The sequence below is a fragment of the Pseudoalteromonas sp. OF5H-5 genome (genome assembly GCF_021530695.1).
Classification (GTDB): Bacteria; Pseudomonadota; Gammaproteobacteria; order Enterobacterales; family Alteromonadaceae; genus Pseudoalteromonas.
On the sequence record NZ_JAKGBF010000014.1, the window covers coordinates 1 to 57,671 of the forward strand.

Annotated in this window: 53 protein-coding genes (1 of these 53 running past the window's edge); 20 read left to right on the forward strand and 33 right to left on the reverse strand. The window is 43.1% G+C overall.

From position 1 onward, the window contains the following. The first annotated feature begins 463 nt into the window (after window positions 1-463). Window positions 464-1,009 (forward strand): gamma carbonic anhydrase family protein, encoded by a 546-nt coding sequence (locus L1271_RS18370; RefSeq protein WP_235368482.1) that lies wholly within the window; start codon window positions 464-466, stop codon window positions 1,007-1,009. On the opposite strand, the gene L1271_RS18375 is transcribed toward L1271_RS18370, so the two are convergent. Further along, window positions 995-1,228, reverse strand: coding sequence for a DUF1488 family protein (locus L1271_RS18375; RefSeq protein ID WP_102055806.1), 234 nt, complete (start codon window positions 1,226-1,228; stop codon window positions 995-997). The two genes, L1271_RS18370 and L1271_RS18375, sit on opposite strands and share 15 nt — an antisense overlap. Window positions 1,229-1,230: 2 nt before the next feature. Next, window positions 1,231-2,043 carry a shikimate dehydrogenase gene (gene aroE / locus L1271_RS18380; protein WP_174170116.1) on the reverse strand — a complete coding sequence of 271 codons (813 nt, stop codon included), beginning with the start codon at window positions 2,041-2,043 and terminating at the stop codon, window positions 1,231-1,233. Between the two features lie 29 nt (window positions 2,044-2,072). Between aroE and L1271_RS18385 the strand changes: the two genes are divergently transcribed. Together L1271_RS18385 and L1271_RS18390 are read left to right on the forward strand one after the other, a co-directional pair. After that, window positions 2,073-2,528 (forward strand): group II truncated hemoglobin, encoded by a 456-nt coding sequence (locus L1271_RS18385; RefSeq protein WP_235368483.1) that lies wholly within the window; start codon window positions 2,073-2,075, stop codon window positions 2,526-2,528. Window positions 2,529-2,627: 99 nt separating this feature from the next. Beyond that, on the forward strand, window positions 2,628-4,235 hold the full coding sequence (locus L1271_RS18390; protein WP_235368484.1) for a methyl-accepting chemotaxis protein: 1,608 nt from the start codon (window positions 2,628-2,630) through the stop codon (window positions 4,233-4,235). A 48-nt stretch (window positions 4,236-4,283) separates the two neighbouring features. Here the strand turns inward: L1271_RS18390 and hemF are convergent, their stop codons facing one another. The 6 genes from hemF to L1271_RS18420 form a co-directional block, all read right to left on the reverse strand. Beyond that, window positions 4,284-5,195, reverse strand: a complete 912-nt coding sequence (hemF, locus tag L1271_RS18395) for an oxygen-dependent coproporphyrinogen oxidase (RefSeq protein ID WP_235368485.1) — start codon at window positions 5,193-5,195, stop codon at window positions 4,284-4,286. A gap of 8 nt (window positions 5,196-5,203) precedes the next feature. Next, on the reverse strand, window positions 5,204-5,782 hold the full coding sequence (locus L1271_RS18400; protein ID WP_235368561.1) for an L-threonylcarbamoyladenylate synthase: 579 nt from the start codon (window positions 5,780-5,782) through the stop codon (window positions 5,204-5,206). After that, window positions 5,779-6,345: a DNA topoisomerase family protein gene (locus L1271_RS18405; RefSeq protein WP_235368486.1), complete on the reverse strand. Its 567-nt coding sequence runs from the start codon at window positions 6,343-6,345 to the stop codon at window positions 5,779-5,781. Before L1271_RS18405 ends, L1271_RS18400 begins: the two co-directional genes overlap by 4 nt. 199 nt (window positions 6,346-6,544) lie before the next feature. Further along, entirely contained in the window at window positions 6,545-7,018 is a 474-nt protein-coding gene (locus L1271_RS18410; RefSeq protein ID WP_010376797.1) for a DUF494 family protein, read from the reverse strand. Window positions 7,019-7,022: 4 nt separating this feature from the next. Beyond that, the gene (gene dprA / locus L1271_RS18415; protein WP_235368487.1) at window positions 7,023-8,105 is read right to left on the reverse strand and encodes a DNA-processing protein DprA; all 1,083 of its coding nucleotides are present in this window, start codon (window positions 8,103-8,105) and stop codon (window positions 7,023-7,025) included. A gap of 47 nt (window positions 8,106-8,152) precedes the next feature. Further along, on the reverse strand, window positions 8,153-9,292 hold the full coding sequence (locus L1271_RS18420) for a LysM peptidoglycan-binding domain-containing protein (RefSeq protein WP_010604179.1): 1,140 nt from the start codon (window positions 9,290-9,292) through the stop codon (window positions 8,153-8,155). Between the two features lie 117 nt (window positions 9,293-9,409). Here L1271_RS18420 and def point away from each other — a divergent pair, with 117 nt between their 5' ends. The 4 genes from def to trkA are packed head-to-tail and all read left to right on the forward strand — an operon-like array spanning window position 9,410 to window position 13,582. Beyond that, a complete protein-coding gene (gene def / locus L1271_RS18425) occupies window positions 9,410-9,922 on the forward strand; it encodes a peptide deformylase (protein WP_102055799.1) in 513 nt (170 codons plus the stop codon). 33 nt (window positions 9,923-9,955) lie between these two features. After that, window positions 9,956-10,903: a methionyl-tRNA formyltransferase gene (gene fmt / locus L1271_RS18430; protein ID WP_235368488.1), complete on the forward strand. Its 948-nt coding sequence runs from the start codon at window positions 9,956-9,958 to the stop codon at window positions 10,901-10,903. After that, on the forward strand, window positions 10,900-12,183 hold the full coding sequence (gene rsmB / locus L1271_RS18435) for a 16S rRNA (cytosine(967)-C(5))-methyltransferase RsmB (RefSeq protein ID WP_235368489.1): 1,284 nt from the start codon (window positions 10,900-10,902) through the stop codon (window positions 12,181-12,183). The genes fmt and rsmB overlap by 4 nt, the downstream gene beginning before the upstream one ends. Window positions 12,184-12,205: 22 nt before the next feature. After that, entirely contained in the window at window positions 12,206-13,582 is a 1,377-nt protein-coding gene (trkA, locus tag L1271_RS18440) for a Trk system potassium transporter TrkA (protein WP_010604175.1), read from the forward strand. Between the two features lie 75 nt (window positions 13,583-13,657). On the opposite strand, the gene L1271_RS18445 is transcribed toward trkA, so the two are convergent. The 6 genes from L1271_RS18445 to L1271_RS18470 form a co-directional block, all read right to left on the reverse strand. Then, complete coding sequence (locus tag L1271_RS18445; RefSeq protein WP_010604174.1) at window positions 13,658-14,341, reverse strand: flagellar brake domain-containing protein; 684 nt, start codon at window positions 14,339-14,341, stop codon at window positions 13,658-13,660. A gap of 128 nt (window positions 14,342-14,469) precedes the next feature. Next, entirely contained in the window at window positions 14,470-15,003 is a 534-nt protein-coding gene (locus tag L1271_RS18450) for a hypothetical protein (RefSeq protein WP_233525194.1), read from the reverse strand. A 156-nt stretch (window positions 15,004-15,159) separates the two neighbouring features. Next, entirely contained in the window at window positions 15,160-16,611 is a 1,452-nt protein-coding gene (locus L1271_RS18455) for a TrkH family potassium uptake protein (RefSeq protein WP_010604172.1), read from the reverse strand. Between the two features lie 63 nt (window positions 16,612-16,674). Next, window positions 16,675-17,292 carry a YigZ family protein gene (locus tag L1271_RS18460; RefSeq protein ID WP_095729699.1) on the reverse strand — a complete coding sequence of 206 codons (618 nt, stop codon included), beginning with the start codon at window positions 17,290-17,292 and terminating at the stop codon, window positions 16,675-16,677. A gap of 67 nt (window positions 17,293-17,359) precedes the next feature. Next, window positions 17,360-18,682: a Xaa-Pro dipeptidase gene (gene pepQ, locus L1271_RS18465; RefSeq protein WP_010604170.1), complete on the reverse strand. Its 1,323-nt coding sequence runs from the start codon at window positions 18,680-18,682 to the stop codon at window positions 17,360-17,362. A gap of 94 nt (window positions 18,683-18,776) precedes the next feature. Then, the gene (locus L1271_RS18470) at window positions 18,777-20,666 is read right to left on the reverse strand and encodes a transglycosylase SLT domain-containing protein (RefSeq protein WP_235368490.1); all 1,890 of its coding nucleotides are present in this window, start codon (window positions 20,664-20,666) and stop codon (window positions 18,777-18,779) included. Window positions 20,667-20,946: 280 nt separating this feature from the next. On the opposite strand from L1271_RS18470, the gene fadB reads away from it, so the two are divergent. The 3 genes from fadB (at window position 20,947) to tusA (ending at window position 24,953) form a co-directional block, all read left to right on the forward strand. Continuing rightward, window positions 20,947-23,109 (forward strand): fatty acid oxidation complex subunit alpha FadB, encoded by a 2,163-nt coding sequence (fadB, locus tag L1271_RS18475; RefSeq protein ID WP_102055795.1) that lies wholly within the window; start codon window positions 20,947-20,949, stop codon window positions 23,107-23,109. A gap of 1 nt (window position 23,110) precedes the next feature. Next, the gene (gene fadA, locus L1271_RS18480; RefSeq protein WP_010604167.1) at window positions 23,111-24,280 is read left to right on the forward strand and encodes an acetyl-CoA C-acyltransferase FadA; all 1,170 of its coding nucleotides are present in this window, start codon (window positions 23,111-23,113) and stop codon (window positions 24,278-24,280) included. Between the two features lie 433 nt (window positions 24,281-24,713). After that, window positions 24,714-24,953 (forward strand): sulfurtransferase TusA, encoded by a 240-nt coding sequence (tusA, locus tag L1271_RS18485; RefSeq protein WP_010376829.1) that lies wholly within the window; start codon window positions 24,714-24,716, stop codon window positions 24,951-24,953. A gap of 68 nt (window positions 24,954-25,021) precedes the next feature. Here tusA and L1271_RS18490 read toward each other — a convergent pair whose 3' ends face one another. The 6 genes from L1271_RS18490 to L1271_RS18515 form a co-directional block, all read right to left on the reverse strand. Further along, window positions 25,022-25,468: a hypothetical protein gene (locus L1271_RS18490; protein WP_010604165.1), complete on the reverse strand. Its 447-nt coding sequence runs from the start codon at window positions 25,466-25,468 to the stop codon at window positions 25,022-25,024. A gap of 71 nt (window positions 25,469-25,539) precedes the next feature. After that, window positions 25,540-27,609 (reverse strand): glycine--tRNA ligase subunit beta, encoded by a 2,070-nt coding sequence (glyS, locus tag L1271_RS18495; protein WP_235368491.1) that lies wholly within the window; start codon window positions 27,607-27,609, stop codon window positions 25,540-25,542. Continuing rightward, window positions 27,609-28,511 (reverse strand): glycine--tRNA ligase subunit alpha, encoded by a 903-nt coding sequence (glyQ, locus tag L1271_RS18500; protein WP_010376835.1) that lies wholly within the window; start codon window positions 28,509-28,511, stop codon window positions 27,609-27,611. The genes glyS and glyQ overlap by 1 nt, the downstream gene beginning before the upstream one ends. A gap of 322 nt (window positions 28,512-28,833) precedes the next feature. After that, on the reverse strand, window positions 28,834-29,688 hold the full coding sequence (locus L1271_RS18505; RefSeq protein ID WP_235368492.1) for a hypothetical protein: 855 nt from the start codon (window positions 29,686-29,688) through the stop codon (window positions 28,834-28,836). A gap of 209 nt (window positions 29,689-29,897) precedes the next feature. Further along, entirely contained in the window at window positions 29,898-30,797 is a 900-nt protein-coding gene (locus tag L1271_RS18510; RefSeq protein ID WP_235368493.1) for a hypothetical protein, read from the reverse strand. A 9-nt stretch (window positions 30,798-30,806) separates the two neighbouring features. Further along, window positions 30,807-30,992: a hypothetical protein gene (locus L1271_RS18515; RefSeq protein ID WP_235368494.1), complete on the reverse strand. Its 186-nt coding sequence runs from the start codon at window positions 30,990-30,992 to the stop codon at window positions 30,807-30,809. A gap of 424 nt (window positions 30,993-31,416) precedes the next feature. On the opposite strand from L1271_RS18515, the gene L1271_RS18520 reads away from it, so the two are divergent. Next, window positions 31,417-31,758 (forward strand): helix-turn-helix domain-containing protein, encoded by a 342-nt coding sequence (locus L1271_RS18520; RefSeq protein ID WP_235368495.1) that lies wholly within the window; start codon window positions 31,417-31,419, stop codon window positions 31,756-31,758. A 2-nt stretch (window positions 31,759-31,760) separates the two neighbouring features. After that, a complete protein-coding gene (locus L1271_RS18525; RefSeq protein ID WP_235368496.1) occupies window positions 31,761-32,609 on the forward strand; it encodes an ImmA/IrrE family metallo-endopeptidase in 849 nt (282 codons plus the stop codon). A 58-nt stretch (window positions 32,610-32,667) separates the two neighbouring features. Here L1271_RS18525 and L1271_RS18530 read toward each other — a convergent pair whose 3' ends face one another. From L1271_RS18530 to dnaA, 10 genes are all read right to left on the reverse strand, one after another. Continuing rightward, on the reverse strand, window positions 32,668-34,245 hold the full coding sequence (locus tag L1271_RS18530; protein ID WP_235368497.1) for an anti-phage dCTP deaminase: 1,578 nt from the start codon (window positions 34,243-34,245) through the stop codon (window positions 32,668-32,670). A 38-nt stretch (window positions 34,246-34,283) separates the two neighbouring features. Then, window positions 34,284-34,460: a hypothetical protein gene (locus tag L1271_RS18535; protein WP_235368498.1), complete on the reverse strand. Its 177-nt coding sequence runs from the start codon at window positions 34,458-34,460 to the stop codon at window positions 34,284-34,286. A 181-nt stretch (window positions 34,461-34,641) separates the two neighbouring features. Next, window positions 34,642-36,453 (reverse strand): helix-turn-helix domain-containing protein, encoded by a 1,812-nt coding sequence (locus L1271_RS18540; protein ID WP_235368499.1) that lies wholly within the window; start codon window positions 36,451-36,453, stop codon window positions 34,642-34,644. Between the two features lie 10 nt (window positions 36,454-36,463). Further along, window positions 36,464-37,387, reverse strand: coding sequence for a TniB family NTP-binding protein (locus L1271_RS18545; RefSeq protein ID WP_235368500.1), 924 nt, complete (start codon window positions 37,385-37,387; stop codon window positions 36,464-36,466). Further along, a complete protein-coding gene (locus L1271_RS24875; RefSeq protein WP_235368501.1) occupies window positions 37,380-39,302 on the reverse strand; it encodes a Mu transposase C-terminal domain-containing protein in 1,923 nt (640 codons plus the stop codon). Before L1271_RS24875 ends, L1271_RS18545 begins: the two co-directional genes overlap by 8 nt. Next, window positions 39,256-39,999 (reverse strand): TnsA endonuclease N-terminal domain-containing protein, encoded by a 744-nt coding sequence (locus L1271_RS18555; protein ID WP_235368502.1) that lies wholly within the window; start codon window positions 39,997-39,999, stop codon window positions 39,256-39,258. The genes L1271_RS24875 and L1271_RS18555 overlap by 47 nt, the downstream gene beginning before the upstream one ends. Window positions 40,000-40,462: 463 nt before the next feature. After that, window positions 40,463-42,880 (reverse strand): DNA topoisomerase (ATP-hydrolyzing) subunit B, encoded by a 2,418-nt coding sequence (gyrB, locus tag L1271_RS18560; protein ID WP_017218527.1) that lies wholly within the window; start codon window positions 42,878-42,880, stop codon window positions 40,463-40,465. Window positions 42,881-42,892: 12 nt separating this feature from the next. After that, window positions 42,893-43,981, reverse strand: coding sequence for a DNA replication/repair protein RecF (recF, locus tag L1271_RS18565; RefSeq protein WP_235368503.1), 1,089 nt, complete (start codon window positions 43,979-43,981; stop codon window positions 42,893-42,895). Window positions 43,982-43,985: 4 nt separating this feature from the next. Then, the gene (gene dnaN / locus L1271_RS18570) at window positions 43,986-45,089 is read right to left on the reverse strand and encodes a DNA polymerase III subunit beta (protein ID WP_017218529.1); all 1,104 of its coding nucleotides are present in this window, start codon (window positions 45,087-45,089) and stop codon (window positions 43,986-43,988) included. A gap of 10 nt (window positions 45,090-45,099) precedes the next feature. After that, window positions 45,100-46,500, reverse strand: coding sequence for a chromosomal replication initiator protein DnaA (dnaA, locus tag L1271_RS18575; RefSeq protein WP_095730129.1), 1,401 nt, complete (start codon window positions 46,498-46,500; stop codon window positions 45,100-45,102). Between the two features lie 607 nt (window positions 46,501-47,107). On the opposite strand from dnaA, the gene rpmH reads away from it, so the two are divergent. The 4 genes from rpmH to yidC all read left to right on the forward strand — a co-directional run bounded on the left by rpmH (window position 47,108) and on the right by yidC (window position 49,802). After that, window positions 47,108-47,242 (forward strand): 50S ribosomal protein L34, encoded by a 135-nt coding sequence (gene rpmH, locus L1271_RS18580; protein WP_010604159.1) that lies wholly within the window; start codon window positions 47,108-47,110, stop codon window positions 47,240-47,242. Between the two features lie 6 nt (window positions 47,243-47,248). Continuing rightward, window positions 47,249-47,683: a ribonuclease P protein component gene (gene rnpA, locus L1271_RS18585; RefSeq protein ID WP_010376847.1), complete on the forward strand. Its 435-nt coding sequence runs from the start codon at window positions 47,249-47,251 to the stop codon at window positions 47,681-47,683. Window positions 47,684-47,856: 173 nt separating this feature from the next. Beyond that, window positions 47,857-48,159, forward strand: a complete 303-nt coding sequence (yidD, locus tag L1271_RS18590) for a membrane protein insertion efficiency factor YidD (RefSeq protein WP_010604158.1) — start codon at window positions 47,857-47,859, stop codon at window positions 48,157-48,159. Window positions 48,160-48,167: 8 nt separating this feature from the next. After that, on the forward strand, window positions 48,168-49,802 hold the full coding sequence (gene yidC / locus L1271_RS18595; protein ID WP_235368504.1) for a membrane protein insertase YidC: 1,635 nt from the start codon (window positions 48,168-48,170) through the stop codon (window positions 49,800-49,802). 75 nt (window positions 49,803-49,877) lie between these two features. Here yidC and L1271_RS18600 read toward each other — a convergent pair whose 3' ends face one another. After that, window positions 49,878-50,093 (reverse strand): DUF1496 domain-containing protein, encoded by a 216-nt coding sequence (locus L1271_RS18600; RefSeq protein WP_102057828.1) that lies wholly within the window; start codon window positions 50,091-50,093, stop codon window positions 49,878-49,880. A gap of 228 nt (window positions 50,094-50,321) precedes the next feature. On the opposite strand from L1271_RS18600, the gene L1271_RS18605 reads away from it, so the two are divergent. The 3 genes from L1271_RS18605 to L1271_RS18615 are packed head-to-tail and all read left to right on the forward strand — an operon-like array spanning window position 50,322 to window position 52,206. Then, window positions 50,322-50,993, forward strand: a complete 672-nt coding sequence (locus L1271_RS18605) for a cytochrome c biogenesis protein CcdA (RefSeq protein WP_235368505.1) — start codon at window positions 50,322-50,324, stop codon at window positions 50,991-50,993. 17 nt (window positions 50,994-51,010) lie between these two features. Beyond that, window positions 51,011-51,469, forward strand: a complete 459-nt coding sequence (locus L1271_RS18610) for a TlpA family protein disulfide reductase (RefSeq protein ID WP_102057826.1) — start codon at window positions 51,011-51,013, stop codon at window positions 51,467-51,469. Further along, entirely contained in the window at window positions 51,469-52,206 is a 738-nt protein-coding gene (locus L1271_RS18615) for a TlpA family protein disulfide reductase (protein WP_235368506.1), read from the forward strand. The genes L1271_RS18610 and L1271_RS18615 overlap by 1 nt, the downstream gene beginning before the upstream one ends. Window positions 52,207-52,209: 3 nt before the next feature. On the opposite strand, the gene L1271_RS18620 is transcribed toward L1271_RS18615, so the two are convergent. Continuing rightward, window positions 52,210-54,390: a winged helix-turn-helix domain-containing protein gene (locus L1271_RS18620; protein WP_235368507.1), complete on the reverse strand. Its 2,181-nt coding sequence runs from the start codon at window positions 54,388-54,390 to the stop codon at window positions 52,210-52,212. 211 nt (window positions 54,391-54,601) lie between these two features. Between L1271_RS18620 and mnmE the strand changes: the two genes are divergently transcribed. Beyond that, window positions 54,602-55,966, forward strand: coding sequence for a tRNA uridine-5-carboxymethylaminomethyl(34) synthesis GTPase MnmE (gene mnmE, locus L1271_RS18625; protein WP_095729468.1), 1,365 nt, complete (start codon window positions 54,602-54,604; stop codon window positions 55,964-55,966). A 50-nt stretch (window positions 55,967-56,016) separates the two neighbouring features. On the opposite strand, the gene L1271_RS18630 is transcribed toward mnmE, so the two are convergent. Further along, a protein-coding gene (locus L1271_RS18630; RefSeq protein ID WP_235368508.1) for a hypothetical protein crosses the window boundary here: on the reverse strand, window positions 56,017-57,671 show its final stretch. It continues 1,933 nt past the right edge of the window; the window shows 1,655 of its 3,588 coding nt (coding positions 1,934-3,588); its start codon lies off the right edge, out of view; its stop codon occupies window positions 56,017-56,019.

A 57,671-nucleotide genomic window follows, 5' to 3' on the forward strand; every position in this document is an offset into this window, starting at 1 on the left:
TTACAATTGAGACTCTAAATTTGTTTGCGTCATCTAGCGAACTAGAATCTGCTGTTAGAACTCAATCTGTACGAGTGCCCACACAGATGATTGCTTCATATTTTTAAAGAACATTTCGAAACATTTCGTTGCTTCGAGGGGTGTGCATTCTAAGCATTCCCAATTTTTTGTCAACACTTAATTTTGAATTTCTTGAGAAGAAGTTTCGAACTTAAGTTTTATTTGACGCTAACTCGTTGCTGCTTTGCTTTTCAGCGTAGCGCCCCGTGTCAGTGGGGTCGCATTATAGGGCGATCCGATTTTAGTGCAACCCTTTTTTTAAAGAAAATTGCGAAAAAACGTTTTTTCGAGCAAAAATGAAGCGAAGCGCTTATTTTTGACACTTTTACTTATCTTTTTGCAGTTTTTTCGTACTAGAGTTTTACAATTCAACACTCTACACTAGTGACACAAGACACGAGAGATGAGTAATCTAGACATGCTTAGAAGTTATAAAGGTAAATCCCCGCGCTTGGCACAAGGCGTTTATATTGATGAATCATCCGTTTTGGTCGGTGATATAGAAATTGGCGAAGACAGCAGCGTTTGGCCATTGGTTGCAGCCAGAGGCGATGTGAACTACATCAAGATAGGGAAGCGAACTAATGTTCAAGACGGCAGCGTACTGCATTTAACAAGAAAGAGCACTTCAGTACCTGACGGTTACCCGCTTATTATTGGTGATGATGTGACTGTTGGTCATAAAGTCATGTTGCATGGTTGCAAACTTGGTAATCGTATTCTCGTAGGTATGGGTGCAATTATTATGGACAACGTCACCGTAGGAGATGACGTTATTATTGGTGGTGGTGCACTTGTCCCGCCTAATAAAAATCTTGAGTCCGGTTTTTTATATGTCGGTAGTCCGGTAAAACAAGCCAGACCCCTCACCGAACAAGAGTTACAATTTTTAAAAGTGTCCGCCCAAAATTACGTGGAACTCAAAGATGAATATTTAGAGGAAAGCTAAACTTATCTCTCCCGCCTCATTAAACGCTTCATCCTCTATTAATTGCTCAGCCTGCATTTCATAATCGAATTGGTGCTGAGCAAAGTGTGCTATTGCAGCTTCCTGCTCAAGCTTGGTTGCAATTTTACAGCGGATCAGCTGACCATTGGCCATCGCCGTAAACGTCAATTCTCCCTGTTGATAACTGATGTCATCATTAAACAGTATTGCTTGGTTCATATTTACCCTCTAATAAGCCTAAATATTTCGGACGTATCAGGTCTCACCCCTCGCCATTGGTAAAACGCTTCTGCGGCCTGCTCAACTAACATACCTATGCCATCAATCAATTGCGTTTGTTGATTATGTTGCGCCACCCAGTCTAAGAAACTTGTTTGCTGGTCGCTGTAGAACATATCGTAGGCAACTACGCAGGATGTAATAACAGTAGGGCTAACATCTGGCACTTGCCCTGTGATGCTCGATGAGGTGGAGTTAATCACAATATCGAAACCAATGTCGGGGGTATTGTTTAAGCCACACCCTGTAACCTCTCCATACGAGGAAAATTGCTCTGCTAGTTGCAATGCCTTTGACTCCGTACGATTGGTCACGACGATCCGTTTTGCTCCGGCCTGGAGGAGCGGATAGATACAGCCTTTGGCGGCGCCACCTGCACCAATCAATAGTACGTTAGCTCCCTCAAGTTTAGTTTGGTGTTTCATGAGATCTCGTACCAGACCTGCACCATCAGTATTATCGCCTGTAATACTGCCATCTTGCTGTTTGATTAGGGTATTGACGGCACCAGCGAGCTTAGCTCGTTCGGTGAGGGTATCTGCAAAGGCAAATGCCTGCTCTTTAAAAGGTAAAGTCACATTCGCACCACAACCACCTTGGGCAAAAAATGTCGATGCAGTTTGAATAAAGGCATCTTCTGGTGCCAAAATAGCCTCGTATTCTAATTGCTGCTGGCATTGCTGTGCGAATTGCGCATGGATTGCCGGCGATTTAGAATGCTTTATCGGATTACCGAATACCGCGTATTTGTCCATCGTTATAAGAGCGCCTTGAAAGAGTCATTATGAAGCAGTTAATTAAACGTATCTTTAATAAAGATGCAACCGTAGAACAAACAAATAGTGCCCCCACTCCAGAAAAAACACCTTATGAAATCATTGGTGGAGAACAAGGCGCCCGCGATCTTGCTAACCGTTTTTACGATATTATGGCAACCGACCCCTATGCAAAGCCGCTTTACGATATGCATCCACAACCATTAGATAGGATCAGACAGGTATTTTTTGAATTTCTTTCTGGTTGGTTAGGCGGGCCCGATTTATTTGCAGAGAAATATGGTCACCCACGCCTAAGAATGCGCCACATGCCTTTCCCTATCGACCAAGATTTACGGGATCAGTGGATGCACTGCATGAATAAAGCATTAGACTTAGAGGTAGGAAACCCATTATTAAGAGAAGGATTAAGGCAGTCCCTCGCTCAGCTTGCGACACATATGATTAATCAAGAACAAAACTAAAGTATTAGTTAATTAAAATTACACGGCTATTTTGCGCTAGGTCAAATCCCGTTCTTGAGTAGAGATGCATAATCACTGTTCTAATTGTGTACAGGTGCGATGCGTGTGAAATCTATTCAACATAAAATTTATGCGTTACTGGCAGTGACGGGCGTGCTCGTCTTGATTGCCAGTATCCTTAGTAGCAGCAGTCAACAAAAGACGCTCGCTGAAGAAACCGTCGAAAGTAATATTAAGCTACTGGCAGATAATTACTTTGATTCTATCAATACTATGATGCTGACTGGCACCATGGCAAACCGTGAAATTCTGAGTGATAAAATTCGCAATCATCCAAATATCGAAGATGCGCATATTATCCGCTCCGAGCAAGTTAATAAGCTTTACGGTCCAGGTAATGTAAATCAAGCACCTAACTCTGAGGCTGAGTTTGATGCATTGAACGGGAAAGAAACCTTAGTTATTGAACAGCGCGACGGTAGTCGCATCATGACTTATTTAAAGCCGATGGTGGCCAAAGAAAGCTATAAAGGAACAAATTGCTTGGGTTGTCATCAGGCAAAGGAAGGCGATGTGCTCGGCGTTGTACGGATCAGTTACTCTTTGGATGATATTGATAATACGGTACACACTAATACGTGGTTTAGCACTGCGCTTCTCTCAGCTATCTTTATTACCACCTTTGTAATTTTAGGCGTACTTTTCAGGAAGCTCTTCATAGTACGACTAAAAACGCTAGGCCGGACCATGCGCCTCGCAACGACGAACAAAGACTTATCATTACGAATAAACGACCAAGTCGATGACGAGCTTGGACGCTTGGCGATTAACTTCAATAAAATGATGGATAGCTTTAAAGACAATATTGCGCAATTATCCAACTCTTCAAAAATACTTATTCACTCAGCAGAATCTATATATGCTTCAGCGGAAACTACCGAGCTGGCCATTCAAGAGCAAAAACAAGGGACGGACTCTGTTGCAGCCGCAATTAACGAGCTTGAAAGCTCTTCAAGTGAAGTAAAAAATACCACCCACTTTGCATCAGAAAAGTCGGATAGCAGCAATCACCTCGCAGAGGAAAGTATGGCTGTTGCTAATCATACTGAGCAAAGTATCAACCAATTAGCACAAGATGTAAGGCAAGCTGCAGAACAAGTTTCTCAGCTTCAAGCACAAACACTAGAAGTGGGTAAAGTACTCGAAGTGATCAGTAGTATCGCGGAGCAAACCAACCTCTTAGCGCTCAATGCAGCAATAGAGGCCGCACGAGCCGGGGAAGCAGGAAGAGGGTTTGCGGTTGTTGCGGACGAAGTCAGAACACTTGCGACACGAACACATGACTCAACCGATGAAATCAAACGTACTATCGATAAGCTACAGTCCGAGGCACAGCAAACCGTGGCAGCAATGAGTGCTTCTTGCGAAGAAGCAGATGACCGCGCACATCAGGTCAAGAAAGTGGCACAAGCGCTTAAAGACATCTCGACACAGATGCACGAAATTAATGCCTTAAACCTGCAAATTGCCGATGCCACTGAGCAGCAAAACTTGGCCGCTGAAGAAATCAATCGTAGCGTAGTGGCGATTAGCGATAATGCTGAGCGCTCGCTAGTTGATGCCCATGGCTCTAAACAGATCAGTGAAGAGTTGCTCACCCTTGCGCGCGATTTGGATGAGCAAGTGCGCGGATTTAAATTAAACTAAGTGAACCGCTAAAAGTAAAAAAGGAGCTTCGGCTCCTTTTTTACTCTATTACATCACCAACCAATTCTTTGGTGTAAGATAATTATAAAGCTCAGCTTCTTTCGATCCTGGCTCTGGCTGGAAGTCATACTCCCAACGTGCCAATGGTGGCATCGACATTAAAATAGACTCGGTACGTCCACCTGTTTGTAGACCAAACAATGTGCCTCTATCCCATACCAGATTAAATTCAACGTAACGGCCTCGGCGATATAGCTGGAATTGACGCTCTTGTTCGCTATACGGTGTATCTTTGCGTTTTTCAATAATAGGCAGATAAGCATCAAGGAAGCCATTACCAACAGCTTGCATAAATGCAAAGCTCTTTTCAAAGCCCCATTGGTTTAAGTCATCAAAGAATAAACCACCCACACCTCGAGTCTCATCTCGATGTTTTAAATAGAAATATTCATCACACCACTTTTTGTAGTCACCGTATACCGCGTCACCAAATGGTGCGCACAAATCCTTTGCTACTTGGTGCCAGTGCTTCACATCATCAAGAACTGGATAAAATGGGGTTAAATCAAAACCGCCACCAAACCACCAAATCGGCTCTTCACCTTCTTTCTCAGCAATAAAAAAACGCACATTGGCGTGGCTAGTTGGAATATTGGGATTCTTCGGGTGGATCACTAAAGATACCCCACAGGCATGGAAGCTTCTGCCTGCTAACTCTGGACGGTGTGCCGTCGCAGAGGCTGGCATGGAAGCGCCAAAAACATGTGAATAGTTTACCCCGCCTTGCTCAATAACATCGCCATTACGGATCACGCGAGTGCGACCGCCGCCACCTTCAGCACGCTCCCAGGCATCTTCAACAAACTGAGCGTTACCATCGGCAGCCTCTAAGCCTTGGCAGATATTATCTTGTAGTTGTAATAAAAAGGCTTTTACGGTCTCTAGGTTTATTTTACTCATGGTACTTTTTATCCTCGGATCACTTGGCCAGTCACTGCATTTTTAATGACGCTTGGGGTCGTATTGCCACCTAACTCCCCTTCAACATAATAGCCAACTTGCGAGCCAAACTGGCTACGTGCTTCCGACAACGAAACAACTGGAGTTTGACCCGTTACATTGGCACTGGTAGATACAATCGGCTTACCAAAACGTTGACACAACTGCTTTACAATGGGATGGCTAGTAACACGAATAGCGATAGTGTCGTGTCCCCCTGTTAACCAATGCGGTGTACTGGCTTTCGCTGGCAATAACCAAGTAATGGCGCCTGGCCATGACGAAAAAATATCAGCGCGCTTATCCATCGGGATTTTATTGTCATCCACGTAGGGCAAACATTGACCATAATTGTCGGCAATTAAGATTAACCCTTTTTCTATGGGTCGAGATTTGATTGTTAGTAACTTAGTGACCGCATCTTGGTTATCAGGATCACAACCTAAACCATAAATGGCTTCCGTTGGATAACAGATCACTTTGCCAGCTTGAAGTGCCGACTCGGGCGTTGTTATTGTCGCAGCATCCGCTTTATTGTCATTACTCACGGTATTTCCACTATCTTTTGACATGATTTCTGCGGGCATTGTAGCACAGCTTTACCCGCTCGGGTTTTCTCCACCAGCACGGGCCAATGACACTCAGAACAAGCCTGCTCTACAGGCTTGGCGTTCAAGGTATACTTACAACTTGGGTAAGTGTCACAGCTATAAAAGTGTTTACCAAACTTATTTTTACGCTGAATTAGGTTGCCTTTTTGGCATTTTGGACACGCAGGCAACGCCGCTGTGGGTGGCGCATCTTCATGACCAATATAGTGGCAATCAGGATACCCAGTACAGCCAATAAACATGCCGTAGCGGCCATTTTTTATCACTAGATCTTTGCCACATTCAGGACAAGCCACATCTTCTAGTACTTTAATTACATGGCTATCATGATGTGCGAGCGGGCGAATATAATCACAAGTCGGGTAGCTAGCGCAGCCAATAAATGGACCATTTTTACTGTTTTTGATTACCAGCTCAGAGCCACATTCTGGACATACTTCATACTCTTTTTCTAATGCATGTTTGTCTGCATTAAATAATGCATGGTCTATTTTACTCATCGCTTTACCACCGCCCCCTTGTGCAAATATGCGCCTAATATAATCGCCTCGTTTTTAGGGTCAAGGAAATGATGGAAATTCCCCCTTGCAAGTATTTGATATCAGCGTTTTCAACTAAGTAGTAACCATTATTTGAAAGGCGGTAAGCTGAGGTCAAGACCTCAACTTACCGAAGGAAACTTGTCATGCTAGAGCAGAGTTAATGAACTACAGATGCAGGCTCGGTAAAAATCAGATCTTCCATCTGCGCATAAGCATGTTCTTTACCCGGCACATTAAATAGCACCATTAGTATCACCCACTTTAAATCATCTAGGCTGATATAGGTTTTATCCAACGCGAATAAGCGATCCATCACCATTTCTCTGGTGGTACTGTCAATCACTCCGACTTGTTCCACAAACATTAAAAAACCACGGCTTTCAACGTCTAGCATATTGCATTCGCTGTCGGTGTAGATCCGCGTTGCATGGTCCGGTTTAGCATTTAAATAGGGGTTTTCGTCACTGTGTTGTAAATCTGCAAGTTGCTCAAGCCAATCAAGCGCTTTGTATATTTCGCCTTGATTAAAGCCGGCGCGAAGGAGTTCATCGGTGAGTTCATTTTGTTCGACAAAGATTTCTGCCTCACTGTGAATATAGTTCTCAAATAAATACATTAAAATATCAAACATCTTCTTAACCCCTCGCGAGTTTTATGTAGCCGTCGAGTACACGCTCTACTTTATCTTCGAGTTCTAGGTCCAATAGTCTGGCAATCACCTGCTCTACTGGCCACTGGGTCCTTTGCGTTAAAGTGTCGACTGACGTCACCTCAAAGCCAAGGTTTTCTAATACGGGACATTGCTCCTCTTTTTGCTCCCCTATTTCTATACTATATAGACTGTTTTCACAAAAAAAGCTCACTTCTTCCAAAATATCCTCAATATTTTCGGTGAGTTTTGCGCCTTGCTTAATCAAGTAATGACAACCGCTACTTAATCGATTTTTAATTGAGCCAGGGATCGCAAACACTTCTTTGTTTTGCTCCAGTGCATAGCGTACGGTAATTAGCGAGCCACTTTTTACTTCGGCTTCAACCAACAAAACACCCAAAGACAAACCCGAGATTATGCGATTACGCCGCGGAAAGTGATTACTATTTGCTTGAGTGTTTGGTAAGAACTCACTTACTACCAAGCCATGCTGTACGATGTCTTCATAAAGCCGTTGATGGCGTTTGGGGTAAACAACATCAACGCCTGTCCCTAGCACAGCAATGGTTCCTCCTTGAACATCAAGTGCACCTTGGTGCGCTGCGCCATCAATCCCTCTCGCCATACCCGACGTCACCACCAACCCCGAGCGACTTAAGCCCTGTGCAAATTCATGCGCAAGCCCAAGCCCAGTTCTCGTTGAACTACGACTACCGACAACCGCAATTTGTGGTTGTTTTAATAACGCAATATTCCCTCTGCAAAAGAGCACTAAGGGAGGGTTACAGATCTCTTTTAGTTGCTCGGGGTACTCAGGAGAAAACAAAGATACAACATGAATTTGCTGACATTGACAATAAGCCAATATGTGCTCGATACGAGACCAATCTGTGCTCGCTAAATTGGCTGCAACATTTTCTTGTAGCCCAAGCTGACAAAGCTCAACTTGGCTTAATGTGAATAATTGCGCAAGGGAGACGTGATTAAGTAATGCAGTGATGGTTTTGATACCCAGCCCTTGGCAAAGGGTTAATGCCAAAGCTTGAGCTAGTTTAGCTTGTTTCATACTCTCTCCTTGAGTTTACTGACTCACTCAAGGAGAAATTCTACCACCTAGTTACTGGCAGTTTCCTTGAATGCTTGTACATGATCACCAACGCGGATCGGCTCCGAAGTTTCAACAACCATAGCGTAGCTTAAGTCTTCATACACTTTAAAGACCATCAGCTCACCGACTTTTTCCTTTGGCATATGCCATACCACGCTATCGTCATCGTTTTCCTCACCAAACCAAGATCCCATTTCGGTGATCAGTTTGTCAAGTCGTGATGCATCTTCAATATAGCGCGGACCGTGTTGACTTTCTATAACTGTAGGTGATTGCCTTATAATATCAAGGACATGTCCCTCTTTTAGCTGTGCTTTACTGCCCACATCTAGTACCACAACACTCATGGTACTAAACTCTCTGAGCTTATTATCGCTCGCAATAATACGGCCCAAAGTTTGCTCCTCAGGACGAGACATAGAAAACTGTGCCGGAAAGCTTTGTCCGGTAGATATGGGTAGTACAATATCCCCAGCTCTAACCTCTTGTTTGGCAACCTCTAACTGTAGCTTTGCCGGACGCCCCGCAGCTAGGTCACCTTGCTCAACCACGTGGCCAGAACCAACTAACACAGCTTCCAAGCCAAGCAATTGTTGGCTGTCTATTGCACGATAGATTTCACCACGACGATAGATGGCATAGTGCCCACCTTTTACTAAATCAGCTTTAACATACAAAAGATGACCCGGAGTCGCATTTTTAATATTTCGATTAGCTCCCAGTACAATTGGGCTATCAGAAAACTCCGACTCAGAAAGTGCTTGCTCGAAACGCAAAAACGGTTCCATGATGGGTAGTGGCAAGGTAGGAATAGCAGCCACTTTTTGGTTAACAATACGTGTATGCGGTGACAGCTTCTTCACACCTTTGTCTAACACCAGTATCGGATTGCCATTTTCATCGTAAAGTAGCTTAAGACTGTCTCCTGGATAAATCAGATCTGGGTTTTGAATACTAGGATTCCACTGCCACAATTGCTTCCACTTCCATGGAGAACGTAGGTACATTTTTGAAATATCCCACAAGGTATCGCCTTTTTTCACCACATAACGCTGTGGTGCATCTGCTTTTACAGCCAAAGTGTCCGCTTTCACAGAGAAAACAGAGCAGCTAGCGAGTATTAATGCAGCAATCGGATATTTCATGATGGCTTCCTTGTGGTTATTTTTGGTTATTATCCACCAAAACCTGTTAAAGGGGAACTTGAATGGCTAAAATAAGACCATACACTAGCTTACACGATAAATTGATTTAGGGTAATCATGGCTATATTAGAAGTTTTAAAGTTTCCAGACGAGCGTTTACGCACTGTTGCACAGCCTGTAGCAGAGGTTAATGACGAAGTACGTCAAATAGTTAAAGACATGCTGGAAACAATGTATGATGAAAATGGTATCGGCCTTGCGGCTACGCAAGTTGATATTCATCAGCGTATCGTCGTTATTGACGTTTCTGAAGAGCGCGATGAGCCACGCGTATTAATCAACCCAGAAATAACCAAACGCGATGGTACTACAGTGAGCGAAGAAGGCTGCTTGTCAGTACCATATTCATACGCAAAAGTAGATCGCGCTGAAACGGTCACGGTAAAGGCAACGAACGAACGTGGTGAAACATATGAGCTGGACGCTGATGGTTTGCTTGCCGTTTGTATTCAACACGAATTAGACCACTTAGTTGGTAAGCTATTTATCGATTACCTATCACCACTTAAACGTGACCGTATTCGTAAGAAGCTTGAAAAAGAAGCTAAGTTCGCTGCAAAGCAAGCTTAACCAATCTCCAACCAACTGATTTTAGGGTATTTCGTGAGTAATCCTTTGCGTATCGTTTTCGCAGGCACGCCTGATTTTGCAGCGCGCCACCTTGACGCTCTTATACAATCACAACATGACGTCGTGGCAGTGTACTGCCCACCCGACCGCCCAGCAGGACGCGGGAAAAAGCTCAAAGCATGTGAAGTAAAAGTGTTAGCACAAGAACACAACCTGTCAGTGCTACAACCGCAATCATTAAAAACATCGGAAGCACAGGCAGAACTAGCTGCACTTGATGCCGATGTCATGATTGTTGTCGCCTACGGAGTATTATTACCAAAAGCCATTTTAGATACTCCTCGACTTGGCTGCCTGAATGTTCATGGCTCAATTTTACCACGATGGCGAGGCGCAGCGCCTATTCAGCGTGCTATTTGGGCTGGCGACAATGAAACTGGCGTGACCATCATGCAAATGGACGAGGGCCTAGATACCGGTGATATGTTGCACATCGCCCGCTGCCCTATTACAGCGACTGATACCAGTGCAGATCTCTACAGCAAGCTTGCTGAACTTGGGCCTGATGCACTGATCGATACGCTCACGCGCTTATCTGCGGGCGAGATCACGCCAGAAAAGCAAGACGATACGCTAGCGAATTATGCTAAGAAACTAAGTAAAGAAGAAGCCGACATTGATTGGCAGATGGAAGCTGCGCAAATTGAACGTAACATCCGCGCGTTTAATCCATGGCCGGTTTGCTTTACCAATATGGCGGGTAACAGCGTCAAGATTTGGCAGGCGAAGGTAGTTGACGAGCAAGGTGATGCAGGCCATGTGCTACGTGTAGACAAGCACGGTATCGTAATTGCCTGTGGCACACAGGCATTGGAAATTCACACCTTACAACCACAAGGTAAAAAGCCTATGTCTGCACAAGACTTTTTGAATGGTCGAGCCGACTGGGTAGCAATTGGTACTAAGGTTGGTGAAGCGTGAGTAATGTACGCGCGCTCGCTGCCCAAACCCTATTTCAAGTCGTCGATAAAGGCGCATCATTAAGTGCTCAATTACCACTTGCCACCAGCCAGTTAGACGGTAAAGACAAAGCCTTGCTACAGCAAATTTGCTACGGCGTTTTAAGATATTTGCCTTCACTTGAACACTATTGCCAGCAGTTACTTGAGCAACCGCTTAAAGGTAAGCGCCGTGTTTTCCAGTTTTTGCTGTATGTGGGTATTTACCAACTACAACATATGCGCGTACCAGCTCATGCTGCAGTCGCCGAAACGGTAAACGCACTTGCGCCACTAAGAGCGCCCGGCATGAAAGGCTTAGTTAATGCAATTTTACGCAGCTTCCAACGTCATCAGGTCGAACTAGAAACCAGTGCAGCCGAAATCCCTGCTTGTTTATACAACCACCCGGGCTGGTTTATCAATCAACTAAAAACCGCTTACCCAACTCAATGGCAAGCTATTTTAGAAGCGAATCAACAACAAGCACCTATGTGGCTACGTGTAAACCAATCGCAATTCTCTACTGCCGATTACGCAGCTCTGCTAGACCAAGAAGGGATAGCCTATCAGCTTCATAGCGAATACCCAGACGGGATCTTGCTTGATAGTCCGATTGACGTTTATGCGCTACCACAATTTGCCGCTGGCGCTTGCTCAGTACAAGATGCAGCCGCCCAAAAAGCCGCGAGATTATTAGCGCCACAAGCAGGTGAAAATATTCTTGATGCTTGTGCCGCTCCAGGCGGTAAGACTTGCCATATTTTGGAGTTAGCTGACGCCAAAGTGACTGCAATTGACGCTGATGGTGATCGCTTGCTACGTGTGGAGCAAAACCTTGAACGGATCGGATTGTCGGCCAAATGCCTTGAGGGCGATGCAAGTGACCCTGAAACATGGTGGGATGGCGAGCAATATGATCGCATCTTATTGGATGTACCTTGCTCTGCAACTGGCGTTATTAGAAGACACCCGGACATCAAATGGCTAAGACGTGCTTCTGATATTGATAACTTGGTGACGTTACAGGCACAAATTATTGATAAAATCTGGCCATTGCTTAAGCCCGGTGGCACACTAGTTTATGCTACCTGCTCGGTACTACCACAAGAGAACCAGCAACAGATCGCACGCTTTCTTTCTGCGACCCCTGATGCAACGCTTGTACCTTTGCACGATGCAGACACACAAACACAACCAGGCTTGCAGCTATTACCCGGATTGAGTGATGGGTTTTACTACGCAAAGTTGACAAAACAATAATAGAAAATCGACCATAACCAATATGAAAATCATCATCTTAGGCGCCGGCCAAGTCGGCGGGACACTGGCAGAAAACCTCGTCGGTGAAGAAAATGAAATTACCGTTGTCGACATCGATGGCGAGCGCTTAAGAGAGCTGCAAGACAAATACGATCTACAGGGAGTCACTGGCCACAGTGCTCACCCTGAGATCTTACGTCAAGCAGGTGCTGAGGACGCCGACATGATAATCGCCGTAACCAGCTCGGATGAGGTTAATATGGTTGCGTGCCAGGTTGCCTATAGTATTTTCAATACGCCAACCAAAATTGCGCGGATCCGCTCTGAGCAATACTTAAAGTACAAAGAAAAGCTGTTTCACAATGACGACCTACCGGTCGACCATTACATCGCACCGGAGCAGCTAGTAACGCAATATATCCGCAGGCTAATAGATTACCCAGGCGCTTTGCAGGTGTTGCAATTTGCAGAGGGCATGCTGTCACTCGTGGCGGTTAAAGCTTATTACGGCGGTTTACTCGTTGGCTATGCACTTTCTGCATTAAAAGAGCATATTCCAAACGTCGACACCCGCGTTGCCGCTATTTATCGCCAAGGCAAAGCCATCAAGCCACTCGGCACCACCGTAATTGAAGCCGATGATGAAGTCTTCTTTATCGCCGCAACCAAGCATATTCGTGCGGTCATGAACGAGCTACAAAAGCTCGAACGCTCTTACAAGAAAATTATGATTGCCGGTGGCGGTAACATAGGTGCGGGATTGGCAAGTTCATTAGACAAGAACCATAGCGTCAAGCTTATTGAACGCAATCAAGCTCGTGCCACACAACTATCTGAAACGCTTGATAATACAGTAGTTTTTTGTGGCGATGCCTCAGACCAAGAACTGCTATCAGAAGAACATATAGAGCAAGTAGACGTGTTCATCGCGGTGACGAATGACGACGAAGCCAATATTATGGCTGCGATGCTTGCAAAACGTATGGGCGTACAAAAGACCATGGCGCTTATTCAACGTGGTGCCTATGTCGACCTCGTGCAAGGTGGCGACATTGATATTGCCATCTCACCACAGCAAGCGACTATATCAGCGCTACTCACCCATGTTCGTCGTGGAGATATCGTTAACGTTTATTCATTGCGTAAAGGTGCTGCAGAGGCCATTGAAGCTGTAGCACATGGCGATGAAAACACCTCTAAGGTTGTCGGTCGTGCTATTCGCGATATCAAATTACCGCCGGGTGCGACTATCGGTGCCATTGTCCGTGATGAAGATGTACTGATCGCACATGACGATACTATAATTCTCTCTGGCGACCATGTGATCATGTTCCTAATCGATAAAAAGCAAATCGGTGTTGTGGAAAAACTCTTCCAGGTAAGCGCTTTATTCGTTTAATGCCAATTGAGTTAATTCTCCAATCAATTTTAAGGGTGAATTATCTCATTTAAATGGTGTAAAGCGCCGTACTCACTAGGTATCTTGTTGGTCTTGAAAAATAGATAAATCGATTAAATAGTCTTTTAATACGCTGCGGATTATTTCTGGTTCTGAGGTTAAGTGAATGCCTAGAGAGACGATTTGCTCATGACTTTTTATACGCCGAATATCCCCTTCTAGCGAGATCTGATTCCCTTCTTTACCTTCGATAAACACTTCGCACTTTAAACCTTCTTCCATATGTTCAGCATCAATTGACGTTAAGTCGAGCTGTAAACCAGCAAGTGAGATGTCCTTTATTACCCCAACATCTTTGCTGCCATGACAGTGAAACTTAGCGGGGATTAAGGTTGGCACCCGGTTTTGCGAGCGGAGTTTGTATGTTTGTACCTTTTCGGGTAAATAGAGAAAAATAAGCCGCGCGGGATGGACTGAAACCGCTTTGATTTGCGATTTGAATGCAATGACTTGGCCATCACCATTTTCGAGCAAAGCCCGAACGATAACCGAAGTCCCTTCCATAACAAAGTCCAGCGCCGCGCCTAATCGCTTAGGGTTGGGATGGTTAAGAATTAAAAACGCCCCTTGTAGCATACCGACATATTCTGTTTTTATTCTTTTACTATTTGCCGGTAAACAAATTTCTAAATCAACAATACTTCCAGCGCTGATTGCGGTGAGCAAAGTTTCTTGCCCAACCTCTTGAGTTTTTAACATGGATCCAACCCTTCCTGAGTTCACTCTACTACTTTTTTATTGTAGCAGTTTTAGCGGAAGGCCATTTAAAACTGAATTCAGATTAATTACAACTCCCCGACCATCAGCAATATCTAGCAAAGATCCATCTATTTGACTAAAAAATGGCTTTTTAATATTATCGCACCATCTCTTAACGTCATCATTTTACTTTGTACCTCAAGCGAACTTTGTGGCATACCAAGCTCGTTATCCTCAATAAACAACATCATAGGTTCGCTGTTACGCTTAGCAACAAATAATATACCCGAGACATCATGTTTGAATAAGCAGCCTGCTCCCTCCGTCTCGAAGTCATCGACAATCGCTGGTATTTGGCGCTTTTGCCAGAGCTCATTTTCTGAAATCACTTGAACAACAAACCGTATACCACTCTCACAGCCAATTTGATGAAACAAGTCATATGATTGAGCACTACCTAATGTGGGCTGGTTATGTTGCAAGTAACCGACCTCATCGATTAAGCTATTTAACTGTATTACGCTTCGTTCTATAAGCTGCATACCCAAGTCCTGCTCATGGCTAGCAGCAAATCCCTCAATCACTTTAAACCCTTTATCTGAAAAGCGTGTGGCAAGCAATATCGTCGCCTCCAAGTTAAATCGTTGTAAAAATACTGACACTTGAAAACCCCGAAAATCCGAGTTTTTGAAATTTTTATTAACTTTTTCTTTGCGAAGTTCAAAAGGAAGATGACAACTTGTCACAAAGGGCAGAAACAAGGTAGTGGTACTGTCAGTTGTAGGCTCCTAGCAAAAGAGCCCACAACTTAAGCACAGTTACCCACGCCAGAAGGTAGGAGTAAATAAGACTAACAACGTGAAGATCTCTAAGCGGCCAAAGACCATAGCAAGAGTAAGGATCCACTTTGCTGCATCGCTAATGTCGCCGTAGTGCGCTGCAACACTTCCCAATCCTGGGCCCAAGTTATTTAGACAGGCCGCAGTTGCTGAAAATGCAGTAATATTATCGAGTCCCGTCCCCAGTAATGCAATCATAATAATCACAAACACCAGCGCATAAGCCGAGAAGAACCCCCACACTGCTTCCACCACTTTATCAGGCAATGCCTTGCGGCCTAATTTTATCGAGTAAATAGCGCGTGGATGCACTAAACGATTAAGCTCGCGGATCCCCTGTAAATAGAGTAAGAAGACACGCACAACCTTCATCCCACCACCTGTAGAACCAGCACAGCCACCAATGAAGCTAGAGAAAATCAAGAGAATAGGTAGAAACAGCGGCCACGTTGAGAAGCTATCGGTCGCAAACCCTGCAGTCGTACTAATTGACACAGCCTGAAACATCGCTTGATCTAAGGTTTCATCACCCGTTTCATAGACATTGCTTGACGATAATACCGCAAAACAAATCACTACCAACGCTAACTGGATAAATAGAAAGACTTTAAACTCAGGATCTCGCAAATAGGCTTTAATATTGCGGCTCGACACAGCAGCATAATGTAGCGAGAAGTTAATGGCAGCAATCAGCAAGAAGATAACGCAAATAACGTTAATGAGCGGGTTATCGAAGTAGCCCATAGAAGCGTCATAAGTCGAGAAGCCACCGATAGCTATCGTAGCAAACGCATGACAGATAGCATCAAACCAATTCATTCCTGCTATCCAGTAAGCCAGCGTACAAGCTGCCGTTAGAGACACATAGATATACCAAAGGTGCTTGGCGGTATCGGCAATGCGCGGTGTCATCTTTGAGTCTTTAACTGGACCTGGTGTTTCGGCACGATATAACTGCATGCCACCAACCCCAAGCATAGGAAGAACGGCTACGGCCAATACGATGATCCCCATACCACCAAGCCACTGCAACTGCTGGCGATAGAATAATACCGCTTTGGGTAAATGTTCTATACCCGTCAATACCGTAGCCCCAGTAGTTGTCAGCCCAGAAAAAGCTTCAAACACGGCATCTGCTAAAGATAGATTCGGTTTATCTAAGAAAATGAGCGGCAATGATGCAAACGATCCCAGTACCAACCAGAATAAAACAACGATTAAGAAGCCCTCTCTGGCTTTAAGATCGCCGTTTTCCTTGCGGTTTGGGTAGTACGCAAACAAACCCATCAGCACACTAAAAATGAAAGCTAAAACAAAAGGTACACCACCACCATCTTTGTATATCAAAGATACAATGGCTGGTGGCACCATAGTGATACTAAATAGAGCGACTAACTGCCCGAGTATTTTTATTATGGTACGAAATTGCATTTTGTACGCTGCGCTTTTTGTTATTTAACCAGAGGTTAATTAGTGAATGTAAAGAAGTAGAACCTACTCCTTGAGTTGCTTAAATAATACAACACCATTGGTTAATTCATAAATAGCATCAATGATTTGTTGTGTTTCACGACTATCTACTGCTATTTGCCAGGTAATATTAGCCGTGTATTCTTTATCTAAATTTAGCACTGTAAACTGGCTTTGTAATAGCTGCTCTATCACACCTTGAAGATGGTAATCACTGTGGCCAACAATAATAGAAGCCGGTACTTTTTTAGTCGTGCTTAGCTGTGCTAGTGCGTTATTAAGCGTGCCACCATAAGCTCTAACCAACCCCCCGGTGCCAAGTTTTATACCGCCAAAATAACGCGTCGTCACCGCGGTTATTTCACCAATCCCTGATCCCATTAGCACATTGAGCATTGGCTTACCAGCGGTCCCGTTAGGCTCACCATCATCAGAAAACCCTAACACATGGCTGCCACCTGGTGCCCCTGCGATGTGTGCCCAACAATTGTGCCGTGCATCAGGATACGCGTCATTAATCTGCTTAATAAACGCTTTAGCATCTTCGATGGTTGGCGTGTGGGCCAAATGTACGATAAACGTGCTTTTCTTAATTTCCTCATGATGACTAATTGATTCACTCGGAATGAAATATTCAGACATAATGTTCCAAACTAAAAGGGAGCCAATCGGCCCCCAAATATACTTACTTTTAGCGCTAGAAGTCAGCTTACTCGAGACCGAAATCTCGCGTCATATTTTCTAGTCTATCTTCATGCACAATGATGTTATCTTCAATACGGATACCACCGTAAGGCTTCAGTGCATCAACCTTATCCCAATTGATATACTGTTTGTTTTCTGTTTGCGCCAAGTCTTCCAACAATGAATCGATGAAGTACAACCCAGGCTCAATAGTGAACACCTGATTAGCCTCTATCTTACGAGTACAACGCAAGAACGGGTGACCTTCAGGCGGTGCTTGGTGCGTGCCGGCTTCATCAGCCATGAATCCGCCCATATCATGTACCTGTAGACCAATATGGTGACCGAGACCATGAGGGAAGAAAGTGGAAGAAATCCCCTTCTCGACGATGGCCTGAGCACCAAGCTTAACAATACCAAAGTCACTCAACACTTGCGCCACACGATTATGACAATCGATATGCAGCTCACCGTATAGTTTGCCCGGTTGTAATGCTTTGCCCAATTCAATTTGGTGATCGTTCATGACTTTCACCAACTCGGCAAACTCACCTTGTTTAGCAAAATCATAAGTACGGGTAATATCTGACGCATAACCGTTAAAGTTTGCACCGGCATCAATCAAAAATGATAAGTGCTTACTCGGTGCTTTACGCTCAAAATGGGTATAGTGCAAAATCGCACAATTTTCATTCAAGGCGACAATATTGCCATATGGCGTATCGTTTTCCATATGCTGAGTTGCATTAAGATAAGCTTGTTGAATTTCAAACTCGGAACCACCAGCAAAGAAGGCATCGCGCGCCGCCATGTGGCCAAGCACGCCAAGACGGCTTGCTTCACGTAAACATGCCATTTCATACTGAGTTTTATATGCACGATGATAATGCAAGAAGTTCATCACCGGCTCTGGATTCACTTGAGTAAAGCCAAGCGCTTGTGCAACCTCTAAATATTCACCGATATAGGCATAGTTTGCTTTGTCGTATGGCAGTAACTGTTCAACCTGATCTGGCTTAACCAGCAGTTGAATATCAAAATACTCTGCCCAAAAATCTCTCGGCTCGTCAGGCACTTTATGCCAAAAATCAACCGGACGATAAAAAATGAGTTTCGGCTTGTCACTGCCATTAACCACAATCCAGCAATGCGGATTATCGATAACAGGCAACCAAGCTTTAAATTGCGGGTTAACTTTAAACGGATAGTACATATCATCAAGGAATTGACGCTTTGCTTGCCCCGAATGGATCACAAGTCCATCCAGTCCTTCTCGTTCTACTATCGTTCTTGTACGCTGTTGCAACGTGGCAATGTGCTCTGCGTATAAATTTGCTAACTTATCCATGGTGTACCCATTTTCAAAAATTCACATACTATCGAGTCTATCATAGCTGCTACCTAAAAACGACGAACTGAGTCTAAGCACCAGCCATGTGCGGTTATTTCACAATTTTCATATCCAAGATACTTGCCAATATGTTGCCATCACGACCAAGGCGGGTATGGTAAACCTGTCGATATGCCATCACATTTTTTACGTAGTCACGTGTTTCTCGGTACGGGATCAGCTCAATCCAAAGCTCAGCAGGCATAGCCTCTGACGGCAGCCAACGCTTAATTCTATGATAACCCGCGTTGTACGATGCTGTCGCCAAAACCTCATTTCCAGCATTTTTACGCTTCAAATACTCTAAATAACTGGTCCCCAAGCGAATGTTTGTGGCCGGATGATATAGGCGATTTTTTGCCACGCGTTTGCGGTTGTTGACGTATTTGGCAGTGCTTGGCAGCAGCTGCATTAAACCGTGAGCATCCGCACTCGAGCGTGCATCCGGTGCGAAAGAGCTTTCCCGGCGAGCAATCGCAATGCTCCATGCAACATCGACTCGATTACGCTCACTATATTTAGTGAACAGCTCTTTAAACGCTATCGGGAAACGCAAATCAACGTAATTCCAAGCTTTGATCTGTGCAAGAGTAAAAATAGTGCTGTCGTACCAATCAAAGTCAGCAGCCAATATGGATGCTGCAAGCTTTTCCTCTTTGCTTGAGGTGTTAGTAAGGTAGTTCCACTCTCGACGTGCTTGAGTATACCTTTCCAGTTCGTATAAAGCCTTTGCTCGCTTAAAACCAGGCGCATGAGATACTCGTTCGACAATGCTGGGGTCAACATTTAACGGCTCTTCATTCAGTGAGACTGGTAATCCTAAACGCGCAGCAGCCAAAAAACCGTAGTAATCACGCTCTTGTGCTAATTGCTGCCAAATCTCGTTAGCCTTAGCTAACTCGTCACGCTTCGCGAGGCTATATGCAAGCCAGTATTGTTGACCATTGCTTAGTTGCTCGTGACCCACGAATAAGGCCGAAATCCCTTCCCAATCTTGCTCTTTCAGCATGTTACTCATCAGCCACTGTAGTAGCTTTCTGTCCTGCAACGATTTGGGCACTTTATTAAGCCAAAACCGTGCGTCTTCATGCCCTTTAGACGCAAGCGCTAGAGCGAAACGATAAGCAACACTATCCTTTTGCCGCTGAGTAAAGGTAAACATATCCTGCATCTTCTGCCAGGCACGCAGCGCTAAATCAGGATCGCGCCAAACGAGGCGTCTTATACCATATACCGCAATTTCGGCTTCTTTTTTAGTACGTTTACTAAACCGATAAAGCCCGGCAGCGGCACTCGGATCTTGGCGAACCTTTTTATATAGCTCGGCAAGGTATGCCTCATTTTTTGGTAACAGCTTCTCAAGATAGTCTAGCAGTGACGTTTGACCAGATTGTGCAGCATTAGAAATTCGCTGCCAGACTAGCTCAGGCGTTCTATACCCCGCTTTTTGCCATTGGTTAAAAAGACCATCACAAGCTCTGGGCTGAGACTTTCCCACCGTCCAAATATCGGTTACCTGATCAAGAATGGCTTTTTTCGGTGCACCCAAGTCCAACTGATACACCAAATACGTACACTTGAGTTCAACATCACTGGTTTCACGATAGAACTCGATGAATCGTGCTTTCTTTTTATACCGCTTTAAATAATCGAGCCAAGCTGAACGTACAGGCCATTCTAATGGGGTGTGTTCGTATACCGTTAAAAAGTGCTGAATTTCCTGCTGGTACTTGAGTTTAGGGTGACGCTTGTAAAATGCCATTTCAACGTATGGCTTAAGTGGATGATCGAGCTGCGCTGTTGCAGCTTTAAAATTATTATAATTACCAGACCAAGCGACACGCTCAGCCTCTTTAAATTCGTCGTGAGTGCTATCGGCTGCACAGAGCCAGCTCACCATACATAAGCTGCCTGCAGCTAAGCGGGGTAACCAATATGTCATGCAAACCCTTTTTTATCTGCCAAAAGAATACACACCTAAATTGAAATACAGCCAAATTATGCTTATCTAAAGATGGCGCTGAAGACCAAAACTCGGCTTGTCACTTGCGAGCATGCTCATAAATGACACTAAATGCGAGGTGCGTTAAGCCACCATAGCAAACCGACTCAGGTATTTCAGTAAATGTGCGGTAAATTTTTCATTGCAATTTGCCGCCAAAGGATCCACACTGATTGAAATTACAACTCATCGTACCAGTGTAAAGCACGGGAGAACATGTATGTTAATCAAACGCGAGTCCTTTGTAGTTGATTTTTGCAAAGGCAATATCGCTGAGTTTAAGTTTTGCCTACCAGGCTCAGTAAACAAACTATCTCAGCAAGTACTAAAGGAAAGCCACGAAGCACTTATCGAATTGAGCCAGCGCGACGACATCGACGGCTTAATTTTTACCAGCGATAAAGACCACTTTATTGTTGGCGCTGATATTTTTGAATTCCTTCCGACTTTCCAACGCCCAGAAGAAGAACTTGTTGGTTGGATTAAAACCGCAACCGATGTCTTCGACGCAATAGAAGATTTACCTTTCCCTACACTATCGGCAGTAAATGGCCTTGCGCTTGGCGGTGGTTGCGAGTGGTTGCTCGCCACGGATTACCGTATTGCAACTGACAACGCAAAAATTGGCCTACCAGAAGTTAAGCTTGGCATTATGCCGGGCTTTGGTGGTACCGTAAGACTTCCTCGCTTAATCGGCGCTGACAACGCAATGACGTGGATAACCACAGGTCAAGAAAACCGAGCGAATGACGCACTAAAAGTGGGTGCGGTTGACGGTGTAGTACCTACTGACAAACTCATGGCTGCCGCTATTCGTACCTTGGAGCAAGCCATTGCAGGTAAATTAGATTGGCGCGCGAAACGCCAAATCAAGCTTGACCCATTGAAGATGAATCGTGTTGAGCAAGGTATGAGCTTTGGTATGGCCGAAGGCTTAGTCATGGCAAAAACCAAAGGTCATTACCCAGCACCAATGATGGCGGTACAAACGCTTAAAGCGGCAGCAAACCTTAGTCGCAGAGAAGCGATGGCACTCGAAAACCAAAACTTTGCTAAGCTTGCCAAAACGGCAGAAGCCGCAGCGCAAACCGGTATTTTCTTAGCGGATCAATACATCAAAACGGTTGCCAAGAAACAAGCAAAACAAAGTAAAACAGAGATCAAACAAGCAGCGGTACTTGGTGCTGGTATTATGGGTGGCGGTATCGCTTACCAATCGGCCTACAAAGGTACGCCAATTGTCATGAAAGACATACAGCAAGGTGCCCTAGACCTTGGTATGGGTGAGGCTGCAAAACTACTTGGTAAAAAAGTACAGCGCGGCCACATGTCAATGGACAAGATGGTTGCCACTTTAGGTAAAATCAAAGCAACGCTCAACGATCACGATCTACAAGGCTCAGACATCATCGTAGAAGCCGTTGTTGAAAACCCTAAAGTCAAGAAAACGGTATTGGCGAGTTTAGAGTCGCAATTACCAGAAGGTACGATCCTGACTTCAAACACATCAACTATTCGTATTGATGAGTTAGCCACGGCACTTGAGAAGCCAGAAAACTTCTGTGGTATGCACTTCTTTAACCCAGTGCCAAAAATGCCATTGGTAGAAATCATTCGTGGCGAGCAAACATCGGATGAAACCGTTGCTGCAGTGGTAGATTATGCCTTAAAGCTTGGCAAGTCTCCTATCGTTGTTAACGATTGCCCAGGTTTCTTCGTGAACCGTGTTCTATTCCCTTACTTTGCAGGCTTCAGCCAACTTGTTGTAGAAGGTGCTGACTTCGCAAAAGTAGATAAGGTTATGGAAAATGTCTTCGGCTGGCCAATGGGTCCAGCGTACCTACTAGACGTAGTGGGTATCGATACGGCAAACCATTGTACTGGTGTAATGGCTGATGGCTTCCCTACTCGCATGGCACGTAAAGACAAAGACCCTGTCGCAGTACTTGCGGGGGCTGAGCGCTTTGGTCAGAAGAACCAAAAAGGCTTCTACCAATATGCACCAGATCGCAAAGGTCGTTTGAAGAAGAGTAAAGACGACAGCGCGCTTGAGCTGCTGAGCGGTATTTGTGACGCACCAACTGAATTTGATAAACAAACGATTATTGAGCGTTGTATGGTGCCAATGATCAATGAAGTGTTACTGTGTCTGCAAGAAAACATTGTTGCTTCACCGCAAGAAGCAGACATGGCACTGATCTACGGTATCGGCTTCCCTCCATTCAGAGGTGGTGCATTCCGCTATCTAGACCAAATCGGCCTCGCAAACTTTGTAGCTATGGCTGATAAGTACGCTCATCTTGGTGAAATTTATCGAGTTTCTGAGCAAACTAGACAGTGGGCAGATGAAGGTAAAGTGTTCTATCAAGTGGAGGGCCAGTAACATGGAAAACGCGGTAATCGTAGATTGTATTCGTACCCCAATGGGCCGTTCAAAAGGCGGTGTATTTAAGCATAAACGTGCCGAAGACCTCAGCGCACACTTGATGAAAGGCCTACTTGAGCGTAACCCTCAAGTAGCACCAGACTCAATTGATGATATTTACTGGGGCTGTGTACAGCAAACTTTAGAGCAAGGCTTTAACGTTGGTCGTAATGCTGCACTCTTAGCTGGCATTCCTCACACCGTACCGGCGGTAACCGTGAACCGCCTATGCGGTTCGTCAATGCAGGCATTGCATGACGCAGCTCGCGCTATCATGACAGGTGCTGGTGACACTTACCTTATCGGTGGTGTTGAGCACATGGGTCACGTACCAATGACACATGGTAATGACTTTCACCCAGGCCTTGCGACATCAGTTGCGCAAGCTGCTGGCGTGATGGGGTTAACAGCTGAGTACTTAGCGCTAATGCATGGTATCAGTCGTGAGCAGCAAGATGAATTTGCCGTACGTTCACACCAGCGCGCACATGCCGCAACCCTTGAAGGGCGTTTTGCAAAAGAAATCCTGCCAATGGAAGGTCATGATGCCGATGGTACACCTGTACTTGTCGAGCATGACGAAGTTATCCGCCCTGAGACAAGCCTAGAAGGTCTAGGACAGCTACGTCCTGTATTTAACCCTGCATCGGGTACGGTAACTGCAGGTACCTCTTCAGCGCTTTCTGACGGTGCTTCAGCTATGTTGGTCATGAGCGAGTCTAAAGCAAGAGAACTCGGTCTTCCAATTCGTGCTCGTGTTAAGTCAATGGCAGTCGCAGGTTGCGATCCTTCCATCATGGGTTATGGTCCAGTTCCAGCATCACAAAAAGCCTTGAAGCAGGCGGGCATTACTATCGATGATATTGATGTTGCTGAACTAAACGAAGCCTTTGCAGCACAATCACTACCAGTGCTAAAAGATCTAGGTCTACTAGACAAAGTAGATGAGAAAGTGAACCTCAACGGTGGTGCAATTGCACTCGGTCACCCACTTGGTTGCTCAGGCTCACGTATTAGCACAACGCTTATCAATCTAATGGAAGAGAAAGACGCGAAGTATGGTCTTGCAACTATGTGTATTGGTTTAGGCCAAGGTATCGCTACCGTATTCGAGCGCGTAGATAACTAATTCCAACCAGCTGGTACTGGGCTTTTATAAGACAATACCAGCACACAACTTCAACTTGGTGACCAAGGCAAAACGGCACAGCTGTTTTGCCTTTTTTATTACCCGCATTTACCTCACCTCGGCTGGCTAATACCAATTATCTTAATTAAGTGGTCTATTTTGAGGCGAGAAAATTTTGTCGATAACACCGCTACCGCGTCCTGCTATCGCTGAGGTACCTACATCCATGTAGGCAAGGCAAATATTTTGCTATTTAGTTGTTCTAAATGAGAAATTTTTAACGCAGTTAGCGTCAGATTTGCTCCTTCAAATTGAACAAGTATTAAGACTAATTGGTATCAGACTTGAGTTATCCAAACTTGAGCTTACTTACAACATGCGGTTAAAATAGCAGTTTTCGTCACTAACAACGTAACTAACAAGGCCACCCACAATGAGTTTTGATAATACCGACCACACCTTAGATGCAGTAGGCTTACGTTGTCCGGAGCCGGTAATGATGATTAGAGGCATGGTGAGACGGATGAACTTAGGTGAGACGTTGTTAGTTATCGCAGATGATCCATCAACGACAAGGGACATTCCGAGCTTCTGTGAATTTATGGATCACACTTTGGTTGCCAAAGCAGTGGCCGAATCTCCTTACAAATATGTGATTAAGAAAGGTCAGTGATCTCCTCTTTAACACACTGTTTGAACTCATGAGTCATAGACAATAAAAAAGCGGCTGATGCCGCTTTTTTAAGATTTTACAATCACCACCTTTGGTGAGCGAGGATTACGATAATCTAAGCGGATTTCGTACCAACCTTTTTTACTTGGCTTAAAGCTAAAGTAGTTATACACAGTGTTACAATCCGCGACCAGCGGTTGTCCTAGCGTTAACTGCCCTTCACTCTTATAGCCACAGTTGTAGCCTTCACTCCACTGCTCATCAGCAATTTTAAATTCATACACTTTACCTGGGCTCATGAATCTTGCTTTTGTTGCGTAGATCCCCGGTTGTGTTTCTTCAAAGCGATACTGAGGTTCGGCATCCCACAGAGTGAAGTCACCGCGTAAATACATTGTCTTATCCAACTCTCCAGCAACTACCGGTGAAGTTGACGTTGTTGGCAATTGAAAGTTACTACTACAAGCGGTAAGTGCTAATAGCGCAATCGCCATTGCCCCTTGTTTTTTAATCATAGCTAGACTGCCTTTTACTTGCTTTTACCAATCAGAAAAAAGCCAGCAATTGCTGGCTTTTGTATCAGCAATTAGTTTTGTAACACTGAAATATCTGCAGTATTAAGGAATAACTTACTTAACTGACCAAGTAGCGCTAAACGATTGGCTTTAACCGCTTCATCGTCCGCCATTACCATAACATTATCAAAGAAGTTATCTACTGCTTCACGTAAACTTGCTAAACGCGTCAGTGCAGTTTGATAATCACCTTCAGCGTAAACAGGTGCAAGCTCAGCAGTTAACGCAGCAACTTGTGCAGCCAATGTTTGCTCAGCTTCTTCTTGCAGGAGTGAACTCTCCACCGCAGCTTCTGACGCGACGTTATTCTTCGCTAGAATGTTGTTTACACGCTTATTGGCAGCAGCTAACGCTTCAGCTTCCGCCAACGTTCTAAAGTGACTAACCGCTTTTACTCGGCGATCAAAATCAACTGGGCTCGTTGGACGTCTTGCAAGTACTGCTTGGATCACATCCACGCTGATACCTTCATCTTGGTACCAGGCACGGAAACGACCTAACATAAACTCAACCACTTCATCGGCAACATTTGCATTGCTTAGCTTATCACCGAATAACGTCATTGCTTCGGCAACGATATCCTGAATGTCTAATGGTAGTTCTTTTTCTACCATAATACGCAATGCGCCGATGGCAGCACGGCGAAGTGCAAACGGGTCTTTATCGCCTTTTGGTGTCTGGCCGATACCAAAAATGCCAACCAGAGTATCAAACTTATCCGCAAGCGCCACGGCAAAACTGATTGGGTTAGACGGTAGGTTATCACCAGCAAAACGCGGCATATATTGCTCATTTTGTGCTAGTGCGACTTCTTCCGCTTCGCCATCAATGCGCGCGTAATGCATACCCATCACGCCCTGAACGTCAGTAAATTCCATGACCATTTCAGTCATTAAATCCGTTTTACTTAGTAAACCTGCACGCTCTGCCAATGCCTTATCAGCACCAAGCTGCTCCGCAATAAAACCAGCGAGCGCAGAGATACGCTCTGACTTGTCTTTTAGTGTGCCAAGCTGCTTCTGAAATAACACTGAATCAAGTGACTCAAGACGACTTTCCAGCGTTTTCTTCTTATCCGTTTCAAAGAAGAACTGAGCATCTGCCAGACGTGGGCGAACCACTTTCTCGTTACCCGAGATCACTACGCTCGGATCTTTACTTTCAATGTTAGAAACAAACAAGAACTTGTTGATCAAGTTGCCTTTCTTATCTAACAGTGGAAAGTATTTTTGGTCGTCTTTCATGGTGTAGATAAGTGCTTCATCAGGCACTTGCAAGAAGGCTTCTTCAAAAGATGCAACCAAAGTTACTGGCCACTCGACTAGTGATGTAACTTCTTCAAGAAGATCTTCATCCATCGCCACTTGCGCGCCGAGCTTTTCAGCTTCAGCTTCAATTTGGCCACGAATTAATGCTTTACGTGCTTCGTAATCCGCAATAACGTATGCGCCTTTTAGCACTGCATGGCTATCATCAGCATGTTCAACACGAACACGCTCAGGGTGATGGAAGCGATGTCCTTGCAACTCATTGCTGATGGTTTTACCTAGCACTTCACCTTCAACTTGTTGACTACCAAGTAGTGCAGCCACAGTATGCACAGGACGGATAAATTGCGTCTTGTTCGCACCCCAGCGCATCGGCTTTGGAATAGGTAACTTAGCCAATGCTTTGTTGATCACATCGCTTAGTAACGCTAAGGTCTGTTGCCCCTCTACTTTCGCCTTGTGTAGCAGCCAAGTGCCTTTATCAGTTTCTAAACGCTCAGCATCATTAATATCAATACCACAACCACGAGCCCAACCTAGCGCCGCTTTAGTCGCGTTACCATCGGCGTCAAATGCCGCCTGAATAGCTGGACCACGCTTTTCAACCACTTTGTCGGCTTGTTGCGTTTGTAATGCTTTAACTTGAATGCCTAAGCGACGAGGTGATGCATACCAGCTCACGCCTTCATGGCTAAGCTCTAATGCTTCTAGCTCTTGCCTAGTATTTTCTGCGAATGACTCAGCAAGGTTGCGTAACGCCTTTGGTGGTAGCTCTTCGGTACCAATTTCTACGAGTAAGTTTTCAGTCGACATTATTTATCCTTACAAAGCGGGAAGCCAAGTGCTTCACGTGCGTCATAGTAAGCCTGTGCACAGGCTTTTGATAAAGCACGAACTCTTAATATATAGCGCTGACGCTCAGTTACTGAGATAGCATGACGTGCGTCTAACAGGTTAAATGCATGAGATGCCTTCATTACCTGCTCATAAGCTGGTAGAGGAAGCCCTGCTTCGATTAGCTTTTCGCTTTCTTTTTCACACTGGTCAAACTGCTTGAATAATGCCTCTACATCCGCATATTCAAAGTTATATGTCGACTGTTCTATCTCGTTTTGCATGAACACGTCACCATAAGTTACGCGTCCCATTGGACCATCTGTCCAAACGAGATCATAAATGCTATCTACACCTTGTATATACATTGCAAGGCGCTCTAAACCATACGTAATTTCACCCGTTACCGGTGAGCATTCAATACCGCCAACTTGCTGGAAGTAAGTAAACTGAGTCACTTCCATGCCATTCAACCATACTTCCCAACCTAATCCCCAAGCACCTAGCGTTGGTGACTCCCAGTTGTCTTCAACAAAACGTACTTCGTGCGTTAATGTATCAATGCCCAACGCTTCTAGAGAGCCTAGGTAGAGCTCCTGAATATTCTCAGGCGATGGCTTCAAAACAACTTGGAATTGGTAGTAATGCTGAAGACGGTTAGGGTTTTCACCATAGCGACCATCCGTCGGGCGGCGACAAGGTTGTACGTATGCGCTCGACATTGGCTCAGGACCAATGGACTTAAGGAAGGTCATCGGGTGGAATGTACCCGCACCAACTTCCATATCTAAAGGTTGAGCTACAACACAGCCTTGCTGCGCCCAGTAATCCTGTAAAGCCAGGATCAAACCTTGGAAGGTTTTGATATCGTATTTTTGCATAGTTGGCTTATTTTTATCTGGTACTTATCGTATGTAAACGCCTGCAGTAATTTGGCGCTTACGCTCGATTCAATGATTGAAAATTATGCTCAGTATACCGCGAGCGCAAGAGGGTTTTAAGCTTTAAAGCATAAAAAAAGGAGGGAAAATCCCTCCTTTTTACTAGATGTTTGTGAGATCTCACAATTAGTGACAATAACACCCATGTAAATTAAAGCATTGGCAAAGATCATGAGAAACTATGAGTGACCGTTTTCTCATGATCTTTGGAAGTATCAGACTAGATTCTCATGATTCTTGCTGTTCACTAAGTTCACCTTAGTTATGCAGCTTTATTCACGATGCTGGGTTTTAAGTCCAATTCAACTCTCTCCCGAGGCTTTTCAAATGCAAAATACCTCACGAGTACATTAATAAAGATCTTTGCCTTTCGTTTACTATATGCACTCTTTCCATCCAATCTCTCAAATCCCCGTTCAATGAGCATTGCGAGGTAAGCTGTTATTATTTTCAGCTCAACATAAAATACATAACTCACAGCTGGAAAAATCAGAAAAATAGTCACTAGCTCTTTCCTGGTCGCGTTTTCATAGAAACTAAAAACAGTTTCAATTGTCGCTCCTCCCTTTATTGATAACGCGACGATACTGGCACAAAACATCAAAAACATTGCAAGTACTCGAGCTTTAGACTCATTAGCAAAAATGTGTTCCATTACTTTTCGAGCATTGATTTTATCTGAAGATGCATACTTTTCTCTTAAAGATAGTGACTTATCTATATCTTCGGCCAAAGATAGGTACTCTGACGGTTTATATGGCAGATACCTGCGGAGCCACATTTCTTCTAGTTTCCATAATTTTTCTTCATTCGTTTGAAGTTCTATCTGAGCTCGTCGTCGAGCAAAGTTATCTTTTTTTAACAATACTTTGAGCCAACTAAAAAATGCTAGAATACTAAAAAATAGAAAGCAAGCCACCTTTACTGCACTACTCACCTTTTCAATCTGTATGTATTTTTCTATTTGGATAAACCCTGCAAGCCAAAAAGTTGAAGTAAAAGACAGCAAACTTGAAACCATAACAGCCCAAAGGAGCAAGGACTTCGGAGAAAAGACACCTTCATAAGATTCGAAAACTCTGTAATATCTATTTATAGTTGTATGTACATTTCGCATTTATACCTCCATATTGCTTTGGATATTTGTTTATGAATCATCTAAGCAACACTGAGTGAACCACAGGTAAATTACCTGCAATAACTTGCATATCCGGCAATGTTAAATAAAGAAATGGAGTATCTATTTAGCGTGTTTAAACGCAGACAGCTCCACCAAGGAAATTAGTAATGCCCAACATAAAGTCTGGGCATTACTATGACTGAGCCTTAAGCTGCTTCTTTGAATAACCGACTTAAGTTTGTTGACCAACTTTCGTTGTGAATGATCCGTTCTTCGTGAAGACTTTGGTCAAGTATATCTCTCTTGCTTAGCTGACTAATTTTTTGCCAATTTCCATTGAGAATGTATGTTGCGTTATTCCTCACCATACTCTCTAAGACAAAAATACCATGCTGCTTAAATCCATATACGATATAGCCTTGGAAACCTCCATTTCCTATAGCTACAAAGTCCGGCGTATAACTCTCAATTGTGCTTAAACGATATTTACATACACTATCTTTTTTCTTTGATTTTCTGGTGGTTAATTTCTCAATGTCACGCTCTCCAAGCTGACTAAGCAAAGTCCCTTGAGGGAGCAATTCCCAATTCACTTTATACAAATTCATATATATAGGTAACTGATTAGCACTCATAAACTCGACCTCACCAAAAACCTCTAAAAATACATTAATAGCGGCTATTAGATCGCAAGGTTCGGATGTGCTCAACAACGGGCTTCTTACAAAAGCTTGCTCACCTATAAACACAATCGACATTTCAATTGATGGAGCTGGCGTATACTCCCTAAACCACTTAAGCCTGTGCTGGTAAATAATTCCAGAATGTATATTGCCGTGCCAATCTGTTCTTTCCCAGTGGCGCTCAATAACATACGGAACTTTAGGAACACTTTTATCGGCAGGACCATACTTACCCTCAGCGTTATACCTAGTTCTAGGTCCGATCACTCGAGGCAATAAGGTCAAACCACTTTTCAATTCTTTTGGAAATCCAACTTGATGAAGTCGTTCAATCTTATTTTCATCAAGTTTAAGTGACACGTATACATTTTCCTTGCCTTCCAAAATCGCACTAAATGCGCTTAGGGTTCTTATATATTTCATAATCACCTCCTACCCATTAGTATCAGGAATCAGCATAGGGAAGACCCGCTTCCCATAATTTCTGGCATATTCAACTTGATTTGTTTTTGGATTCTTTCGGTAAGGTCGGAAAATCAGCTTCATGCCCTTAGGCACTTTGATTTTATTGGTTTTACTACTTTTTACTACTTTTTTGCTTTGTTTCTTATCGGCCATATTAAAAGGCTCCCATTTTAAGTAAAAATAATTTGGGTTGCAGAAATCACAAAAAGTAGCTAGAATTTTGCTGCTAAACATTACATCTAAACTACTTTTAGCTTGTTCTACTGAGCGTCGCTCCTTTTCGGGAGCTAGCTCCAACTCTTCAGAATTAAATCCCGTTGAATTCCCATTAATAGAATAAAAGCCTCTAGATACCAGTTAAAACACCGGTCTAGTACACGAACTCGCTCAATGTTAATCATAACCTAACGACACGTTAAACTTCATCTATACAATCATGTTAGATCTAATAAACGATTCCGTCAAGCAACACCTAACAGAATTTGCTTTTTTGTATGTTCGTGTGTATACATACAGTATCGTTTGATTTATACATACAATAAAAATATTACAAGGTTTATTTAGTGGAGAATTACGCATGACTTTAGCAGAAAAGCTGACCGAATTAAGGGTCAATAAAAAGGCTTCCTTACAAGCTGTAGCTGATGCTGTTGGCGTTTCAAAGCCCCATATTTGGGAGCTAGAGAAAGGGAAGACTAAAAATCCATCACTGGAATTGCTCAAAAAACTTGCGCTATACTATCAAGTGTCTCTCGATACTCTTGTCGGCTTAGAGGAAAGTGATAACTCTGGAGCCCACATTATGTTTCGAGAGCTTGACTTGGACGTAAACTCATTGACTAGCGAAGATAAGCGCACGATTACAAATGCTTTGGAAATGGCTAAGGCCCTGATTGAGCAGAGAAAAAACAAAGGATAATAATGTTAAAGATAGACCGTATAGCACTTGCAGATTGTTTCACACCTCATGAATTAGTAAACGAAATCTTCAAACAGTGCCAAGGTCTATCACTCCCAATACCTCTGTTAGAAATAGCAAAACAGTGCGGTATCGTTGGGTTTATACCCTACCAACTAAAAGGAAAACCTGAAGGGGTTTTGTATGCAGATAACTTTAAGGATGAAGCTGTCATACTATATAGAACGCATAAAAATAATTCAGGTAGAGAGCGCTATTCAATTGCACATGAGCTAGGCCATCATTTACTTCCTCATCATACAATGACCAGAATTTATGGGCCTGAACATCAGTCCTTAGAGAAGGAAGCATTTAAGTTCGCAGAGTTATTAATGCTCCCTAAACATTTACTACTCAAAGAATTATCAGATAATACGCCAGACCTAAGATTGTTTAAAATTATCTCAGATAATGCTCAAATGAGCTTTTCTGCTACAGTTAATCGATGTTGTGACTTATTAAGTAATGCAGTCCCGATGATGATCATTCATTCAAAAGATAATGTATGTCGTTATGTATGGTCTAACTGGTCAGCTAAGGAGTTTGAGCCCTATTTGCTCACAAGCAAAAAACTGCCCCTTCCAAAGAAATATACTTCTGATATATTATCGAATATGAGTAACTTTTTTACTGACATAAGCCATAGTAGCACAGCGGTGTGGTTTGATGATCACTCGAATAATTCACTAAGCCATGTATGGGAACAAACTTACTATCAAGAAAATGGCTACATGTGCACAATGCTGACCCTTCAAAGTAAAGCCCAAACAGTCGCTAATGCCGAACACCTGAGCACCATAACAGCTCTTTAGTGCATTAAAAATTTTGGACTAACAGACCTAATTAATGTTTTTTAAATTCTAGCAGCTTTTATTTAATTGAGGTGCTATCTATCGCATTGTTGAGATTATCTAATATAACCTGAGTATTTTCAGTTACCTTAGCTTCATACTCATCATAACCATCTAAAAACTGTTTAGTCACGATCAATGAGTCATTTTGTTCATACGGCAACGCAACGCCTTCGCTATTTTTTACTTTACCTTTTCGACTGAAGAATGATTCAAAACTTCTAGGAGATACTCCTTCAAAGCTTTCAAAAAAAACTTTGCCATCCTCTTTGCTTTCCGAGATAGCATCACTGTGTAAATTTAAAGCCAAGCTTTTTTCATAGGGTTCGATAAAAACTACCCTCTCAATACCAGCAGCAACTATATGCCTAGCACAATTGTGGCAGGGATATGTCGTTGTATATAGCGTACATCCAGTACTTGAAGGTGAATTAGTTCGGCTTAAAACCAATAAAGCTTCCATCTCAGCATGAATAGCTCTGGAAAATTCAGTTAAAGAACTAAGCCGCGTATTGCTGTATATTGAAGAGACTATTTCGCCTAACAAAAGCTCAACATCTTTATTTTGTTTTTCTAATTCTTCTAGGTTGAACAGCTTTTTTGGTAAGTAAGTCTTTAAATTTTTTTCTATTGAAGTCCGTATTTTTTGCTTTTCTGAATCATTGTAACACTTACCACCTTTGAACACGCATCGGTGATCTTTCTCCATGCTTGATGAGTACAACCCACCTCCAAAGCTAGGAGCATCATTAAAGCCAGTAGCAATAACATTTCCATTTTTATCAACGATGGAAGCTCCAACTTGTCTAGATAAGCAAACCGAATTCAATGCAGCTCCATATGCTGCATACATAGATTTTTCGTCTGTGCTGGGAGGGTGTTGAATTGAGCCGTGTATTAGCTCAACAAATCTTAAAGCTTTTTCGCGTAACTCACTTGCATTACCACTATTGGTAATAAAGTAGTCTGAAAGATGAAATGTTTTATCAAGATGCTGTCCATGAGCATCTATATCCTTTTTATCCCTTTCGATTATTTTTTCAGCTCGGCTTCGAGTGATATCCTCATCTACCAAATTAGCCGTTCGCTCACCTCTATTTCTATAAAGCCCCAACATAAAAAAGTTATTTTGATAGATCAGACGTAATAGTTTAACTTCATCAGGGTGTTTTAGCTGATCTATCAAAAAAGCAGTTTTAACACGTTTTCCCTGTGTTTTCTGCTCTTTAATTACACCAATCTGCCTTACAGCTAGCTCAGCAGGAAAAGAACATCGTCCCTTCTCCCTGAAAAAATTACCTATATTCTGTAGTTCAGTATAACGTTCTGCTGGTGACCAATTATCAAAATCAACCCTTCCATTATAAGTCTTGGGCACATTTTGCTTAAATAGCCTGCTAATTCTGATGGTCTCAACATGATAGCCATGCTGCTCTAATATTGAAACCAAAGGCTCTCTTACTCTCCTTATACCAGCGCCAACAGCACCGCAAAATCCAATGATAACTTCTTTGGACTGCCGTTCGCCGATTTGTTCGATAGAACTTTTGGTATTTTTTCTTGAAATTGGTTTGATTTGAGGAGCAGGTTCAGCCATAACTTTCCTTTTACTGCTGAGTAATATTATTCTGATATTTACCAGTCGAGTTTACTGGCTTTATCAAGTAGCCTTTGAATGGCCTTTTCTTCACAGATTTCAGGTACGCGCGTAGTCCCTGAACTTCTTAAGCTTCTCTTAAAAGGGATGACTACCGCGGATTCCTTATGTTTAGAGGCTTTACGTTGAGTATTCTCTTGATTAGGAAATTTCATTTTTTAATAGTCTTTAGAGAAATTTAATTAAATTGATAGTAGACCTCAGACTGTAAAATTACAACAAGAGGTGTAAGATTCGGGCTAGAATTATACATTTTGAGCAAACAACAAGCACTAAAAACTTTTCAAACTTTGACGATCTTTGAGTAAGAAACGATAGACCAACTGCTTTATTACTTTAAAGCTCAACCAACCACTCCACTGCTTCCACATCCTCCCTTCGATATACCTTCTGCCTAAGCTTTACTGGCCAGTCTTTGTCTACGCTGTAGATCTCATAATCCATAAGGTGCTTAATAAGATTGCGAGAGTTGACGCCGGTCGATTTAGATAGCTTTGACAACAACACATACTCGATATGAAAAGCCATGAGGTGTTCATCTGTTATGTCGTAACTATGGCCAGTTTCATCGCTATGCAACAAGCCATAATGCACTAATTCATAGGTAAACTGCTGATTGACCCCGAGTAGCTTGGCTACGCGAGGAACTGAGTAATGATGGTCCGTTGGCAAGGTAATATCGAGCCAATGAAGCAAGTCACTCTTTTTAATCGCTAATGACCTAACACTAGGTTTGGCACTGAACTGTTTTGCAATAAGCTCATTGGCTTCAACCGCCTCAAGCAACCTAGATAGCAAGTTTTCGCACTTGTGACCATACGCTCGCATGATGTCAGGTATACACAGGTAATCTGACTGAACGACAGCTGTGTGCCTCAACACCGTTTCCATGTACGACTCAATTTCCATTTTTGAGAATTGCCATGTGCTGCAATAACCCGCTTCAGGAGAGGAGAACTGCTTGAATGTACCCGCATCCCTTAGCTGTTTAAACTGTGCTTTAGTCACACCAAGTAAGGTGGCCGCCTCTGCTGCATTCAACACATCTTTTAAGCGAATAACCTTTCTCTCGATATCTGGTTTATAAATCAAAATGGAGGTGTTGCATGCCTTTTTCTCTACTTTGCCGGTAAGCATGCCATCAGCAACAGCTCGGCGCAAAGTTCGCTTGGAAAGACCATACATACGACAAGCTTGTTGCAGTGGTACCCAAGGGTGAGTTTGAATGGTTTTGCTAGCAAATAAGTTGTTTCGTTTTGACAGGGCTTTATGCCAATGATTGTTGATGAACTGCTCAATAACTTCTTTGTATGGCTCAAAGCACGCATGAGTACACAAGTTATAAAAAGTTCTGTAGAACTTCGTAAACCTTGAACTTACTGCACCTTCATCAAATACCTTTAAGGCACATAAATAGTTCCATAAGCCCGCATAGCCACCAAATAGTGAATGAGCTACCTCATGTAGGCATACTTTGGCCGAGTCTTTGTTACTTAGATATTTGTACACTTGCCTCATACTACCGTCAGGTTGAGGCTGAAACCGGACGAATAACTGCAAAAGCTCTGAACGCTCCTCAAGAGTAAGCTCACTAAAGTCCGTCCATAGCAAAGGCATTGATGTACTAGGTAGAGGCTTACCCTCCAAAAAGCACTGCAGCGCAATAACCTCTTCAGGACACCTCTGAGTTTGTGATGTGGCACGTCGCATGTCAAAACCACAGCTGCGGCAATGGTGAAAGGACGTATGCGCAAGACTTAATGTTTTGCCACAATATAGGCAAGTATCAAGCAACCAGACGGCATGCTTGATACATGCTGCGGAACATAGAAAGTGCCAGCCATTTTGCCACGTCTCACCCTCTCGCAAGCATAATGGGCAATACTTCAATTGCTTGCTTAAGTGCTTAAAGTTCAGCTTTGACATTTCAACAAGCATGTTGTGGCGCGCTGCACTAAACTCAATCCACTTGTTTTCTTCGAGTACGGGCTGCAAATTTTTGGCAAATAATGAGTTGCACCTGATTGGGAGCACTAAATCGTTAGGGTCGACTACGTTGATGTCGGCCAGGCGCTTAAAGTAACCTATGGCAGATTCATCATCTGCCAAGGGAATACAAATCGCGGGCCTGCTTATTTTGTTATCCATGCTCGCCCCATTACCCAACAAAAAACGGCATGTTTTGCTTATCTAAGCGCTGCTCGATAAAGCCTTTGTGAAAAGGGTTTTGGCTATCTTTACAATCGCGCCAAATATACTTTTGAAAAGCACCAGCGAGTACATTGTTATCAATCCTTTCTCTGTTCTGAGAATATAGTAACTCACTCGCACCAACCATTAGCTTTACAAGGTAATCTATTAGGCCATTGGTCGCGTAATAAAAGCGAACAATACTTTCATCACCCAATTTTATTTTTTCAGGTAGCCTTATTTGTTCATCAAGTATTCGGATGACCGATGCAAACTTTTTAGCCTCAGCCTTACTGTCAATAGTGAATGGTTCGAGACGCAAAGTTTGGCTAAAGCGCCTTCTTATTTGTTCATTCACTTTCAACACTTCCTCGGCCTTACCAAGCCCCATTAGTACGGTAGATACCTGCGCTGTATCAATAACACTTTTGAGCCAATCAGATACGCCCCTGAGTGTGATACCTCGTCCGTGCTCAACGAAGTGTTGTAGCTCATCAACAATGAGCATTTGTGTTTGCTTCATTTTCATCACTTCTGTGATCCGATTAGTCTTTTGTATTGTGTTACCTGATTTAGTAAATGGGTCCTCCAATGCGGCCAAAAATGCTTCGGCAAAGTTCTTTATGTTCGGTTGCGGTGGTGTATTAACAACGATGATCGGGCTTTGATATTCATCATCTTCAATACTGCCATACTTCTTTTTAAGCTGATGAATTAATGTCGTCTTTCCTGAGCCTGATGGCCCTGTACACAACAGGTTTTGCGCAATTCCCGTTTCTCTATGCAATTCAAATGAGCTGGTGAGCTCCTTCATTACTTTCTCGTAATTGGGGTGTACGATCACCATTCCTCTGAGCCTTTTAACTACGGCGATGTATTCTGCCCTATTCATCGTCAGCCCCTTCCACCTTAAACCGGTAAAGTGCACCATCATTGGTAAGAGAGTTGTTTTCTCCTGAACTAAAGCGCTTGCTCAATGGGTCTGACTGGCTATCATCTTTAGAAATAGAATAACGAGCCGCTTTGACTCGCTTGCGGTAACTTTTACCCTTCACATCTTTAGTCACTTGCTCCATAAACTCATGTTTATATTCAAGTAACTTTTGTTGGCTAAAATCTTTTATGCCCTTTGTTTTTTGCTCGGCAATAATTGCCTTATGCGTACGTTTTGTTAGTCCGTCTGCATAATCTGATTTTGTACAACTAACTTTAAAAAAATACGGTGGACTCTCGGTTTCATTTAATACCCATATATGCCCCATGTTCATCGGATCAAAACGAACACTGACTGATTCAACACGATTTTTATGACGAAGTAATCCAAGTTCGGTACTGTTGTAAAGCAGGTTATTTATCTCAACACCTTTGTGACTGAGGGTACGTGTAGCCTCCTTACATAGTGCGATATCAAACTGCTCTTTGCTTTCTGGCAATAGCGGTTCAACTACACCGAGCCCTTCTAGCCAAAGCCCTACCGGTGTTCTGTGTGTCGCTCTATGAACTCGATTCTGGTAAATATTGATGATCCATTCATGAATGCGGTTATTAATGTCATTCAGTGTGAATATCGCTTCCTCCATCGATTGATAGTCACCTCTCTCGTTGGCATTCGAGCGCGTTGTACCGGGAAAGTTATGGCTCGTAGATAGATTCATTGTTTTTATAAAGCGCTCAACAGCGCCCTTGTAATGTGGCTGCTTTTTCGGACAAAACTGCAAATTAATCATTAGCTCTTTACATACTCGCCTTAAGTTACCTGAATGAAACTCAAGACCGTTATCACATATCAAAGTGTGCGGCACTCCGAAGCTCTCCCAGCGCTCTTTAACTCTGCTCATCTCATTACAGTAATCTTTAGTAAACACCGCATTTTTCAGTGCATGCATCACAGATATTTCTGAAGGAGGCTCTAAGCTTACATAGAACCCTAAGATCATCTTTGAGAAATAATCTAACAACACCGTAAAGGTTGGCCGGCCAACAACTGTTTTGGCTTGCCCATCAACAGCAAAAACATCAAGTGGTGTGTGATCAACTTCAACTCGCTCTAAGATTCGTGTTACAACGGGCCCAGCCCCTGCAATCCGAAAATGTTTCTCTGCTGCGTATTTACCCTTTCGGGCAGCCATCTCATCAAACTTATCTAATGAATTAAACATGCGATAAAACTGAGCTCGGCTTGGTGTGCATATCTCAACTTCGTAAGGCCCAGTCATTTTCATCTTGTTAAGCCGAATGAGGAAGGCATCGTATACCTCTGATTTTGGTCTGCACTGACGGTTTAAATATATCTCTTCAACTACCTCATTAAATGCTTGTATTACATGCCGACTGAACTTTCGAGAAGTTGAAGAGCCAGACTTCTTATTAACTAAACTCATTGGATCATGGCTTGAGCTTTCCCATTTACGCCACCATCTGTACACCGTGCTCGCCGAGGGTTTCGCCCCTTTCAGCTCAGAGTGAATACAGTCGACCACATCTTCAATTCCTTTTGTTGTTGGCTTACTACCAAGCCAACGAACCACACTTTGTAAATACACAAGCCTGATCTCAAGTTGCGCTTTTTGTTCATCACTCAACGTTGATAGATCTGCGGATTTTTTAGTGGTTTGTTTACGCTGCGTTCCATGCAGAATGACACGTCCATTACTATGCATATCTCGCAGCGCGTATTTAGATTCGATAAGTAGTGAGCCATCTTTAAGGGCAACCAAGTAGCATTTGTCATCAACGATTCTATCTATAAGATAATCCGCATTATCTAAGGTCAGATGCAAACCAGCATGTAAAGATACGGTTCTCACGGTGCCCCTCCTCATTGTATATACAATTACTTTCTAGTGAGATAAGGCTTAATAAGTCTATTGTTATCAGGCCTTTTGCGATTGCTGAATAGAGCGTTTTCAAAGTAACACCCGCTGAGATAAGTGCGCCAAAGCTTGTCTCACTTTCTTTGAAAGCAACTCTTAGTAACTCGATATCCTCTTGTTTAATATCAACTTGGTTGTACGGATGGATAAGCGTGATGTTTTGCTGCAAGGCATCATTTGCAACGTGTGAGTCGGTGATAAAACAAAGTGTTTCACCTTGCTCCTCAAGTGCATCAGCTACGGCTAAGTGCTTTGCTTTTATAGGCTGACTTAACAGCTTCCTCTCGGGTTTTACTTCCACATAGATGCGCTGGCCACCACTTAAAATAACTTCAAAGTCGGGATAGTAACGCTTTTGCACGCCATCGATTAAAAAGCTGAAGAGTCTAGGCTGTTCTCGATATGACACAACACTATCGCAGTACTCGAGTAACCTAATGGCTTTAAGCTCAAGTTGTGACTCCCAAGAAATGGATGCTTGGTTTTTTGCAGAGGGAAAGCGACCGACCACTCGCCCTTTTGAACGAGTAACAGGCTCTCTGACTCGTCCACTCGAAGCGACTAATGAAAAATTTTTTCCATTAGTTTTTGGATCACGCACTTCAGCGTAATCTACTGTTTTTACAGACATAGTAACCCCTTACCAAAATGGTAATGACTTAAATCATTGATTTTTCATGTAAGGGTTCAGTTGCGCGGTCAAATTAGAGATGTCATACTATTCTTGCTATGGAGATAGTTTGACTATTTCTTTTTGACGGGGCTTTCCAAACCCTTTTGGTTTGCCCTGTTAAATCCTCTTCAATATTTTCATATTCGCCTTATTTTTTAGTTTGCTCATCTGTCTATATTACCAATAAATACCCAGTTTTTGAATTAATCTCTATAAAAAGTTAATATATATCAAAAACTTAGAATGTATGAATTCATACATTTGCGCCACTTTGCTATCTAGCATTACTTCACTAAGTTTCAGACATAAAAAAAGCCACCCTAATTGGATGGCTTCTTAGTAACTTTCACGAATTATGAGATTTTATTTCACGGCTATGAGACACACTGCCATGAATTATGAGATCCCACAATGTTTGAGTTTACACGTCTAAGTTAACAACTCTCAGTGCATTTGTTTCGATAAACTCTCGACGAGGTTCAACTTGGTCACCCATCAAGGTTGCAAACAATTGGTCTGCAGCAATGGCATCTTCAATAGTCACACGTAGCATACGGCGAGCATCTGGATCCATCGTTGTTTCCCAAAGTTGGTCAGGGTTCATCTCACCCAATCCTTTATAGCGTTGTGTATACAAGCCACGCTTAGACTCTGAGATAAGCCATTCAAGACCAGCCTCAAAATATTCGATTGCTTGTGTCTTCTCACCACGCTGTACATAACCGCCTTCGCTGATCAAACTACCAATCTGACGACCCGTGTTCGCAATGCGAACATAATCTTTAGATGTAATAAAATCGAAGTTCAAAGTATGCGCTTTATCAACACCGTGCTGACGAATATTGATCACCGGATAATACATATGGCGCTCTTCATCAAATGCAACTTCTGCGTTGAAGATAGTGGCGTCTTCGTCTTTCTTCACAAGGTCAGCAACCAAGTTTTCAGTCCACGCCGTTACCTTTGCTTCATCAGATAAGTCTGACTCGGTGAGCTCTGGATGATAAAGCAAGCGGTTCATGATTGAAGACGGGTACTTACGCTTTAAACGTTCAATAATATCTATCGTATTTTGATAATCATGCACTAAGTTTTCTAACTTGTTACCAGAAATTGGCTCAGCACCTTCTGCTGGGTATAATGCAGCATCGTTAAGTGCTAATGTCGTTAGGTATGAAGTTAGTGCATTATCATCTTTAATATAGCGCTCTTGCTTACCTTTCTTCACTTTATATAGTGGTGGCTGAGCAATATAGACATAACCGCGCTCGATGATCTCTGGCATTTGACGATAGAAGAAAGTCAGTAGCAGCGTACGGATGTGTGAACCATCCACGTCCGCATCGGTCATGATGATGATGCGGTGATATCTTAGCTTTTCAGGGTTATATTCATCACGGCCAATACCACAGCCTAATGCAGTAATTAGTGTTGCCACTTCCTGAGAAGAAAGCATCTTATCAAAGCGTGCTTTTTCTACGTTCAAGATTTTACCTTTGAGCGGCAGAATTGCTTGGTTCTTACGGTTACGACCTTGCTTAGCAGAACCACCCGCCGAGTCACCCTCCACTATATATAGTTCAGAAAGTGCAGGATCTCGTTCTTGGCAGTCAGCGAGTTTACCCGGTAGACCAGCTAAATCCATAACGCCCTTACGACGAGTCATTTCACGGGCCTTACGTGCAGCTTCACGTGCGCGCGCAGCATCAACGATTTTGTTTACAACGGTTTTTGCATCGCCTGGGTTTTCTAGCAAGAATTCCGTTAGCTTTTCAGCCATCATTTGCTCAACAGCCCCTTTCACTTCACTAGAAACGAGCTTATCTTTTGTCTGTGAAGAGAATTTAGGATCAGGAACTTTAACACTAACAACAGCGGTCAAACCTTCACGGGCATCGTCACCCGTAGCACTGGTTTTATACTTTTTATTAAAGCCTTCTTTTTCCATGTAGGTGTTAAGCGTACGCGTAAGTGCTGCACGGAAACCCGCTAAGTGAGTACCACCATCGCGTTGAGGAATGTTATTGGTAAAACAGTAGATGTTTTCTTGGAAACCATCATTCCATTGCATAGAGACTTCTACGCTAATGCCATCATCACGCTCAGTCGAAAAGTGGAAAACGCTTTGATGAACTGGCGTCTTCTTACGATTTAGATATGCAACGAATGCTTGAATACCGCCTTCGTATTTGAAGTGATCTTGTTTATTCTCTTCGCGCTCATCACTCAAAATGATGCTTACACCAGAGTTAAGGAAAGATAATTCACGTAGGCGCTTGGCTAGAATATCGTAGTGGAAATTTGTATCTGAGAAAGTTTCAGCACTTGGCCAGAATCTCAATTCTGTACCAGTAGATTCCGCTTCACCGATAATACCTAGCGGCGCATCTGGAACACCCATTGTGTATTTTTGCTGATGCACTTTGCCATCACGGCGGATTGTTAATTGTAGTTTTTCAGAAAGTGCATTTACAACAGAAACACCTACACCGTGCAGACCGCCAGATACTTTATATGAGTTATCATCAAATTTACCACCGGCATGTAGTACAGTCATGATAACTTCCGCCGCAGAAACCCCTTCTTCTTCGTGAATTGAAGTTGGGATACCACGACCATTATCTCGAACAGATACAGAGCCATCGGTATGAATTGTTACGAAAATATCGTCACAATATCCTGCTAGTGCTTCGTCGATTGAGTTATCAACGACCTCAAACACCATGTGATGTAAACCAGTACCATCGTCTGTGTCACCGATATACATTCCCGGACGCTTTCTTACAGCATCCAATCCTTTAAGTACTTTAATACTCGACGAATCGTAATTTTCCGACATGGTTTCTTCCAATTATTTTGTTATTAAGCTGCCATGTTCCACGTGGAACATTTTAATTTCACGTTCCATTGGTTCAATAACGGCGGCAATACTTTCTGGAGTAATAGCAGTGATAAACAGCTGTGACTGACATTGCGCCAACAGACGCGATACCGCCACCTTAGTATCTTCACTAAGCTCCGAAGGTAAATCATCAATAAGCAAAATTGACTGCTTATTACTCTCTTGGTCAATCAAACTGTTTTGCATTACTTTAAGTGCATACAGTAAGAGCTTGAGTTGGCCACGAGAAAAAATATGTTCTACGCTGTTTCCTTGAGTATAAAAGTTAAAGTCAGCCTTATGCGGCCCCTTACTTGTATAGCCAAGTTTTACATCTCGCTCTAACTGATTTGTTAATACCTCAGCTAGTTCCCCCTTCCAGCCCGCTTGAAAGCGAATTTCAAGGCCTTTAAATATAGGGCTTATATCCCCTATCTTATCAAAAAAATGCGTCTGAAACCTACCTATATAAGCCTCTCTAAACATATTTATTTGCTCAGCAAGGCGTATAAACTCCTTATCCCAATAACTTAGCTGGGATTGGAGATCTCTCGGTTTAGATTTCAATAAAGCGTTACGTTGCTTGAGCACCTGATTAAACATTTTCCATGTGGAATAGAACTGATGTTCCACGTGGAACACACCTAAATCAAGAAACTTACGACGCTCTTTTGGACCACCAAAAAACAGCTCATAGCTTTCTGGTGTAATAACTTGAACAGGTAAAACCTGTGCTAATTCTGCCACTTTCCGGCTTGCCTGCCCCTGAATTCGAAGCTTAGTTTCACCACTGGTATATTTACTAATACCAAGCGGTATAGACAAGTTATGTAGATGTTTTTTAGCATGAACAACGCAATGAGAAGCCTCATGCTTGATCATTAATTTTTGCAGATTGGTACGGAAAGATTTACCACTGGAGAGAAAGTAAATGGCTTCGAGCAGACTGGTTTTACCGCTACCATTTTCACCCAGAATGACATTAACGGCATTGCTAGGTGAAAGCGCCATCGCCTCAATGTTTCGAAACGCATTGAGGCTAAGGTGAGTTAAACTCATAACTCTATAAACGCATCGGCATAACTACATACATTGCATGTTCGTCACCAGCGGCTTCAATAAGCGCACTGCTGTTCGCATCAGAAAGCGTAAATTGTACATCTTCTGACTTTATTGTATTTAACACGTCTAATAAGTAAGAAACGTTAAAACCAACTTCAAGATCATCGCCTTGGTAACCTACCTCAACAATTTCTTCAGCTTGCTCCTGCTCTGGGTTATTGGCACTAATTTTTAATTGCCCATTACTCAGATTCAATCGCACGCCACGAAACTTCTCGTTAGAAAGAATAGATACGCGCTGAAATGCACTACGTAGCCAATCGCGATTTGCGGTAACCAACTTGTCCCCGCCACGAGGTAATACGCGACGATAATCAGGGAATCGCCCATCCACCAGCTTACTCGTAAAAGTAAATTCGCTGTCGATGATACGCACATGATTAGCGCCAAATTGAATGGTGATAGTTTCATCATCCGCAGGCAGTAAGCGCATGATCTCTTGCACGCCCTTACGAGGAATGATCAATTGACGTTGCGTTTGCAATGACTCTGGTAATTTTTGCTGCGCAATTGCCAAACGGTGACCATCAGTGGCTACCGTTTTAATTTCATTATTATCTACTTCAAACGACATACCATTTAAATAGTAACGTACGTCTTGGTTAGCCATTGAGAAATGCGTTGCTTCTAGCAATTTTCTAAGCTCTAAACGCGTTATGGCAAACTCAACCTCACCATCCCACTCTTCAAGATTAGGGAAATCTTCAGCAGCTAAGGTTGTCAAAGAAAAGCGACTTTGACCGCTAGTCAGTAGCAGTTGATGCTCTTGGCTACTTAGCACTAAATCAGAGTTATCAGGCAAGCTCTTACAAATATCTAGGAGTTTTTTTGCAGGCAAAGTGATCTTGGCGTCTGGCACATTGGTTTCAAGGGCAACAGATGCAACAAGCTCTATCTCTAAATCTGTACCTGTCATATGTAACGCGCCATTTTTCACTTCTAGCAATACATTAGACAAAATAGGCAGTGTATGTTTGCGCTCAATGGCACCCGACACCTGTACCAGTGGCTTTAAAAATAGTTCTCTTGGAATCGTTATTTGCATCATTTAACCCTTAAGAAGACAGCGTTCTAATTAAGTTTTGATAATCTTCTTTTACCTCATGACTTTCATCACGAAGTGCTTTTACTTTTCTACACGCGTGTAACACGGTGGTATGGTCGCGGCCACCAAATGCATCACCTATTTCTGGTAAGCTGTGGTTTGTCAGTTCTTTAGACAATGCCATGGCAACTTGTCTTGGTCTTGCAACTGAACGGCTACGACGTTTTGACAATAAGTCAGAAACACGTATTCGATAATATTCCGCCACGGTGCGCTGGATATTATCGATGGTAACGAGTTTGTCTTGTAGCGCTAATAAGTCGCGTAGCGCTTCTTTAACAAAATCGATAGAAATTGGGCGACCAGTGAAGTTGGCATTAGCTATCACGCGGTTTAACGCACCTTCTAACTCTCGCACATTAGAGCGTAATTTCTTCGCAATAAAAAAGGCAACTTCGTGTGGCAAGTTAATATTACTTTGCTGCGCTTTCTTCATTAGGATAGCAACGCGAGTCTCTAATTCTGGTGGCTCAATAGCAATAGTTAACCCCCAACCAAAACGCGACTTCAGTCGGTCCTCAACCCCTTCTATTTCTTTAGGGTAACGGTCAGAAGTTAGAATAATTTGTTGGTTGCCTTCAAGCAGCGCATTAAAAGTATGGAAGAATTCTTCTTGCGAACGCTCTTTGTTTGCAAAGAATTGGATATCATCAATCATCAATGCATCAACGCTACGGTAGTAACGCTTGAATTCTTCAATGGCATTATTTTGTAGTGCTTTAACCATGTCCTGAACAAACCGCTCTGAATGCATATAAACAATTTTTGCATCCGGTTTTTGTTCAAGAATACCATTGCCCACGGCATGTAATAAGTGTGTCTTACCTAAACCAGTTCCACCATAGATAAATACGGGATTGAATGCAGAACCTGGATTATCAGCAACTTGTGTTGCAGCGGCTTTTGCCAGCTGGTTAGATTTACCTTCTACAAAGTTATCAAAAGTGTAATTCTCTTTAATATTAGCCTTGTGCGAAGATTTAGGTGCAGGCTCAACTTTTTCTGCCATCTTTGGCTGAGTGCCTTGCAGCATCGACGTATTATCGGTTGCATGACCTACACTTGTGGCTTTTTCGTTAGACACACTTGGTTGTGCAGCTAACACAGGTTTGCTGCCTACATCAAAGTGCAACTCTGGTGCTTCATCACCACAGATCTCAATCAGCAGTTCATTGATGCGGTGGAGATACTTTTCTCGTACCCAATCCAATACAAAACGATTTGGCGCATAGATAGTTAGCGTATCATCAGTACTTTCTGCCTGTAGTGGTCTTACCCACATGCTAAATTGCTGAGATGGCAATTCATCTTGCAAAACATATAAACAACTTTGCCAAACCGACAGATACACTCTGAACTCCAATAGGTTTTGATTCCCGGGAATAAGAAATAGAGCATTCAGATCTAAAAAATCAGATCTAAATGAAAGGATCGCCGGAAATACTTAGTTTTTATTACAAAATCACTGGTGGAAGCGGGGTATTATGAAGTGATCTTATCCACAAGTTCAATATTGACATTTAGAAAAAGCAAGATCTCACCCTAGCAAAAAAATAAACACATGAAATTTAAAGGTTTTTATTTTTTACCCACAAGTAAGATCATAGCAAAAAACTCACCCGATCTCACCCCAAAATTAAGATCAAATTTAGTTTTCCAGAGCTTTTCCTATTCTTACTAAATGCTATAATGCCGCCCATCGGATCAGATCTATGCAGATCGATTTCGTATTGATCCTACTTTATGTAGATCGTCTATGTTTGCTCGATAGCTTTGCCAAGTTTTGTCTATATATAAGGATAAAGAAATTCTACTGTGGATTATTTAGCCACAGAGAACAGATTTTGATTGACTTTAGACGCGCCCAGCTTTAATATCTCGCGCTCGCAATGGCACCTGTGCCAGGATCGCGACCTGCATAGGATGTTTTAACTTTTAACCGATCGGATGGAATTGTTATGAAAAGAACTTTTCAACCTAGCGTACTTAAGCGCAAGCGCTCTCACGGTTTCCGTGCTCGCATGGCGACTAAGAACGGTCGTAAAGTATTAGCACGTCGTCGTGCTAAAGGCCGTAAAGTACTTTCTGCTTAATATTTAGTGGAAGACTTTAGCTTTAGCAGGGAGTTACGTCTGTTAACTCCCTCGCATTACTCCCGCATATTTCAAGAGCCAGCTCGCGCAGCTACGCCTTATTTTACTCTACTTGCAAAACCAAATGATGTTGGTCATCCAAGACTCGGCTTAACTGTAGCTAAAAAACGCTGCAAAAAAGCATGTCAACGAAACCGTATCAAACGACTTGCTAGAGAAAGCTTTCGATTAAATCGTCATAAACTTGATAACATCGATATTGTGTTGATGGTCAAAACCGGTGTTGACGAGCAATCTAATGAAGAGCTAACTAAACAGCTCACTAAGATGTGGCGCAAAATAAATGAACGTTGTAAGCCAGGTGCACCCAAACCACCTTTTAAGCCAAAACCTCAACACAAGCGTTCAAAAAATCCTCAAGCTAACGCGAAAAAGCAATAATCTGCTTTAGCCTTTCCTTTTTACGGCGCATTTACCCTTGCTAGCATAGTAATTTTACGCCAATTAAGGTAAGGTTAGCTCACCTTTTAATCAGCTATATCAATGGAAAAATAGTCTGTTTTTGCCTACTTAGGTTGAAGCAGTAAATTGAGGAAATTGATATCTACAAAGCCATGAATTCAACTTCAGGGCGTAGCAAGATCAGAAATCAGTTCAAAGCAGTTTGTTCGCTTCCCAAGCACCTGCTTATATTGCTGATCCGCGGTTATCAACAATGGATTAGCCCCCTACTCGGGCCTCATTGTCGTTTTAACCCGACCTGTTCTAGTTATGCAATTCAAGCAATTAATTTACATGGAATTGCAAAAGGGAGTTGGTTAGCGGTTAAACGCATATTAAAATGTCACCCTTTGAGCGCAGGTGGAGATGATCCTGTACCTGTGAAGTCGACTAAAGTTAAACAACACGAGAAATAAGAGCTGTTATGGAATCGCAACGCACGTTTTTATTTATCGGTTTGTTGCTGGTTTCGTTCCTACTGTTCCAAGAGTGGACACAAGAACAAAACCCGCCACAAGCTGATACCAGTGCCGTCACACAACAAGTGGCGAACTCAACCCCAACAGAAGAGCAAGCTGATGTACCAGCATCAAGCCAATCCGATGTCCCAGTTGTAGCAACTCAGGCAACACGTTCTGTCATTAGTATCACTACCGATGTACTTTCGGTAAAAATTGATACTAAAGGCGGTGACATCGTTGAAGCCAGCTTACTACAACACGCAGAAACCCATGGCAGCGACACGCCTTTCATGTTACTTGGTGAATTTGAAGGCAAACAGTATGTTTCACAGAGTGGTTTAATTGGTTTAAACGGCCCTGACGCGAACAAAGCTGGTCGCCCAGTCTATGAGTCGGCACAACAGCAATATGAGCTCAATGGCGATACATTACGTGTACCACTGACTTTTACTGATGAGAAAGGTGTACAGTACACAAAAACTTATGTATTTAAAGCAGGTAAATATGACGTTGACTTAGAATACCAAGTTAACAACACCACCTCATCACCTGTTCAAGTACAACTATACACACAAATCAAACGTACACGCCAAGATAAAGGCAGCATGGTTGATCAGACCTACTTAGGCGCAGCCTATGGTACCGCTGAAGAACCTTATGAGAAATACAGCTTCTCTGATATGGCGGATGCGAACCTGAATAAAAATACCCAAGGCGGCTACGTTGCTTTCCTACAGCACTACTTCGTCAGTGCATGGGTGCCAGATCAGCAAACCAATAATACGATTTATACCGCGCTTAGAAATGGTAATGGTATTGTTGGTATGAAGGGCGAGCCAACTAATGTTCAAGCAAATAGCACGGCAACTATCCATGCGGTGTACTACATGGGTCCTAAAGACACAGAAGCGCTTGAAGCAATTCAAGAAGACCTAGATCTCACTGTAGACTACGGCTGGTTATGGTTTATTTCACAACCTTTACTGACTCTGCTTAAGTTCCTTTACGGTATTTTAGGTAACTGGGGTCTGGCGATTATTGCTATCACTTTGATTGTGAAAACAGCGTTATACCCACTAACTAAAGCGCAATACACCTCAATGGCTAAAATGCGCATGCTACAGCCTAAGATGCAGGCACTAAAAGAGCGTTATGGCGATGACCGCCAGAAGTTCGGCCAAGCGATGATGGAAATGTACCGTAAGGAAAAAGTGAACCCAATGGGTGGCTGTTTCCCACTACTACTACAAATGCCAATCTTCCTAGCCTTGTTCTACGTATTCCTTGAATCAACGGAACTACGTCATGCTGAGTTTATGTTGTGGCTAACGGATCTATCATCAATGGACCCGTACTACGTACTACCAGTGCTATTTGGCGCAAGTATGTTCCTAACCCAAAAACTACAGCCAATGACAGTTACAGACCCAATGCAACAAAAGATGATGACTTACATGCCAGTCGTGTTCTCAATCTTCTTTATTTGGTTCCCATCAGGTCTGGTACTTTACTGGTTGGTTTCAAACCTTATCTCTATCGCTCAGATGCTTATCATCTACCGTGGCATGGAGAAAAAAGGCATGAAAGTACGCGGTTAACGCTCGTACACCTTGAATAAAAAACGCCAGCTTCACAGCTGGCGTTTTTTATTTGCGTATCATATGAAGTTGTCGTTATTGATCAATCCACTGGAGCTCACCATTTGGACCGCCGTCAACACAGACTTTCCATTTGTTATTTTGCTTTTCTACCGATCCCTTAGAATATGCCTGATCGGCATAATAACAATACTTTGTAGGGTCGTAGTCTGGTTTTACATTCTCACCGCTTAGTGCAGAACCAGATACCGCAAATGCTGCAGATACAACCGCTAGTGTTAGTCTATTCATAATATCTCCCTTTACGCATAATTTTAAGTTACCTAAACTAGGTAACTTACCTTATCTTATAAACACAACGAGCAACAAGCACTTTTTCTTTTAAACTCATAACAATTAAAATATCAAATAAAAGCAAACGCTTGATAAAATTTGATAGCGATTTTATGACGATTTGATAGGTCAAATCTGGGCTATCCGTCATGCTCTTTTGCAGTTAAAAAATGCAAAGAGAAGACGATGCTTGAATCTACGTTACTACAGGCACTCTCCAGTGCCGAAACTGATTGGTGGTTAGTGCCTATTGCACTCTTAGTAGGTGTACTCACCAGCTTTACGCCCTGCGTATATCCCATACTTCCCATAACTGTTGCGACTCTTAGCCAACAACGCCATATTCGCCTTGCCCCTATTTTGTATGCGCTAGGCTTTGCAGCTGTGTACGCCGCGCTTGGATTTATTGCAGCATTAACCGGTAGCTTCTTTGGCCAAGTAGCAACAAACCCTTGGGTGCTGCTTATTTTTGCCAATCTATTACTCTACTTTGCTGCGGTATCAAAAGGCTTAATCTCGCTGCCACGCTTGCCAAATACGATTGCAACAGGCTCGCCAGCACCTCTTCTAATGGGCATGGCCAGCGCTCTTGTTGCGGCTCCCTGTACGTCTCCAATTCTAGGTGGCTTATTGCTCTTCGTTGCTAATGCCCAGCAACTTCTATTAGGAGGCGCACTGCTGTTTAGTTTTGCGCTCGGTATGAGCACCCTATTACTGCTAGCAGGGCTAAGCACGCGCTTTTTACAAAAATTACCAAGATCTGGAGCTTGGCTAAATCACATCACCACAGCAACCGCACTTATCTTAGTCGCGATGGCGCAATATTTTCTTATTCAAGCTGGCAAAAGTTGGCTATAAAACGCAAAGGAACCACCATGAAAAAAATCATTTTTTCTTCACTCTTTATGTTACTCAGCACAATGTCTGCAGCAAAGGACTATCCCGTACTGACCGCCAATACGCTTGCAAACAATACCGTAACCAGTCAAGGCAAAGTCACTTACTTGAAGTTTTGGGCAACGTGGTGCTCCTACTGTGTGGAAGAAATGCCACTGCTTGAGCAAAGCTTTCAGCAAGCCAATAACCACTATCAGGTTATCGCCGTCAATATTGGCTTCAATCAGTCGAAAAAAGGCGTGCAAACTTACCTTGATAAACATGATTACCAGTTTCCAACGGTATTTGATGGTAGTGGCAAGATAACTCAGCAGTTTCAAGTGTTAGGCACGCCACAACACATCCTCATTGATGAAAACGGCAAAGAAATCTATCGCAGCGCATTGTTTACAGATGAGCTGCAACAACATCTGAGCACACTCCAAGGAGCAAACTAATGTCATCAATTAAAGCCCTACTTATGTTCGCCGCTGTGTGTCTCAGCGTGTTTGTGCACGCCAACACGCAAGAGTATGTGTTTATTAATATTTGGGATGAGTATGTACAGCCCACAACTCTACCAACGCCACTAGCACCAAGGAGATTGCTACAGCCCGATATTAATATTGATGAGGCAAGCTTAGCGCAGTTTAAAACGGCCTACCCAAGCTATGCTGAGTTAGCCATTGATAAGCAAAACCAGTTGCTGCAACGGTTTGCAATAAGGCAAACACCTGTTCGTGTTATTGTTAAAGACGACAAAGTTATCAAACGAGAGTTGTTGATGACTAACAGTGCACCAAGCACAGAGAAAGAAACACAGATCCCATTGCAAACACTCACCGGTGCGCCATTTTCGATAGCGACTATAAACAGCCAATACAGAGTGTTATTTTTCAGCGATAGTTTGTGTCCGTTTCAACATATTCCTGCCTGTGAAATGAGAATAAAGCAAAACAATCAACTCGCTGACTCGAGTGCGTATCCGGTCGTTACTGTGATTAAACCCTTTTATGTGGAAGAACAAAGTGCTCGAGACTACCAACAACGCTTTGAGGTCAAACACGATATTGTGTTCGATCACCACAACGAAGTATTTAGCCAGTTTGAGATTAGAGAGCTACCTTACTGGGTGGTACAAGACAAACATGGTGAAGTCGTTTATCGCGGTAATCAGCCACCCAACATAGACTAGAGCCTAATTTATCGTCCATTTACTCTGACAATAGACGCTGTAAGGGGCATCGATAAGTTCAGCTATAAAATGCTTATCGATGCTGCTTTGCTGGCGTATTTGCAGCAACTGTTGCTGTAATAATTGGCTGTTTTCGAGTCCGGCCAATTTATCTGAAAAGCGTTTTTGCAGCGCTTCTTCTTTTAACATATCAGCCGCAACAACACCGTAAAGCAACAAGAGGTGTGAATTGGTATGTTGATGTGCAGTAATGATTTCAAGCGCTTGTTGAGGCTCGTTTCTCAAAAGGTGGATATACATTTGCGTATAGAGCGCATAGGTCTCAACTTCTTGTAGCTGTAACGTTTGATAGTCTTGCATTGCTTCAATCGTCAACGGCTCTGCTAATTCGAGCTTGCCCGCTTTGATCCAGGTCCAACCCAGTAACAATTTAACGTTGGCACGCGTCACCAAAGAAATATAATCGCTTTCTAACAGCATTTGATATTGCTTAATTGCACTTTGTATTGCATCCGTATCACCCGTTTGCAATGCGATATCCATATGCGCCATGCCAATCAGTAATTGCTGTTGTTCATAACTTGGAATAAAACGCGGCTCGCCGTTAATGTCTTTCAAATAACGTAGCGCCTTTTCTCCCTGATGTAGCTGAATATAGTAGAACCCTAGGTAAGTGAGTATTTGCTTTTCTAAATAGTGATAACCATTTTTCTGAGCTAAAGCGAGGGCTTTTAATAAACTAGGCTCACTTTCAACCACTGGCACTAAGTAATTTTGACCATAAGCAAACAAAGCTTTTATTAGATTCATGGTCTGCTCTGTTTGCTCATAATAGGCAATGGCTTGCGCGAGCACAGGTTTACTCTTCTCTAAGTTCAGTAACGTTTTTTCAGCGGGACCAGCCGCTGGTGGATTGGCAAGATAGAAACTCCGCTGTGCTTCACTATAGGCAAACGATCGACTGCCAATCAAAACATGCGCTGAACTCATCGCTTGCTGGTATTCATCCCAACGTTGTAACACCCAAAAAGCATCTGCTTTGAGTTGATATGCCATCGCAATCAATTCAACTTGCTGGCTTTGCTCAGCAGCATCGAGGGCAAGCTGAGCTTGTTGCAACGCTTGCTGATGTAAGCCTTGTGCCTTGAAAAACTCTCCGTAATAGAGGTGGTAGCGAGCACGAGTCGCGATTGAAGCTGAACTAAGTGAAATCTGTTCGAATCGATGGGTGGCAGAATCAATATCACCGAGCTGCCAACAAATTTGCGCAAGCTCCAACTGACTTTCTAGATGTTCCGGCATTTGTGCCACAGCCGCCTCAAAATATGCCTTTGCCAGTTGAGGTCCCTGTTCATTTAATGCTTGTACACCGCGGTAATAGTCATTCATTGCTAGATTTAAGGATGATTTTTTGGTGGTTTTAGTGTCAATATCTAGCGCTGACTGCGCAATAACCTCTGTTGCAATCGCTTCAAAGCTCTCATCTAACTGTTCAACAATTATCTCGCTTTGCTTATCTCCATAAGTAACACTGAGTAAAAAACGCTGTTGTATCGGCTTTAATGAAAGCGTGAGCTGATTAATCCCACTATTCTCTGCAAGCTCAGGATATTGGCTTCGCGGTACTAATTGATAATGAGACTGTAAATGTTGTCTCAATGCTGCTTCAAGCGCATAACCCCACCACGCATTGGCTTGCACACCCGTCTCATTCACCATAGGCACAATGATTAACGAGTCTTGCTCAGCTTGTACACGAGTGACAACGGGAACTGAGCTAGAAACGAGGTAAACACTCGCTGCGACTCCACTTAACGCAATAGCGCCAACGACAAGCATCGTTTTCATTGTTGTAGTGAGTTTGAATGTGGTAAATGTGCGGCTCTCAACAGGACAAATCCACTGATAACCTTGCTGTGGTATGGTTTTAATAAAGGTGGGTTGCTGGGCGTTATCTTTGAGGGCTTGTCTTAGCTCAGTGATACTTTGTGTTAGTGCAGCTTCTCTAAACTCACCGTGTTGCCACAACGTACTGAGCAATGTTTCACGTGTAACAATCTGATTTGGGTGGGCTAAAAAATAAGCCAACAATTGCGCGACTCTCGGCCTCAGTGGCACTTGCTCAGCATCACGATATAAACACGAGACATTTGGATCGAAGCGGAATTGAAGAAAGTGCAGCACAGCGTTAGTTTCCCTTATACAACCTTTGCTAGTAAGAACAGTAAAAACTGTGACCATAATTATACCTGACAAAAGCGCATAACCGTATCATTAAGGTCATCAACCACCCAAAACACAATGAGCATACTCAGATATTACCCACCAGCTATACCTGAGATATATCAATTGCTGTACAATTATGGCTATTAACCAGACAGTCTAAAGAGTCATCATGATCGCACAAGACACCATAGCAGCACAGGCTACCGCACCGGGTCGCGGTGGCGTTGGTATTATTCGAGTTTCAGGCAGTAAAGCCCGAGAGGTCGCAGAGCTAATCTTAGGTAAATGCCCAAAAACTCGCTATGCCGAATACCTGCCATTCAATACCCTAGCAGGTGAACAACTCGACCAAGGTATTGCGTTGTTCTTCCAAGGGCCGAACTCATTCACCGGTGAAGATGTCCTTGAGTTACAAGGCCACGGTGGCCCAGTGGTACTTGATATGCTGTTAAAGGAAATCAGCCAAATTGAGCAAGTGCGCTTGGCAAAGCCTGGTGAGTTCTCAGAACGTGCTTTTATGAACGACAAGCTAGACTTAACGCAAGCAGAAGCTATCGCAGACTTGATCAACGCCACCAGCGAGCAAGCTGCAAAAAGTGCGCTACATTCACTACAAGGTGACTTTTCTAAACATATCAACACCTTGGTTGAGAAAGTAATTCATCTTCGCATGTACGTAGAAGCCGCAATTGACTTCCCCGATGAAGAAATCGACTTTCTTTCCGATGGTAAAGTTTCGGGTGACCTAGAAGCCATTATTCAGCAACTCGCAGAAGTGCGTAAACAAGCCAAGCAAGGCAGCATCATGCGTGAAGGCATGCGCGTGGTGATTGCAGGCCGCCCTAATGCCGGAAAATCTTCACTACTCAATGCCTTAGCAGGCCGTGAAGCCGCGATTGTTACAGACATCGCAGGTACCACACGAGACGTACTACGTGAACATATTCATATTGATGGCATGCCGCTTCATATTATCGACACCGCAGGACTTCGTGATAGTCCAGACAAAGTAGAACAAATAGGTATTGAGCGTGCTTGGGAAGAGATCCGCGGCGCCGATCACGTACTATTTATGGTGGATGGCACCGAAACCCACGAAACCGATCCTGCGAAGATCTGGCCTGATTTTATCGAGCAATTACCACAAGGCATGGAAATTACCGTGATCCGCAATAAAGTCGATTTAAGCGGTGAAGCGGTTGGCGCAACAACGAGTGATGGCCATACCCTTATCCGTCTAAGTGCTAAAGATATTCAAGGCATTGATTTATTGAGGGAACACCTAAAAGCCTGTATTGGATTTACTGGTGCAACTGAAGGTGGCTTTATGGCTCGCCGTCGTCACTTAGACGCCCTAGAGCGCGCTGCTGAGCACCTAGAAATAGGTCAAACTCAGCTAGAAATGCATATTGCCGGTGAAATTTTGGCAGAAGAGCTGCGCCTTACCCAGCAATACCTCAATGAGATCACTGGTGAATTCACCTCCGACGACTTGCTGGGCAAAATATTTAGCTCATTTTGTATCGGTAAATAACCCAAATATCTGAGTCGTTATACGCCCTTTTTTGGGCGTATGACTACACACTAACCAACGTATTGGTTTACCGCTTCTTTTACCTTGCGAGATTTGTCTTTTCTTAATGGAGCTAGCAATGCTTCAGCGTCTGCTGCTTGGCTGAATATTTCAGGAAGTTCAGCGCGGCGATCAGCATATAAATAGCTCAAACTCTGTTTAAAACTGCCATATTGGCCACGAGCATGTGCCACGATAAATTCACGACATACGTCAAAGTGACTGCGCTTAATACAAAACAGCACCAAATGTTCGGGTTTAACGCCGATATCAAATAACCAGGTGAGCAAAAATGCCATGCCGGTTTCAGACGCTTCGCCTTCATATTCACCGCTTTTCGATAGGTAAGTTTCAAAATCTATCTCATTGTGTGCCAATTGATGTAATAGCCAAGGTTGTTCCATTTGCGCTTCAATTAATTTAAAGCCCCGATAGTCATGATTAAGAAGCAGACGTACCAGTTTGTTGCGACGCTTAGCATCTAACATCCACACAAACTGACGGAGACTATACATTTGATATTCATCGGCATCGATACGCATAAACTCGGTGGAGATTTGCCCTTTAAACAGCGCAGCCATGACATCAAACTCGACTTCGTCATGTAGATAAGCCATCGTTTGCTCAACAATCGCGTTAATGCGATTGGACTGCACTTGCAGCTCAGCCACGCGTTTTATAATAGCCGCACGCTCAAGCTGCTCTGAAAATATCAGTAACGGCCCAGATGGCAGCCTTTCTTCATACCAAGCAAGCGGCACCTCATGATCGGCCATCACAATAACGTAATTGTCTCCTTGCTGTTGTAACACAGTGCACGCTTCCCAACTTCGACCATCAACATGGCAAGGTTTATCGTGTATTGATAGGCTATCCGCTACAATGGCTTTATGCAGCTTCTTTGGTAGCTTTTCACCTTCACCGAAATATAGACAATCACGACCTAATTCCTGTGCTAACGCATGCTCCCAAGAGTGCAGGTTTAATTGCACAAAAATATCAATCGCGCGTTGTAAATCATGGCTGAAATCAAGCTCAACTTCCGGGTGTTTAAGCGACACATGATGTAAAAACTCAACTTTCGTGCGCTCATTGATATATGCGAGTCCCTGCTCCATAGCTTTGGCTTTGTTACGTCCCATGCTGCCAAACATGCTGGTATCATCACTGGCTATTTCGCTGTAAATCTCTATCCAATTCAAATAGCGTTCGGAGTTATAACGTTGGTTGCTCATTTCATAGGCATTCAGTATACCACTATCTATTCCAGCTTTACTTAACTGTTCGTAGACCTCAATTTCATCGAGTATAGTGTCAAACTCTATGCTCCAATGATCATCCGAAAAAGCACGAAGCACATTGCGTGCAGCCCTAACTGGCGCTAGTGCAATAATAAATTGCCATAAACGATCTGCTTTGTATTGCAGGGGTAAAGGTAGCTGTCGCAACCAAAATGCCGTTAGGGTAAAGCGTTGGAAATCATCATCAAAATCTTTAAAGAGCTGATAGCTTGACTGCTTTTCACTAAACTTGTTTAGGTAAAGATCGCCGCGACAACACTCATCTCGATACAACTGCGGCTGCACTAATGCCAATAAACTGCTTAAATCATCTTGCGGTGTGTCTGCAGTAAAGTAATCACAGATCCACGTTATTTGTGCCTCAG

What these genes read in the sequence shown, in the direction of transcription:
- L1271_RS18370 (WP_235368482.1), top strand. Translation starts at nt 464, where the DNA reads ATGAGTAATCTAGACATGCTTAGAAGTTATAAAGGTAAATCCCCGCGC.
- L1271_RS18375 (WP_102055806.1), bottom strand. Translation starts at nt 1,228, where the DNA reads ATGAACCAAGCAATACTGTTTAATGATGACATCAGTTATCAACAGGGA.
- aroE (WP_174170116.1), bottom strand. Translation starts at nt 2,043, where the DNA reads ATGGACAAATACGCGGTATTCGGTAATCCGATAAAGCATTCTAAATCG.
- L1271_RS18385 (WP_235368483.1), top strand. Translation starts at nt 2,073, where the DNA reads ATGAAGCAGTTAATTAAACGTATCTTTAATAAAGATGCAACCGTAGAA.
- L1271_RS18390 (WP_235368484.1), top strand. Translation starts at nt 2,628, where the DNA reads ATGCGTGTGAAATCTATTCAACATAAAATTTATGCGTTACTGGCAGTG.
- hemF (WP_235368485.1), bottom strand. Translation starts at nt 5,195, where the DNA reads ATGAGTAAAATAAACCTAGAGACCGTAAAAGCCTTTTTATTACAACTA.
- L1271_RS18405 (WP_235368486.1), bottom strand. Translation starts at nt 6,345, where the DNA reads ATGAGTAAAATAGACCATGCATTATTTAATGCAGACAAACATGCATTA.
- L1271_RS18410 (WP_010376797.1), bottom strand. Translation starts at nt 7,018, where the DNA reads ATGTTTGATATTTTAATGTATTTATTTGAGAACTATATTCACAGTGAG.
- dprA (WP_235368487.1), bottom strand. Translation starts at nt 8,105, where the DNA reads ATGAAACAAGCTAAACTAGCTCAAGCTTTGGCATTAACCCTTTGCCAA.
- L1271_RS18420 (WP_010604179.1), bottom strand. Translation starts at nt 9,292, where the DNA reads ATGAAATATCCGATTGCTGCATTAATACTCGCTAGCTGCTCTGTTTTC.
- def (WP_102055799.1), top strand. Translation starts at nt 9,410, where the DNA reads ATGGCTATATTAGAAGTTTTAAAGTTTCCAGACGAGCGTTTACGCACT.
- trkA (WP_010604175.1), top strand. Translation starts at nt 12,206, where the DNA reads ATGAAAATCATCATCTTAGGCGCCGGCCAAGTCGGCGGGACACTGGCA.
- L1271_RS18445 (WP_010604174.1), bottom strand. Translation starts at nt 14,341, where the DNA reads ATGTTAAAAACTCAAGAGGTTGGGCAAGAAACTTTGCTCACCGCAATC.
- L1271_RS18455 (WP_010604172.1), bottom strand. Translation starts at nt 16,611, where the DNA reads ATGCAATTTCGTACCATAATAAAAATACTCGGGCAGTTAGTCGCTCTA.
- L1271_RS18460 (WP_095729699.1), bottom strand. Translation starts at nt 17,292, where the DNA reads ATGTCTGAATATTTCATTCCGAGTGAATCAATTAGTCATCATGAGGAA.
- pepQ (WP_010604170.1), bottom strand. Translation starts at nt 18,682, where the DNA reads ATGGATAAGTTAGCAAATTTATACGCAGAGCACATTGCCACGTTGCAA.
- L1271_RS18470 (WP_235368490.1), bottom strand. Translation starts at nt 20,666, where the DNA reads ATGACATATTGGTTACCCCGCTTAGCTGCAGGCAGCTTATGTATGGTG.
- fadB (WP_102055795.1), top strand. Translation starts at nt 20,947, where the DNA reads ATGTTAATCAAACGCGAGTCCTTTGTAGTTGATTTTTGCAAAGGCAAT.
- fadA (WP_010604167.1), top strand. Translation starts at nt 23,111, where the DNA reads ATGGAAAACGCGGTAATCGTAGATTGTATTCGTACCCCAATGGGCCGT.
- tusA (WP_010376829.1), top strand. Translation starts at nt 24,714, where the DNA reads ATGAGTTTTGATAATACCGACCACACCTTAGATGCAGTAGGCTTACGT.
- L1271_RS18490 (WP_010604165.1), bottom strand. Translation starts at nt 25,468, where the DNA reads ATGATTAAAAAACAAGGGGCAATGGCGATTGCGCTATTAGCACTTACC.
- glyS (WP_235368491.1), bottom strand. Translation starts at nt 27,609, where the DNA reads ATGTCGACTGAAAACTTACTCGTAGAAATTGGTACCGAAGAGCTACCA.
- glyQ (WP_010376835.1), bottom strand. Translation starts at nt 28,511, where the DNA reads ATGCAAAAATACGATATCAAAACCTTCCAAGGTTTGATCCTGGCTTTA.
- L1271_RS18505 (WP_235368492.1), bottom strand. Translation starts at nt 29,688, where the DNA reads ATGCGAAATGTACATACAACTATAAATAGATATTACAGAGTTTTCGAA.
- L1271_RS18510 (WP_235368493.1), bottom strand. Translation starts at nt 30,797, where the DNA reads ATGAAATATATAAGAACCCTAAGCGCATTTAGTGCGATTTTGGAAGGC.
- L1271_RS18515 (WP_235368494.1), bottom strand. Translation starts at nt 30,992, where the DNA reads ATGGCCGATAAGAAACAAAGCAAAAAAGTAGTAAAAAGTAGTAAAACC.
- L1271_RS18520 (WP_235368495.1), top strand. Translation starts at nt 31,417, where the DNA reads ATGACTTTAGCAGAAAAGCTGACCGAATTAAGGGTCAATAAAAAGGCT.
- L1271_RS18525 (WP_235368496.1), top strand. Translation starts at nt 31,761, where the DNA reads ATGTTAAAGATAGACCGTATAGCACTTGCAGATTGTTTCACACCTCAT.
- L1271_RS18530 (WP_235368497.1), bottom strand. Translation starts at nt 34,245, where the DNA reads ATGGCTGAACCTGCTCCTCAAATCAAACCAATTTCAAGAAAAAATACC.
- L1271_RS18535 (WP_235368498.1), bottom strand. Translation starts at nt 34,460, where the DNA reads ATGAAATTTCCTAATCAAGAGAATACTCAACGTAAAGCCTCTAAACAT.
- L1271_RS18540 (WP_235368499.1), bottom strand. Translation starts at nt 36,453, where the DNA reads ATGGATAACAAAATAAGCAGGCCCGCGATTTGTATTCCCTTGGCAGAT.
- L1271_RS18545 (WP_235368500.1), bottom strand. Translation starts at nt 37,387, where the DNA reads ATGAATAGGGCAGAATACATCGCCGTAGTTAAAAGGCTCAGAGGAATG.
- L1271_RS18555 (WP_235368502.1), bottom strand. Translation starts at nt 39,999, where the DNA reads ATGTCTGTAAAAACAGTAGATTACGCTGAAGTGCGTGATCCAAAAACT.
- gyrB (WP_017218527.1), bottom strand. Translation starts at nt 42,880, where the DNA reads ATGTCGGAAAATTACGATTCGTCGAGTATTAAAGTACTTAAAGGATTG.
- recF (WP_235368503.1), bottom strand. Translation starts at nt 43,981, where the DNA reads ATGAGTTTAACTCACCTTAGCCTCAATGCGTTTCGAAACATTGAGGCG.
- dnaN (WP_017218529.1), bottom strand. Translation starts at nt 45,089, where the DNA reads ATGCAAATAACGATTCCAAGAGAACTATTTTTAAAGCCACTGGTACAG.
- rpmH (WP_010604159.1), top strand. Translation starts at nt 47,108, where the DNA reads ATGAAAAGAACTTTTCAACCTAGCGTACTTAAGCGCAAGCGCTCTCAC.
- yidD (WP_010604158.1), top strand. Translation starts at nt 47,857, where the DNA reads ATGAATTCAACTTCAGGGCGTAGCAAGATCAGAAATCAGTTCAAAGCA.
- yidC (WP_235368504.1), top strand. Translation starts at nt 48,168, where the DNA reads ATGGAATCGCAACGCACGTTTTTATTTATCGGTTTGTTGCTGGTTTCG.
- L1271_RS18600 (WP_102057828.1), bottom strand. Translation starts at nt 50,093, where the DNA reads ATGAATAGACTAACACTAGCGGTTGTATCTGCAGCATTTGCGGTATCT.
- L1271_RS18605 (WP_235368505.1), top strand. Translation starts at nt 50,322, where the DNA reads ATGCTTGAATCTACGTTACTACAGGCACTCTCCAGTGCCGAAACTGAT.
- L1271_RS18610 (WP_102057826.1), top strand. Translation starts at nt 51,011, where the DNA reads ATGAAAAAAATCATTTTTTCTTCACTCTTTATGTTACTCAGCACAATG.
- L1271_RS18615 (WP_235368506.1), top strand. Translation starts at nt 51,469, where the DNA reads ATGTCATCAATTAAAGCCCTACTTATGTTCGCCGCTGTGTGTCTCAGC.
- mnmE (WP_095729468.1), top strand. Translation starts at nt 54,602, where the DNA reads ATGATCGCACAAGACACCATAGCAGCACAGGCTACCGCACCGGGTCGC.